General features: G+C 59.4%; 51 protein-coding genes, 1 tRNA gene, 8 pseudogenes and 2 riboswitches (1 of these 62 cut by a window edge). Of the genes and pseudogenes, 26 read left to right on the top strand and 34 right to left on the bottom strand.

From position 1 onward, the window contains the following. A protein-coding gene (locus JCM15831_RS19150) for a creatininase family protein (protein WP_306301853.1) crosses the window boundary here: on the bottom strand, window positions 1-134 show its start. Its footprint begins 760 nt before the window's first position; only the first 134 of its 894 coding nucleotides appear in the window; the start codon lies at window positions 132-134; its stop codon lies beyond the left edge, outside the window. Window positions 135-313: 179 nt separating this feature from the next. Here JCM15831_RS19150 and JCM15831_RS23705 point away from each other — a divergent pair, with 179 nt between their 5' ends. Beyond that, window positions 314-619: a DUF2721 domain-containing protein gene (locus JCM15831_RS23705; RefSeq protein ID WP_306301852.1), complete on the top strand. Its 306-nt coding sequence runs from the start codon at window positions 314-316 to the stop codon at window positions 617-619. A 385-nt stretch (window positions 620-1,004) separates the two neighbouring features. Further along, complete coding sequence (locus tag JCM15831_RS23435; RefSeq protein WP_269530462.1) at window positions 1,005-1,136, top strand: hypothetical protein; 132 nt, start codon at window positions 1,005-1,007, stop codon at window positions 1,134-1,136. A 90-nt stretch (window positions 1,137-1,226) separates the two neighbouring features. Here the strand turns inward: JCM15831_RS23435 and JCM15831_RS13355 are convergent, their stop codons facing one another. From JCM15831_RS13355 to JCM15831_RS13320, 8 genes are all read right to left on the bottom strand, one after another. Then, on the bottom strand, window positions 1,227-2,879 hold the full coding sequence (locus tag JCM15831_RS13355; RefSeq protein ID WP_025824653.1) for an ArnT family glycosyltransferase: 1,653 nt from the start codon (window positions 2,877-2,879) through the stop codon (window positions 1,227-1,229). Between the two features lie 8 nt (window positions 2,880-2,887). Next, window positions 2,888-3,613 carry a glycosyltransferase family 2 protein gene (locus JCM15831_RS13350; RefSeq protein WP_025824652.1) on the bottom strand — a complete coding sequence of 242 codons (726 nt, stop codon included), beginning with the start codon at window positions 3,611-3,613 and terminating at the stop codon, window positions 2,888-2,890. 53 nt (window positions 3,614-3,666) lie between these two features. Next, a complete protein-coding gene (locus JCM15831_RS13345; protein ID WP_025824651.1) occupies window positions 3,667-4,194 on the bottom strand; it encodes a F0F1 ATP synthase subunit B family protein in 528 nt (175 codons plus the stop codon). 12 nt (window positions 4,195-4,206) lie between these two features. Continuing rightward, complete coding sequence (locus tag JCM15831_RS13340; protein ID WP_025824650.1) at window positions 4,207-4,809, bottom strand: F0F1 ATP synthase subunit B family protein; 603 nt, start codon at window positions 4,807-4,809, stop codon at window positions 4,207-4,209. A gap of 21 nt (window positions 4,810-4,830) precedes the next feature. After that, window positions 4,831-5,055, bottom strand: a complete 225-nt coding sequence (locus JCM15831_RS13335; RefSeq protein WP_025824649.1) for an ATP synthase subunit C family protein — start codon at window positions 5,053-5,055, stop codon at window positions 4,831-4,833. 57 nt (window positions 5,056-5,112) lie between these two features. Beyond that, complete coding sequence (locus JCM15831_RS13330) at window positions 5,113-5,862, bottom strand: F0F1 ATP synthase subunit A (protein ID WP_025824648.1); 750 nt, start codon at window positions 5,860-5,862, stop codon at window positions 5,113-5,115. An 89-nt stretch (window positions 5,863-5,951) separates the two neighbouring features. After that, window positions 5,952-6,293, bottom strand: coding sequence for an AtpZ/AtpI family protein (locus JCM15831_RS13325; protein WP_025824647.1), 342 nt, complete (start codon window positions 6,291-6,293; stop codon window positions 5,952-5,954). Window positions 6,294-6,420: 127 nt separating this feature from the next. Further along, on the bottom strand, window positions 6,421-8,355 hold the full coding sequence (locus JCM15831_RS13320) for a chloride channel protein (protein WP_232228201.1): 1,935 nt from the start codon (window positions 8,353-8,355) through the stop codon (window positions 6,421-6,423). On the opposite strand from JCM15831_RS13320, the pseudogene JCM15831_RS19140 reads away from it, so the two are divergent. Then, window positions 8,339-9,116 (top strand): annotated as a pseudogene (locus JCM15831_RS19140) (alpha/beta fold hydrolase). The gene JCM15831_RS13320 and the pseudogene JCM15831_RS19140 sit on opposite strands and share 17 nt — an antisense overlap. A gap of 45 nt (window positions 9,117-9,161) precedes the next feature. Next, a complete protein-coding gene (locus tag JCM15831_RS13310; RefSeq protein WP_025824645.1) occupies window positions 9,162-10,562 on the top strand; it encodes a M20/M25/M40 family metallo-hydrolase in 1,401 nt (466 codons plus the stop codon). A gap of 26 nt (window positions 10,563-10,588) precedes the next feature. On the opposite strand, the gene JCM15831_RS13305 is transcribed toward JCM15831_RS13310, so the two are convergent. Next, on the bottom strand, window positions 10,589-11,227 hold the full coding sequence (locus tag JCM15831_RS13305; RefSeq protein ID WP_025824644.1) for a DNA-3-methyladenine glycosylase family protein: 639 nt from the start codon (window positions 11,225-11,227) through the stop codon (window positions 10,589-10,591). A gap of 254 nt (window positions 11,228-11,481) precedes the next feature. Here JCM15831_RS13305 and JCM15831_RS23015 point away from each other — a divergent pair, with 254 nt between their 5' ends. From JCM15831_RS23015 to JCM15831_RS13295, 3 genes are read left to right on the top strand one after another with little or no spacing between them, the layout of a single operon-like run. Then, window positions 11,482-12,012, top strand: coding sequence for a hypothetical protein (locus tag JCM15831_RS23015; RefSeq protein ID WP_232228200.1), 531 nt, complete (start codon window positions 11,482-11,484; stop codon window positions 12,010-12,012). After that, on the top strand, window positions 12,009-12,563 hold the full coding sequence (locus JCM15831_RS23010) for an energy transducer TonB (protein WP_232228199.1): 555 nt from the start codon (window positions 12,009-12,011) through the stop codon (window positions 12,561-12,563). The genes JCM15831_RS23015 and JCM15831_RS23010 overlap by 4 nt, the downstream gene beginning before the upstream one ends. A 7-nt stretch (window positions 12,564-12,570) precedes the next feature. After that, a complete protein-coding gene (locus JCM15831_RS13295; RefSeq protein WP_025824643.1) occupies window positions 12,571-13,074 on the top strand; it encodes a YbaK/EbsC family protein in 504 nt (167 codons plus the stop codon). 122 nt (window positions 13,075-13,196) lie between these two features. On the opposite strand, the pseudogene gcvP reads toward JCM15831_RS13295, so the two are convergent. From gcvP to gcvT, 3 genes and pseudogenes are all read right to left on the bottom strand, one after another. Beyond that, window positions 13,197-16,062, bottom strand: a pseudogene (gcvP, locus tag JCM15831_RS19130) (aminomethyl-transferring glycine dehydrogenase). A gap of 68 nt (window positions 16,063-16,130) precedes the next feature. Then, complete coding sequence (gcvH, locus tag JCM15831_RS13285; protein WP_025824642.1) at window positions 16,131-16,496, bottom strand: glycine cleavage system protein GcvH; 366 nt, start codon at window positions 16,494-16,496, stop codon at window positions 16,131-16,133. 28 nt (window positions 16,497-16,524) lie between these two features. After that, entirely contained in the window at window positions 16,525-17,658 is a 1,134-nt protein-coding gene (gene gcvT, locus JCM15831_RS13280; RefSeq protein WP_025824641.1) for a glycine cleavage system aminomethyltransferase GcvT, read from the bottom strand. A 119-nt stretch (window positions 17,659-17,777) separates the two neighbouring features. Next, window positions 17,778-17,868: riboswitch (glycine riboswitch) on the bottom strand. Window positions 17,869-17,929: 61 nt separating this feature from the next. On the opposite strand from gcvT, the gene JCM15831_RS19125 reads away from it, so the two are divergent. From JCM15831_RS19125 to JCM15831_RS13255, 5 genes are all read left to right on the top strand, one after another. Then, entirely contained in the window at window positions 17,930-18,220 is a 291-nt protein-coding gene (locus JCM15831_RS19125) for a putative quinol monooxygenase (RefSeq protein ID WP_035774565.1), read from the top strand. A gap of 211 nt (window positions 18,221-18,431) precedes the next feature. After that, window positions 18,432-20,858 carry a proline dehydrogenase family protein gene (locus JCM15831_RS19120; protein WP_051528533.1) on the top strand — a complete coding sequence of 809 codons (2,427 nt, stop codon included), beginning with the start codon at window positions 18,432-18,434 and terminating at the stop codon, window positions 20,856-20,858. Then, window positions 20,819-22,039, top strand: a complete 1,221-nt coding sequence (locus tag JCM15831_RS23430) for an aldehyde dehydrogenase family protein (protein WP_051528532.1) — start codon at window positions 20,819-20,821, stop codon at window positions 22,037-22,039. The genes JCM15831_RS19120 and JCM15831_RS23430 overlap by 40 nt, the downstream gene beginning before the upstream one ends. A gap of 628 nt (window positions 22,040-22,667) precedes the next feature. Next, complete coding sequence (locus JCM15831_RS13260) at window positions 22,668-25,946, top strand: TonB-dependent receptor domain-containing protein (protein WP_025824640.1); 3,279 nt, start codon at window positions 22,668-22,670, stop codon at window positions 25,944-25,946. A gap of 262 nt (window positions 25,947-26,208) precedes the next feature. Next, entirely contained in the window at window positions 26,209-28,170 is a 1,962-nt protein-coding gene (locus JCM15831_RS13255; RefSeq protein ID WP_232228198.1) for a M61 family metallopeptidase, read from the top strand. 59 nt (window positions 28,171-28,229) lie between these two features. Here JCM15831_RS13255 and JCM15831_RS23005 read toward each other — a convergent pair whose 3' ends face one another. Then, window positions 28,230-28,439, bottom strand: coding sequence for a hypothetical protein (locus JCM15831_RS23005; RefSeq protein WP_025824638.1), 210 nt, complete (start codon window positions 28,437-28,439; stop codon window positions 28,230-28,232). Between the two features lie 132 nt (window positions 28,440-28,571). Here JCM15831_RS23005 and JCM15831_RS13245 point away from each other — a divergent pair, with 132 nt between their 5' ends. From JCM15831_RS13245 to ptsP, 5 genes are all read left to right on the top strand, one after another. Next, the gene (locus JCM15831_RS13245; RefSeq protein ID WP_025824637.1) at window positions 28,572-29,087 is read left to right on the top strand and encodes an HPr kinase/phosphorylase; all 516 of its coding nucleotides are present in this window, start codon (window positions 28,572-28,574) and stop codon (window positions 29,085-29,087) included. 103 nt (window positions 29,088-29,190) lie between these two features. After that, window positions 29,191-30,162 (top strand): RNase adapter RapZ, encoded by a 972-nt coding sequence (rapZ, locus tag JCM15831_RS19115; protein ID WP_035774544.1) that lies wholly within the window; start codon window positions 29,191-29,193, stop codon window positions 30,160-30,162. A 76-nt stretch (window positions 30,163-30,238) separates the two neighbouring features. After that, entirely contained in the window at window positions 30,239-30,739 is a 501-nt protein-coding gene (locus tag JCM15831_RS13235; protein ID WP_025824636.1) for a PTS sugar transporter subunit IIA, read from the top strand. Then, window positions 30,736-31,020, top strand: coding sequence for an HPr family phosphocarrier protein (locus JCM15831_RS13230; protein ID WP_025824635.1), 285 nt, complete (start codon window positions 30,736-30,738; stop codon window positions 31,018-31,020). Before JCM15831_RS13235 ends, JCM15831_RS13230 begins: the two co-directional genes overlap by 4 nt. A 49-nt stretch (window positions 31,021-31,069) precedes the next feature. Beyond that, the gene (ptsP, locus tag JCM15831_RS13225) at window positions 31,070-32,836 is read left to right on the top strand and encodes a phosphoenolpyruvate--protein phosphotransferase (protein ID WP_025824634.1); all 1,767 of its coding nucleotides are present in this window, start codon (window positions 31,070-31,072) and stop codon (window positions 32,834-32,836) included. A 42-nt stretch (window positions 32,837-32,878) separates the two neighbouring features. On the opposite strand, the gene JCM15831_RS13220 is transcribed toward ptsP, so the two are convergent. Beyond that, entirely contained in the window at window positions 32,879-33,268 is a 390-nt protein-coding gene (locus JCM15831_RS13220) for a DUF3597 domain-containing protein (protein WP_025824633.1), read from the bottom strand. Window positions 33,269-33,531: 263 nt separating this feature from the next. Between JCM15831_RS13220 and JCM15831_RS21145 the strand changes: the two are divergent. Both JCM15831_RS21145 and JCM15831_RS23425 read left to right on the top strand, forming a co-directional pair. After that, window positions 33,532-34,092: pseudogene (locus tag JCM15831_RS21145) on the top strand (sulfotransferase family protein); the annotation flags it as partial. 137 nt (window positions 34,093-34,229) lie between these two features. Beyond that, complete coding sequence (locus JCM15831_RS23425) at window positions 34,230-34,358, top strand: hypothetical protein (protein ID WP_269530464.1); 129 nt, start codon at window positions 34,230-34,232, stop codon at window positions 34,356-34,358. 17 nt (window positions 34,359-34,375) lie between these two features. On the opposite strand, the gene JCM15831_RS13200 is transcribed toward JCM15831_RS23425, so the two are convergent. Both JCM15831_RS13200 and rlmB read right to left on the bottom strand, forming a co-directional pair. Beyond that, window positions 34,376-35,374 carry a zinc-binding alcohol dehydrogenase family protein gene (locus tag JCM15831_RS13200; RefSeq protein WP_025824631.1) on the bottom strand — a complete coding sequence of 333 codons (999 nt, stop codon included), beginning with the start codon at window positions 35,372-35,374 and terminating at the stop codon, window positions 34,376-34,378. Between the two features lie 117 nt (window positions 35,375-35,491). Beyond that, window positions 35,492-36,282, bottom strand: a pseudogene (gene rlmB / locus JCM15831_RS19105) (23S rRNA (guanosine(2251)-2'-O)-methyltransferase RlmB). Between the two features lie 95 nt (window positions 36,283-36,377). Here rlmB and JCM15831_RS13190 point away from each other — a divergent pair. Beyond that, window positions 36,378-36,463, top strand: a tRNA-Tyr gene (locus tag JCM15831_RS13190). A gap of 124 nt (window positions 36,464-36,587) precedes the next feature. On the opposite strand, the gene JCM15831_RS21140 is transcribed toward JCM15831_RS13190, so the two are convergent. The 4 genes from JCM15831_RS21140 to JCM15831_RS22015 form a co-directional block, all read right to left on the bottom strand. Further along, window positions 36,588-37,193: a PfkB family carbohydrate kinase gene (locus JCM15831_RS21140; RefSeq protein ID WP_198024344.1), complete on the bottom strand. Its 606-nt coding sequence runs from the start codon at window positions 37,191-37,193 to the stop codon at window positions 36,588-36,590. After that, window positions 37,099-37,521 carry a PfkB family carbohydrate kinase gene (locus tag JCM15831_RS23420; RefSeq protein WP_051528530.1) on the bottom strand — a complete coding sequence of 141 codons (423 nt, stop codon included), beginning with the start codon at window positions 37,519-37,521 and terminating at the stop codon, window positions 37,099-37,101. The genes JCM15831_RS21140 and JCM15831_RS23420 overlap by 95 nt, the downstream gene beginning before the upstream one ends. Before the next feature lie 73 nt (window positions 37,522-37,594). After that, entirely contained in the window at window positions 37,595-38,062 is a 468-nt protein-coding gene (locus JCM15831_RS19095; protein ID WP_198024343.1) for a transaldolase family protein, read from the bottom strand. Further along, window positions 38,035-38,283 (bottom strand): transaldolase family protein, encoded by a 249-nt coding sequence (locus JCM15831_RS22015; protein WP_198024342.1) that lies wholly within the window; start codon window positions 38,281-38,283, stop codon window positions 38,035-38,037. The genes JCM15831_RS19095 and JCM15831_RS22015 overlap by 28 nt, the downstream gene beginning before the upstream one ends. Before the next feature lie 282 nt (window positions 38,284-38,565). On the opposite strand from JCM15831_RS22015, the gene JCM15831_RS13175 reads away from it, so the two are divergent. Next, window positions 38,566-39,303, top strand: coding sequence for a metallophosphoesterase family protein (locus JCM15831_RS13175; RefSeq protein WP_025824630.1), 738 nt, complete (start codon window positions 38,566-38,568; stop codon window positions 39,301-39,303). Between the two features lie 81 nt (window positions 39,304-39,384). On the opposite strand, the gene JCM15831_RS19090 is transcribed toward JCM15831_RS13175, so the two are convergent. From JCM15831_RS19090 to JCM15831_RS13160, 3 genes and pseudogenes are all read right to left on the bottom strand, one after another. Beyond that, window positions 39,385-39,783, bottom strand: a complete 399-nt coding sequence (locus JCM15831_RS19090; RefSeq protein ID WP_373277661.1) for a hypothetical protein — start codon at window positions 39,781-39,783, stop codon at window positions 39,385-39,387. Window positions 39,784-39,921: 138 nt separating this feature from the next. Next, window positions 39,922-41,261, bottom strand: a pseudogene (locus JCM15831_RS19085) (ammonium transporter). After that, on the bottom strand, window positions 41,258-41,596 hold the full coding sequence (locus tag JCM15831_RS13160; RefSeq protein ID WP_025824629.1) for a P-II family nitrogen regulator: 339 nt from the start codon (window positions 41,594-41,596) through the stop codon (window positions 41,258-41,260). Before JCM15831_RS13160 ends, JCM15831_RS19085 begins: the two are co-directional and overlap by 4 nt. A gap of 177 nt (window positions 41,597-41,773) precedes the next feature. Between JCM15831_RS13160 and JCM15831_RS19080 the strand changes: the two genes are divergently transcribed. After that, entirely contained in the window at window positions 41,774-42,988 is a 1,215-nt protein-coding gene (locus tag JCM15831_RS19080) for a UbiH/UbiF/VisC/COQ6 family ubiquinone biosynthesis hydroxylase (RefSeq protein WP_051528529.1), read from the top strand. Then, entirely contained in the window at window positions 42,985-43,785 is an 801-nt protein-coding gene (gene cysE / locus JCM15831_RS13150) for a serine O-acetyltransferase (RefSeq protein ID WP_025824628.1), read from the top strand. The genes JCM15831_RS19080 and cysE overlap by 4 nt, the downstream gene beginning before the upstream one ends. 7 nt (window positions 43,786-43,792) lie before the next feature. Here cysE and JCM15831_RS19075 read toward each other — a convergent pair. The 8 genes and pseudogenes from JCM15831_RS19075 to JCM15831_RS13110 form a co-directional block, all read right to left on the bottom strand. Beyond that, window positions 43,793-44,541: pseudogene (locus JCM15831_RS19075) on the bottom strand (TIGR00266 family protein). A gap of 116 nt (window positions 44,542-44,657) precedes the next feature. Then, window positions 44,658-46,115: a carbohydrate porin gene (locus JCM15831_RS13140; RefSeq protein ID WP_232228197.1), complete on the bottom strand. Its 1,458-nt coding sequence runs from the start codon at window positions 46,113-46,115 to the stop codon at window positions 44,658-44,660. Window positions 46,116-46,223: 108 nt separating this feature from the next. Continuing rightward, window positions 46,224-48,816: pseudogene (locus JCM15831_RS19070) on the bottom strand (MMPL family transporter). Between the two features lie 115 nt (window positions 48,817-48,931). Further along, complete coding sequence (ribH, locus tag JCM15831_RS13130) at window positions 48,932-49,405, bottom strand: 6,7-dimethyl-8-ribityllumazine synthase (protein WP_025824626.1); 474 nt, start codon at window positions 49,403-49,405, stop codon at window positions 48,932-48,934. 9 nt (window positions 49,406-49,414) lie between these two features. Continuing rightward, the gene (locus JCM15831_RS13125) at window positions 49,415-50,704 is read right to left on the bottom strand and encodes a bifunctional 3,4-dihydroxy-2-butanone-4-phosphate synthase/GTP cyclohydrolase II (protein WP_025824625.1); all 1,290 of its coding nucleotides are present in this window, start codon (window positions 50,702-50,704) and stop codon (window positions 49,415-49,417) included. Beyond that, window positions 50,701-51,311: pseudogene (locus JCM15831_RS19065) on the bottom strand (riboflavin synthase). The gene JCM15831_RS13125 and the pseudogene JCM15831_RS19065 overlap by 4 nt, the downstream one beginning before the upstream one ends. Continuing rightward, entirely contained in the window at window positions 51,311-52,435 is a 1,125-nt protein-coding gene (gene ribD, locus JCM15831_RS13115; protein ID WP_084490704.1) for a bifunctional diaminohydroxyphosphoribosylaminopyrimidine deaminase/5-amino-6-(5-phosphoribosylamino)uracil reductase RibD, read from the bottom strand. Before ribD ends, JCM15831_RS19065 begins: the two are co-directional and overlap by 1 nt. Before the next feature lie 38 nt (window positions 52,436-52,473). Further along, window positions 52,474-52,623: riboswitch (FMN riboswitch) on the bottom strand. A 185-nt stretch (window positions 52,624-52,808) separates the two neighbouring features. Beyond that, complete coding sequence (locus tag JCM15831_RS13110) at window positions 52,809-53,003, bottom strand: entericidin A/B family lipoprotein (RefSeq protein WP_025824623.1); 195 nt, start codon at window positions 53,001-53,003, stop codon at window positions 52,809-52,811. Window positions 53,004-53,219: 216 nt separating this feature from the next. On the opposite strand from JCM15831_RS13110, the gene JCM15831_RS13105 reads away from it, so the two are divergent. Then, on the top strand, window positions 53,220-54,683 hold the full coding sequence (locus JCM15831_RS13105) for a cryptochrome/photolyase family protein (RefSeq protein ID WP_025824622.1): 1,464 nt from the start codon (window positions 53,220-53,222) through the stop codon (window positions 54,681-54,683). On the opposite strand, the gene JCM15831_RS20540 is transcribed toward JCM15831_RS13105, so the two are convergent. Beyond that, window positions 54,678-55,280: a hypothetical protein gene (locus JCM15831_RS20540; protein WP_025824621.1), complete on the bottom strand. Its 603-nt coding sequence runs from the start codon at window positions 55,278-55,280 to the stop codon at window positions 54,678-54,680. The genes JCM15831_RS13105 and JCM15831_RS20540 overlap by 6 nt on opposite strands. A gap of 18 nt (window positions 55,281-55,298) precedes the next feature. Further along, window positions 55,299-56,360 carry an A/G-specific adenine glycosylase gene (gene mutY, locus JCM15831_RS13095; protein ID WP_025824620.1) on the bottom strand — a complete coding sequence of 354 codons (1,062 nt, stop codon included), beginning with the start codon at window positions 56,358-56,360 and terminating at the stop codon, window positions 55,299-55,301. Window positions 56,361-56,521: 161 nt separating this feature from the next. Between mutY and JCM15831_RS13090 the strand changes: the two genes are divergently transcribed. Together JCM15831_RS13090 and JCM15831_RS23000 are read left to right on the top strand one after the other, a co-directional pair. Next, on the top strand, window positions 56,522-57,004 hold the full coding sequence (locus JCM15831_RS13090) for a DUF721 domain-containing protein (protein WP_025824619.1): 483 nt from the start codon (window positions 56,522-56,524) through the stop codon (window positions 57,002-57,004). Window positions 57,005-57,164: 160 nt separating this feature from the next. Then, the coding region (locus tag JCM15831_RS23000) for a hypothetical protein (RefSeq protein ID WP_035774536.1) at window positions 57,165-57,373 on the top strand (209 nt) is incomplete at its 3' end.

The raw sequence follows: 57,373 nt of genomic DNA, 5'->3' as shown, positions 1-57,373 counted from the left end.
ATGAAAAGCGCCACGGGCAGAGAAAAACTGCGGGCGACCGTTTTGAAACGGGAGAGAGAAAGCACACTCAGGACTTCCGATAGAGCCTTGATCGAACAGGCAAACTCGGCCGATCGATTTATATGGCTCGCCACTACTGAAACCCGAAAACCCTGACCGCTGATACGGTGACCGAGAGGCTCCCGGGAAGATCGCGCAGAGTCTAGCACAGGCGCGCAGCCGCGCCAGTGTCTGCGCGCAGATGTTGCAGAGTTTTGCCAGCGCTGTAAAACAACCCGACTTATTCCGCCTCAGATATGGAGCCATCATCCCCATGGCGCTCGACCCCGTTGGCCTGAATGCCCTGCTGGCCCCCGAACCCATCGATAGTGTGGCGCATGTCATCCAGGTTGCGCTCACGCCCGTCTTTATGTTGTCGGGTGTCGCGTCACTGCTGACCCTCTTCAATACACGACTGGCAAGGGTCTCCGATCATGTGGAGGAGGTTGCCCATCGTCTGATGGACGAGAGCACTGACGCGACGGAGAGTGCCCGCCTCGAACGTCATCAAGGCCGCCTGCGTCGCCGCATTCTGGCTCTCGACAGCGCCGTGATGCTCGGTGGGGTCGGAGGCGCCTGACATGCGGTGCCGCATTAGCGCTGTTTCTTGGCAGTCTGCACAATAGCCAGACCGTTGCCTGGCTGATCTTTCTCTTCGGTGGTGCCCTGTTCTGCACCGTCGGCGCTCTCTCGGCTTTCCTCGTCGACACGCTTCTTGCCTGGCACGGCCTAAAAAGAGACGGTGCCCTGCCCAAACCCTTCACGGCAGTCAAAGTAACAAGATAACGATTTTATCGGCGGAAGAGGTAATTTAATTACTTCCCCGCACGCAAATAACGAGAAAATAGTCATCAAGTCAGCTTCATGCGTTTAGCGCATTGCTGAAGTGCATTTTCGACGTTTGCCTTGGATCGGGTTTGGGCGCTTTTACCGCCGCCACACACCAGATCTCTTAGGAAACACTCATGTTCAGTATCGAAATTGCCCATCTTCTGTCCCATCCGCTGAGCGCTCTCAGCGCACTCACGATGGTATCCTTCATTCCGGCTATTGCCGCTCTACTGGTTGCGACAATCGCTGCCGATCGAATTGCCTGATAACTAGATCAGCACAATAATGACGACTTGAAGAAGAGGTACGAAGAGACACTCTTCGCACACCCTCTTTAAGGAACGCCTCATCTCATCTTACTTCTGCGCCGGCGCGAACAGCCCCAGATCGAGATGATGGCCGTTGGAATAATTGAGACCCTTCACACGGCCATATTCCGTCAGGGAAAATCCCTCATCCAGCATTCTGGCCCTCAACGCAGCCTCGTCCTTCTTGTCGACAAGAACGAGCGCACAGGACGCATTGCCAGCCAGAAAGCGCGCCGCGTCAGGAACGCCGAGCAGCTTCGTGTTCGACCCTGCAAGAAAGGCGAGGCTCGGTTCGGAATAGGAAACCGAGACGAGTGTGCTCTCGGCACAGGGACGGTAATCATCAAAGAGTGACGCCGCCCGGGGCGCGAGCTGGAGAAGACCCAGATTGGGGATCACGGTCAGGAAGATACCCGCATGGATCACGACCGCCGCACCGATCACAACGCAGGCGGCACGCAGGCGCTGCGCTTTCCAGAGCAGCCAGAACGCGTAGAGAACCAAAGGAAGCCCGCCGACCAACGCGATCAGCGCACCGTAATCGAGCCGGTGCTCACTTTGCCAAAGCAACGCCACACCAGCCACGACAAACGCAAGTGCCAAGGCCCCCCAAAGCACCGTGTAAACACCCATCAACCCACGCGCCCAGAGCGCCTTTGGACGACGGAGCGGCCATTTGACGAGGGTCGCGGCAGCCAGAATTGCAATAGCGGGATAGGTCGGCAGAACGTAATGGGGAAGCTTGGTCGCGATCGCCTCGAAGACGAGCCAGTGCGGCACAATCCAGCACAGCAGAAACCGGACTTCCGGGTCGCGATGACGCGCCCAAATCGCTGGTAGCCCTAAAACGAGAAACAGCGAACCCGGCCAGAAGGCAAGCAGAAACACGACCAGATGGAACCCGGGAGGCAGGCCGTGCGCCTGCTGACCATGACCGATCTTTCCAAGAAAATTCGTGCCGACTGAGTGGGAAAAGAAAGCACCATGGCTGACGACCCCGATGGCGATGCACCAGGGCAGCACGACGGCCAGTGTGATGAGCCATCCCCAGCGAGGACGTAGACGGCCGAACCAGGCCGCCTGGCGCTCAATGACACGAAGGGCGATGGGGGTGGCGAGGCCCGGGATGAGGACGACGGGCCCCTTGAGCATCAACCCGCATCCGAGAGCGCCCCAATAAAGCAGCGCAATGGCAAGCGGGGTCTCGCGCCCCCGGCGCTCATCGAGATAGGCCCGCAGAAGAGCCGTCTCGACGAGCAGGATATCGAGCAACAGCACGGTATCGATCGTTGCCATACGACCTTCGGCGGTCAGCAAGGTCGAAACGGCGAGCAGGGCTGCGGCAACCAACCCGGTCATCCCTCCAAAGAGGGAAGCGCCCAGATAGGCCGTAAGCGTGACAGCCGAGACCGCGGCAAAAAGGCTGGGTATGCGGTAAGGCCAGGCAACGTGCAGGTCGTGACGGCCGCCGAAGGCTTTTTGCGCCGCAGCCTCGAGCCAGTAGATGCCTGCGGGTTGCAGATAGCGTGGCTGATCGAGAAAGCGCACATCGACGAAGTTGCCTGTCTCGAGCATCTGAGCCGAGGCTTGCATGTAGCGGGGTTCGTCACGATCGAGAGGAACAAGACTGATGCGACCGGGCAGGAAAATCAGCAAGGTCAGCAAAGCCACACCGAGATAGTGGCGCCAGGTCAGTGTCATGAGAGCCCTCAGCGTTCGGTTACGCGGCCCGGCAGTCTTGTCCGATTGAGCAGCCACATGACACCCAGAAGATCACGGATGCCAACGAGCGCGCGATTGAAATTTGTGTATTTGGATTGGCCATGCAGACGGGCACGATGGCGCGTCTCGACACAGATCAGCTCAGCGCCGTAGCATCCGAGAAGCGCCGGCAAAAACCGATGCACGCCCTCGAACTGGGGAATGCGCAGGAAAGCCGATCTTGCAAAAAGCTTCATGGGCGCCCCGGTATCCGGACACCCATCGTCCAGCAGGCGACGGCGCAAGCCATTCGCCAGACGTGTCGCAATAACCCGGGAAAGACGGTCATTGCGCTTGAGACGCACGCCGACGACCAGAGGCTCGGCACCCTGATGGGCTTCGGCACACTTGAGCATATCGATGATAATGGCGGGATCGTCCTGACCGTCGCCGTCAAGCGTGGCGATCCAGTGGCCTTTCGCGGCCTCGATGCCGGTCCGTAGCGCTGCGGATTTGCCGCGGCGCCGATCATGGCTCAGCAGACGAAGGCGCGGCAGGCAACGCTCGCGTGCTGTCAGGAGCTCGGCAACCGTGCCGTCTGTACTTCCGTCATCGATGAAAATCAGTTCGATGTCCGACCTGCTCGCGAAAACAGAAGCGAGCTCGTCGCAGACCGGAGAGATGTTCTCTGCTTCGTTGAGAACCGCAATGATGACGGAGAGACGCACACTCATGACAGAAACCGCCTATGGCTTATCCGGACGAGATAGATCGTCCGGATAGATAATCAGGCCGCGTTCTGGCTGGGCGATCCAGCTTCGTTGGACGCCTTCAGAGCCTTGGGCAGATCGTTGATTGCCGCGTCGAGAAGGGCGGAAGCCCCTGCCTGTTCAGCATTCAGATGCTGCGCAAGGACGCTACGCGTTGCCTTGATGGCTGCATCAGCCGCAACATCACGCATTTCGCGGATCGCTGCACGCTCTGAAGCGGAGATACGATCACGCGCCATCTGTTCGCGGCGTGAGGCAACAGCTTCGGCCTGACGGCGAGCCGTCTCGGCGATCGAAGCCGCTTCTTCACGGGAGCGTTCGATCAGGGCGCGGGATTCTGCAAGAGCCTGCTCACGCTCACGCGTGGCATCTTCAAGCATTTTCTCGGCTTCGCGGCGCAGGCGGCTGGCTTCGTCCAGGTTGCTGCGAACCTGATCTGCCCGCGCGTCGAGAACCGACGCGATGGCCTTCCAGAGCTTGCCGCCGAAAAGGACAAAGAAGAGAACGAAGGAGATGGCGACATAAAAACGCTGATCGTGGAACATCGCGTGTTCTCCTTAGCCCTGACTGGCCGCAAGACGAAGCTGGACGGCATTCTGCACCTGAGCGCGTGAAACTGCGCTTTCGATCCCGGCTGGACGCAACAGCTTCTCGATCAGGCTCTGGGCCGTATCGGTCGCAACGCCAGGGAGGCTCGCAAGTGTTTCTTCGCGGGCAGAAGCAATGCGCTCTTCAGCCTGATTGATATCGGCCTGAAGACGATGGTTCATTTCCTGCGTCTGGGCCTCGGCGGCCATACGCGCTTCGTGAACCACGCGGTCGATATTGGCCTGAGCCTGAGAAGCCGCATCGTGACGGGCACGACGGAGCTCATCGACCGCACGATCCGCATCGTCACGGGCACGGCGGGCAATCGCGAGATCGCCCTCGATCCGGTTGCGTCGATGGGTCAGAACCCCTTCGATGCGCGGAAGAGCCGAGCGGCTCAGAATAACGTAGAAAACCGCAAAGATGACAGCGCCCCAGACCACCTGCCCGATCAGCAGGGGGTTGGCGAAGTCGAGCTGCGGCATGCCAGCGGCCCAAGCCCGTCCCGGCACAGCGCCGAGCGCGAGCACAATGGCCAGCGGGGCAGCGAGATTTCGAGACGGTAGGCGCATGACTTTACCCTGCCTCTCTAATCAGACGAACAGGATCAGGAAGGCGATCAGAAGAGCGAAAAGCGCAACAGCTTCCGTCAGGGCGAAGCCAAGCATGCCGAGGCCGAACACGTGCGGACGGGCAGCCGGGTTACGAGCAATGGAGCTCACCAGCGTTGAGAAGATGTTGCCGAGGCCAATGCCGACACCGGCAAGAGCGATAACAGCAATACCGGCACCGATTTCGCGAGCAGCAGTAACGTCCATGAGTCAGGTTCCTTGGTTACAACAGAACAACAGTTAAACGTGTAGGGCGATGTGCACTCAGTGCGCCACGGCCTCACGCAGATAAATGCAGGTGAGGATGGCGAACACATAAGCCTGCAGAACGCCCACCAGCAATTCCAGAGCCGTCAGCGCGACATTGATGACGACGGGCGCCACAGCCAGCACTGAACCGAATGCCCCAAGACCTGCCAGCATCAGAGTGAAGCCGGCAAAAACTTCGAGCAAAACGTGACCAGCCATCATGTTGGCGAAAAGTCGGATCGACAAGCTGACGGGTCGCGAAAGAAAGGAAAGGATCTCGATCGGGATCAGAAGCGGCGCGAGGAACACGGGCGCACCTTCAGGCATGAAATGCGCGAAGAACTTGAAGCCCTGATATCTCAGCGAAGCCAGAATCGACACCAGAAAAACGAGAACGGCCAGAGACGCTGTGACAGCGATATGGCTCGTGAAGGTAAAGCAGTACGGGATCAGACCGAGATAGTTACCCGCGAGGATAAAAAAGAAAATCGCGAAAACGAAGGGGAAGAAGGCTGTCCCTTCCTTGCCGATCGTCTCGGTCGCCATATTGTGGATGAAGTCGTAGCCAAGCTCAGCAGCGGCCTGTAGACGCCCCGGCACGACGGCTGCAGGACGCATGCCAACGTACAGAAACGCCAGAACAGCAACAACGGCAATGAGCATGAACAGGGGTGACTGGCTGAAGCGCAGTGCCTCACCGATCTGTCCGAGAACAGGATGAAGCTCGAACTGGCCGAGCGCGTCAATCGTTGATCCGGCGGCCAAGCTGCCTCTCCCGCTTCTCATTTAGGCCACCTGAAAACCAGATGACCCGTAAATCCCACAACCAAGGCGCGTTATTCTGCGCCGCATTGTCAGACGTTGGCGTTTTTCACCGCACGCCAGACATTCAGCATCCCTGCTGCACCGCCAATAAACGAGAAAAGGATGATAAACAAAGGCTTCGTCCCACACAGGCGATCAAGCCCATATCCGAGAAGCACCCCAACGATCAGAGCCGCAACCATCTCGGTTCCGATCCTCATCGCCAGACCGAATGCCGAATAATCGGCATCGTTTTCTTTGCCTGTGGAGTCCGTCGTCGACTTGCCGCTCTTGCCGCGCATGCGAGCCTCGGCATCGTTCAGCCTCTGGTCGAAGCTGTCAGCGCCTTTTCCCGCTTGCGAGGAAACGCTCAGGTCGTCTCGTACGCCCACGATTCCTTACCTCGCTTTCCTCCCTTGAAAAGGGGAGTCGTTGGTGCGCGGTTGCTACCCATGAAGACGAGCCCTGTCAACGCCTCGTAACAGCTGGACAATGATTTCTTGCCGTTGTTCTGGCCCTTTAGACACGCTCGCGCTCCCCGGCCAGTTCGCGTCGGGTGCGATCCAGTGCTTCAGCGTAACGGCGCAGGACGTATTTCTCGGTCAGGAGACCAGCGACCTGTTTCGAGACAGGATCGGTCACCACGACGAGGGCATCGGCCTCGGCGCGCTCGAAACTGCTCACCGCTTCCTGACAGCCCATTTCGAGTGAGAGGCAAATACCGCGGTAGAGCGCGAGTGCACCCAAGATCTTGGTCGGGGAATGATCCGACGCATGAATTTCCGAGAGTGAGACGATCCCCTGATATCCCCCCTCACCGTCGACAAGGATGATATGAGGCGTCATGCCAAGTGGGCAGCAAAGACGCGCCTCCGCAAGGCTCATCTCAGGAGAGCGACAGGGGAAATCTCTCTGCATCATGCGCTCGACCGTGAGCTCGCGGAGCCAGCTCACGTCGATGGCTGAGCGAATCGATTCCCCTCTTTGATGAAAACGCCATGTCGCAAACGAATAACCAAAAAGGCGGCGCACAGTGAGCATCGACAGGACGCTTGCCAGCAACACGCCGCTTGCCAGAGTCAGATCTGCCGTCATTTCGAGAATAAGGCACGTCATGGTCATCGGCACTCCGATGATCGCAACCGCAGTCGCGCCCATCCCCAGTACCGCGCAGGTGGTCACCGACGGTCCCGGAAGACCCAAAGCTTCCACCCCGAGACCGAAAAGCGAGCCTGCCAGAACACCAAGATAGAGTGACGCAAAGAACAGCCCACCACGAAACCCGCTGCCAATCGACACTGAAGAAGCCAGAGCCTTCATCACCAGAAGCGTGATCAGCAGCGTGGGGGCCTGACCTCCGGCGAGCACCCTGACGACCGCAGCATGGCCAGCAGAAAGGAGCGAAGGGGAATAAAGGGCAAGCGTGCCGACGATCACCCCACCCAGCGCCGGGCGAAGCCAGACCGGAAGCGGCACGATCTGAAACGCGCGCTCGGCAAACGTCACGCCTCGCATCGTTGCAATACCGATGAGACCACAGAACACGCCAAGCATCACAACAGGCACACTGTCATGCACACTCAGCGGCGCATGAGGCAAAAGCGTCAGCGTGGCACTAACACCGCCGAGGAGATGCGCCGTGCCGACTGCCGTGATCGTCGCCACGGCGACCGGCGCCAGATTGACAAGTGAATACGTGCCGATCACCAGCTCGAAGGCATAGAATGCCCCTGCAATCGGGGCGTTGAAGGCAGCGCCGATAGCCCCACCGGCACCGCAGCCGACCAGAATACGCAGATCCGCGCGCCGCACCCGAAAGACGCGACCGCTCCAGCTGCCAAGCGCCGCAGCGATCTGTGTAAAACCGGCCTCCAGCCCCAGCGACGCACCACTGCCATTCGACAAGAACGTCTGAAAGGCAACGATCGCGCTGTCTCGCACCGACATGCGGCCCCCACGCAAGGCGTTGGCCTCGATCGGATCGACCGGCCTGTGCCGGAACCGCCGGGCAAGGATCAGACCGAAGACGCCCAGCGTGAACCCGCCCAGACAGGGCATGATGACGGTGCGCCAGGGGCTCAGAACCGTGAGCCCTGAAAGATGCCCTTCATTGTGCAGGGCATAAAGAATACGGTGCGCATAAAGCGTCGTGCCCGTCATGAGCCAGGCGCTGATCCCTGCCAGAACCCCGACCGCGGAAGCGAGTACGGTCAACCAGATTTCATTGGCTCGAACGAGCGCACGCACGTAGTACGGCACATGCACTACATGCCGGAGCCATTTGAACGTTCTGCGAAACCCTGAGGCCAAGAAAGATCCTGACATGGCGTGGAAGACAGGCGGGATGCGTTGTTTCTTATTGTCGTCCAGACTTGCCGCAGGCAACAGAAAACCCCAGACTTCGGCCAACCTGCGTTCCTGAAGGGATTTTTCCATCGTGTTGCTGAACGTCATCGAGCGCCTCCCGGCCCAGCCCGGAGGTCATCCTCCGGTCGTGTTCCTGCATGGTCTGTTCGGACGAGGGCGCAATATGGGGTTCCTGCAACGTCAGGCCGCCCGCACGCATCGGACCTTGTCTCTCGATCTTCGCAATCATGGCGAAAGCTCATGGCCCCATGGATTATCCGTCGATGGTCGAGGACGTGGTTGAGACGCTGCGCGCCAACGAAGCGCTTCCGGCTATTCTGGTCGGGCATTCGATGGGCGGCAAAGTCGCGATGATTCTGGCCCTGCAATATCCCGAGCTCGTCGCGGGCGTGCTGGTCGGCGACATGGCGCCTGCCCGCACCGGCTACGGTCAGGCCGAGCTTGGCGAAGCGATGCTGCACATCCATTTTCCGGATCAACTCGATCGCCAGCAGGCCGACCAGCTTCTCGCCAAAGCCATACCGAACCGGAGCGTCCGCGACCTGATGCTGCAGAATGTCCGCCTTGGCGCCGAGCCCGGCTGGCAGATCGGCCTTCGTGACATCACCAGTTCAATGACCAATATCGAGAACTGGCCCTATATGCCCGAAGGCTATGTCTATGAGGGGCCGACCCTCTTCCTGCGAGGCGAGCACTCCCCCTATATCGCCAAGGACCACGAGCCCGTCATGCGGCGCCTGTTCCCGAACCACCGACTGGAAACGATCCCCGATGCGGGACACTGGTTACATGCCGATAATCCAAAGCTGTTTTCTGAAAAGATGCTCGATTTCATTAACAGCATCTGACGTGTCTTCACCGATCGAACAGCCCCAGCGACAAGGTTCCGCCTCATGATCAAACGTGCCGCGCTCCTCATGCTGCTTTCGACCGGTTCTGTCTGTTCTGCACTGGCCAGCCACCTTCCTTCACTTACGCAGGAGGGATTGCAGGCACTGACTCTGGCGGAATCCTCGATCGCCCTGAACTCCGCCGCAGGCCCGAAAAACCAGACGCCAGGTGTCGCCGAGCTTTACAGAAAAGCCCTGATCGAAGGCGGCTTTCCGCTTGAGGCCATCACGATCACGCGCATCGATGATACCGCTTATATGACCCTGCATTGGCCCGGCGAGGATGCGTCGCTCAAGCCGCTCGTCATCATGGGGCACATGGATGTCGTGGCCGCCAGCCCATCGGACTGGACGCGCGATCCCTTCACTCCGGCGGTAGAGGACGGTTATCTCTACGGTCGTGGAGCTTCTGACATGAAGATGAGCAATGCCCTTGCGATCACGGCGCTCATCCACCTGCATCAGCATGGCTTCAGACCTCATCGCGGAATCGTCCTCGCGCTCTCGGGCGACGAGGAAACGACCATGAAAACGGGTCGGATTCTGGCCAACAAGCTAAAGGACGCGAGCCAGGTGCTCAATCTCGACGTCGGGGGCGGCACTCTGGACGAAGAGACAGGCAGACCGCTCTTCTACGCCTGGTCCGGAGCTGAAAAGACCTATGCTGATTTCGACCTGACGACATCGGATCCGGGCGGACATTCTTCGGAACCACGCGCACGCAACCCCATCACCACTCTGGCGCAGGCCCTGCTCAAGATACAGGCCCATTCCTTCAGGCCCGAGCTGAACGCTTTGACACGCAGCTATTTTCTGAATGCTGCGCGCTTCACCACCCCAAGACTGGCCTCGGCAATGCGCGTTTTTGCCGAAGCCCCCGATAATGCCGAGGCCGTCGCGACCCTGCGGGCGGAACCCTCTCTGGTCGGCGCGATCGGGACGACCTGCGTCGTCACCATGATCAAAGGCGGCCATGCGCTCAACGCCCTCCCCCAAAGTGCCGATGCCAACATCAACTGCCGCATCTTTCCCGGGCATTCGCGCTCAGACATCATCCATGAACTCACGGCCGTCATCGACAACCCCTCGGTACGCATCACGGACCGGAGCGAAGGCTCGGTCGAGACCCAGCCCTCGCCTCTGGACGGTCCTTTCACAATGGCCATCGCCCGCGCGACGCATCAGGCTTTCCCGAATGTGTCGGTCTTTCCGAGCATGAGTTCAGGGGCAAGCGACAGCATGTGGTTTCGTCAGAAAGGGATCCCCTCCTACGGCGCCAGTCCGATCTTCATGAAAGCCTCTGACGATTTCAGTCACGGTCTCAATGAGCGCGTTCCCCTCTCGGCCATCACACCCGGTCTGCACTACCTGCTCTCTCTGATCCCTGACCTTTCAGACAATTAAAGGTTCAAGGCGCGCTCGAATCCTGATCAGCCTGTCAGCGCGTTCTTGATCGTCTTGCCTTCTTCAGAGAGGCGCCAGAGATACCAGGCGAGCGCCGAGCGGTAAGGCGCAAAGCATGCGCCTTCTTTCCGCAAAAAGGCTGGCTTGGGGGGCTGATCGAGCCCCTTGAGCTTCTGCCACCCCGCCCGCACGGCAAAATCATCGACCGGCAAAACATCACCCCGATTTAATGTAAAAATGAGCAACATCTCCACCGTCCAGCGACCGATGCCGCGCAAAGCCACCAGACGGAGAATCAGCTCGTCATCGCTCAGGCGAGCAGCCTCTTCAGGATCGGGGACGATCCCACTCAGACGCGCCTCGGCCAGCCCCCGCAAAGCGTGCAGTTTGGCCGCCGACAAACCGCAAAGCCTCAGCGTCTCTTCGGGCTGGGATAAAAAATCCGCCGGCTCGGGAATGCCGGTACCTGTCAGAGCACAGACACGCCCCAGAATGGCTTCAGCCGCCCGTCCGTGGAGCTGCTGCCCGACAATCGCCCGAAACAGGGCCTGATAAGGCGTCTTGCCGTCAGAACCCCTGAGACGGCACGGTCCGATACGATCGATCGCAGAAATGAGGTCCGGATCCTGCTTGAGACAGGCATAGAGAGCGGCGTCTTCCGTCACAGGATTTTCCTCTTCTGTTTCTCGCAAGCCTTTCGCATGCTTGGCAAAGGGATGGGTCCGATGTCATGATAGCAACAAGTGCCAGATCGTGTCGTTATGCAGAGTTCGTTGCCTGCCCGATACCGTGGTGGCGTGTGTTCTGATTCTCTACAGGTGTTCTTCTGAAACGCACCCAGCCCGTCGATCCGGCTCCGCCCCCTCCCGGTGAGGCCTCCGCCCCACGCCCGGGCGAAAAACGGACGCGAAACGAGCCGTTGCTTTACGCACCGACCGCAGCCTCCGTGCGGGCAATGCCCGCCATGCCCGGAAGCCGGACACGACTTACCCATTACGAGCCGAGAACGGCGTCGGAACCAGACCTCAAGCCGGCTGGTGCGTCGCTGATCCGTCCGCAGATTCTGGAAGATTCCGGCGTCACCGCGGTGCTGATCGCCTCAGCCATCGCTCATGCCCTGCTGATTGCCCTGCTGATCTATGAAAGCGCGCGTCATGCTCACGGCACGCCGGAGGGGATGGAGCAGCCACAAGTCGAGATGATGTTCGCGCCGCCCTCAAAAAGCGGCATGGCAGGGCCTCATGAAGACAAGCCGGGGGGTGAGGCAAAGCCCTCGACCAGCCATGACTCGCCCTCGGCGAGCAGCACGGAGACCGAGCAGGAACAGCAACCAAACGAGCAGGAATCGACCCCGACCCCTGCGGTCCCGACACCGACGCTCCTGCTGCGCCGCCTGTTCCCGATGGCCCCTCTACCGAGATCCCCAAGACCCCGACGGATCGCCCGGTGAGCCCTGGCATTCCCAAATCGGGCAAGCAGACCCAGACGCGTCCCCACAGCCGCCGGTCGAGCCGACGAGCGACGCCGAAGCAATCCGACAATCCGTTTGCCAATATGACGACGCTCGATTTCGGCGAAGCCCCCTCGACACCCCGACGCCAGCGCGGCCGTCGCGGCGGGTCAGGCGCGCCCATCGACATGTCACTCGGCCCCCTGTCGACCAACGGGCAGATCAACGCGCCCTTTATGACGCATAATACGATCCGGGGCGTGAGCGACGATTATGGCAGCGAAATCGATCGCTGGATCCGCGCGCATCTCTATTATCCCGAAGACGCCATCAAAAATGGAGAGGACGGCCCCTCCTCGGTCCATGTCGTGCTCGACCGCACAGGCCATGTGAAATCGGTTCGTCTGACCGGACAATCAGGATCGTATTCGCTCGATGCCGCCACAACCGGAATGTTCCAGGGCGCACGCCTGCCGCCTGTGCCCCCCGACATGAGGGGCGACCATTTCGATATTGATCTGACGATCAATTACATCCTCATCAGACGCTGACCCTGCCATGAGCCTCGATTCTGTCCGCCAGGAACTGACCCGTCTCGCCCCTGACCTTGCGATCATCGATGACGGGCTCAGCACGGCGACCGTTCTTGAAGCCGCTGCCGTACACAAGGTCGCGCCGGACCAGATCGCCAAAACGCTCTGCGTCGATGTTGGGGGGCGGATCGTTCTGGTCGTCATGGCGGGCACAGCGCGTCTCGACAATCGACGCGCCCGCGAAGTTTTGGGCGGAAAACCCCGATTTCTGGGGCCTGAAGCCGTGCTCGAAATGACAAGCCATCCCGTGGGAGGCGTCTGTCCTTTCGGTCTACCTGCTCCGTTGCCTGTTTATTGCGATGAATCGCTTCTGCAATTCGAGGAGATCATCCCCGCCGCCGGATCGATCACCGCGTCAGTGCGCATGACGCCGCAAAAGCTGGTCGAGCTGACTCAGGCGTCTGGTTCATGTGCGTCAGGATGCGAAGTGAGTGTTCTTTTTTTGAGAAAAAGAACCAAAAACTCTTGATTATTAGCTACGCGGCAGGCGCGACCGCTTTTCAGAATTTTTTGAAATGAGAAGTTTTTTTGCCTCTTTTTCTACAGAAAAAGAGGATCCCCCTGCCCCGTAAAGAGACAGGAGGTCCGTTCTTACTCCGCTGCTTCAGCGTAAGTGGAGATGTCCGGGCAGGAGCAGACCAGATTGCGGTCACCCCAGGCATTATCGATCCGGTTGACCGGCGCAAAATACTTCACGCGGTCATGACCGTTCGGGAAGCACCCTTGCATACGGTCATAAGCACGGTCCCACTCGCCTGCCAGATCGGCAACGCTATGGGGGGCATGACGCAGCGGGCTGGCATCCATCGCGATGGCGCCTGTTTCGATTGCTGCAATTTCCTGACGGATGGCAATCATCGCGTCGCAGAAACGGTCGAGCTCTGCCTTGCCCTCGGACTCGGTCGGTTCGATCATGAACGTTCCCGCAACCGGGAAACTGACCGTTGGTGCATGGAAGCCATGATCGATCAGACGCTTGGCGATATCGTCCACTGTGACACCGACTGCATCCTTGAGGGGGCGCAGATCGATGATGCATTCATGGGCTGTACGACCATTGCTGCCGCGATAGAGCACGGGATAATGCCCTTCGAGACGGGCGGCGATGTAATTTGCATTGAGGATCGCCATTTCGGTCGCCTCACGCAGCCCGTCATCGCCCATCATCAGCACATAGGCGACCGAGATCGGCAGGATCGATGCTGAACCGAAAGGCGCTGCCGAGACGGCAAGGGCATCACCCTTCTCGGGACGACTGGCAGATGCGGTGCAAGATGGGCCTTGACCCCGATCGGCCCCATGCCCGGCCCGCCGCCGCCATGCGGAATGCAGAACGTCTTGTGCAGATTGAAATGCGAGACATCGGCGCCATAAAGACCCGGACGGGCAAGCCCGACCTGCGCGTTCATGTTCGCCCCATCGAGATAGACCTGACCGCCAGCCTCGTGAACGAGATCGCAGATCTCCACCACCGCTTCTTCGAACACGCCATGCGTAGACGGGTAGGTCAACATCAGCGCTGCGATACGGCCTTCATGCTGGGCAATTTTCTTGCGCAAATCTTCCAGATCGACATTGCCGGCAGCATCGCAGGCCGTCACGACCACGCGCATTCCGACCATCTGGGCGGAAGCGGGGTTCGTGCCGTGCGCCGAGGCCGGGATCAGACAGACATCACGCTCGCTCTGACCATTGGCCTGATGATAGCCACGGATGGCGAGCAGCCCGGCATATTCACCCTGAGCCCCGGAATTGGGCTGGAGTGACACTGCATCGTACCCGCTGACAGCGCATAGCGCGTGCTCAAGGATCGCGAACAGCTCGTGATAGCCTTCCGTCTGGTCAGCTGGCGCGAAGGGATGGAGCGCTCCGAATTCCGGCCAGGTGATGGGGATCATCTCGGCGGTTGCGTTCAGCTTCATGGTGCAGGAGCCGAGCGGAATCATGGTGCGGTCCAGCGCCAGATCCATATCCGACAGGCGACGCATATAGCGCAGCAGATCGGTTTCGGAGCGGTGAGCGTGGAAGACCGCAGCCGTCAGGAAGGCCCCGCTACGCTGTAAAGAAGCCGGAATGGTGCTTGCACCATCGAGCTTCGCCTCGAGCGCCGCCAGACGAGCATCGTCAGGAGACACGCAGCGCCACAGCGCCTTGATGTGTTCGGGCTGCGTAGTTTCATCGCAGGAAATGCCCAGACGGCCATCGCCTGCATCGCGCAGATTGATTCCTACTTTGCGCGCGCGCTCCAACACGAGAGCCGCAGAGGCACCGGCGTTAATCGTGATGGTGTCGAAGAAGATGCTCGTCTCGACCTTCACCGCCAGCTCAAGAAGGCCCCCGGCGAGAATGGACGCGAAGCGTTCACGCGCTGGGCAATGGCGCGAAGTCCTTCCGGACCGTGATAAACAGCATACATCGAGGCGATGACCGCCAGAAGTACCTGCGCAGTGCAGATGTTCGACGTCGCCTTTTCGCGACGGATATGCTGCTCGCGCGTCTGAAGGGCCAGACGATAGGCGGGTGCGCCACGGCTGTCGCGGGATACACCGACGAGACGACCGGGCATGGTCCGCTTGAAGGCGTCCCGAACGGCCATGAAACCGGCATGCGGGCCACCGAAACCCATCGGTACGCCAAAACGCTGCATCGACCCGATGGCAATATCCGCCCCGAGCTTGCCGGGAGCTTCGAGCAGAACCAGCGCCAGCGGATCGCAAGTCAGTGCCGCAATGGCGCCCTTGGCATGAAGTGCTTCGATCACACTGCGGAAATCGCGGATCTCCCCCGAGCTGCCGGGATAGGAGAGCAGCGCGCCGAACACGGTGGACGCATCCAGATCGGTTTCTGGATTTCCGACCTCAATGGTCCAGCCAAGCGGCTCGGCCCGGGTGCGCAAAACAGCAAGTGTTTGTGGATGCGTGTCGGAATCGACAAAGAAACTGGTGCTCTTTGTCTTTGCATTACGCTGGGCAAGCGCCATCGCCTCGGCGCAGGCCGTCGCTTCATCGAGCAGCGAGGCATTTGCAATATCGAGCCCGGTCAGATCGCAAACCAGCGTCTGGAAGTTCAGAAGCGCTTCGAGACGACCCTGGCTGATCTCAGGCTGATAGGGCGTATAAGCCGTGTACCAGGCCGGGTTTTCCAGAATATTACGCTGGATCACCGGAGGCAGAACCGTGCCGTGATATCCCTGCCCGATCATGGACTGCATGACCACATTGCGGCTGGCGATCTGCTTCAGACGCACCAGTGCTTCGCTCTCTGTCAGAGCCGGACCGACACCCGATGCCTTGCGATCGAGAATGGCAGCCGGCACGGTCTGTTCGATCAGCGCATCGATGCTTGAAACGCCAAGCGTCTCGAGCATGGCGACAACCTCACCGGGGCGCGGCCCGTTATGGCGGGAAACAAATTGATCGGCCTGCTGGGCTGGCCAGAGGGGGGCGTTACGGGTCACGTCTCGGCAAATCCTCGTCGGGACTGAAGAAAGAAAAAAGCGGCGCTGCTCGCCGCCTTTCGGTCAGGTCAGAGCGACGCCTTGTAAGCATCGGCGTCGAGCAGGGCCTCAAGCTGGGCTGAGTCGGACACGCGCAATTTGAAGATCCAGCCTTCGCCTTCCGGATCGGCCCCGACCAGCGTCGGTTCGTCCATAAGACGTGTGTTGCAGCCAGCCAGCACGCCACTCACCGGAGCGTAAATATCGGAAGCAGCCTTGACGGACTCGACAACGGCCGCTGCGTCGCCCTGAGACACTTCGGTGCCCTCGTCCTTGGCTTCGACAAAAACCAGTTCGCCCAGTTCTTCAGCCGCGTGACCGGTAATACCGACAGTCGCGATGTCACCGTCGAGACGGATCCATTCATGGGACGGGGTGTAATAGGTGGTGCTCATGACCAGGTCTTTCTCTGATAGACGGTTTTCAGCGTTTGAAACCGGGGGGAACGAAAGGCAGCGCGCGCACCTGAACCGGAACGAACTTGCCGCGCAAGGCGCCATAAAGCGTGGTGCCGAGCGCAGCGTGATCCTTGGCGACATATCCCATGGCAACAGGCGCATTCACGCTCGGGCCGAAAGCGCCGGATGTCACCACACCGACTTTTTCGGCACCCTCGGCATCGGCAAAAAGCTCGGTACCGCCTCGCACAGGAGCGCGCCCCTCTGCCGCCAGACCGACACGCAGACGCGACGCGCCCTCGCGGGTCTGCGCCATAATGATGTCAGCACCGGGATAGCCCCCGGCGCGGGAGCCGCCCTCGCGACGACTCTTCTGCATGGCCCAGCCGAGAGACGCCTCAACCGGGGTCGTGGTCTCGTCGAGATCGTTGCCATAGAGGCACAGGCCTGATTCGAGACGCAGGCTGTCACGAGCACCCAGACCGATCGGCAGCACGCGCTCATCGGCCAGAAGGGCACGCGCGATCTGCTCTGCATGCTCTGCCGGAATCCCGATCTCGTAGCCGTCTTCACCCGTATAGCCCGAGCGCGTCACCGTGCAGCGCACGCCATCGAGATCGGCCTCAATGGCATCCATGAAGCGCATCTCAGCCGCTTCAGGACAGAGATCGGCCAGAACATGAACGGCTTCTGGCCCCTGAAGAGCGAGAAGCGCACGGTCAGCCAAAGTCTCGATCGCGATGCGGTCGCCGAGGGCTTCTTGCATCAAAGCGGTATCGGCTGCCTTGCAAGACGCATTGACGACGACGAACAGCCAGTCACCCATATTGGCAACCATCAGATCATCGCGAATTCCGCCCTTCTCATTGGTCAGAAATCCGTAGCGCTGGCGATTGGCGCCCAGTCCGGCCAGATCGACAGGGATCAGCGATTCGAGAGCAAGCGCTGCGTCTTCGAGCACGCCGCTGCGCGCGGTGATCCGCAGCTGTCCCATATGAGACACGTCGAACAGACCGGCGCTGCGTCGCGTGTGCAGATGCTCGGCCATAAGCCCGGCAGGATATTGCAGCGGCATGGAATAGCCTGCGAAAGGCACCATGCGGGCGCCTAGCTCGAGATGCAGATCATTGAGGGGCGTAAACAAAAGGGAGTCGGACAAAGGGCGGTGTCCCCTGGAAGCAGGAAGCGAGTAAAGATCGTCGCCCCTTCTGTCGCCTTTGCCTGAGATCGCTATCCCGTCGGCGGACATCCCACAGGGATGCCTCTCTCCAGAAGTTCCAGCCGATCGCGGTCCTTTTGCCTGAGAGTTTCCGGGGCGGTTGCTCCTTCGGCGCCGGAAAATGTGTCCGGTCTCTCCCGTGAATCGGTGTTTACTCTTGGCAGGAATGGGTCTGAAAAGTCAATTCTGGAAACGAAAGGGATTTGACGACATGTCACAGCACTTCACGGTCATCGCGGAATTTGCTGCTCCGGCCGAAAGCTACGACGCCTTTCTCGAAATCTGCCGCTACGACAGCGACCGCTCGCTTGCCGATGAGGAAGGCTGTCTGAGCTTCGATGTCCTCAGGCAACAGGACGCCTCGGACATCATCGTTCTTCATGAGGTCTATACGGGGCGCCAGGCTTTTGACGCCCATCTGAAGACGCCTCACTTCGAAAAATTCGCGGCCGCGCTCCGCGACCTCAGGATTGAAGAGCGTAACGTGCGGTTTTTTTCCTGATCGCGGCGCTGTCAGGCGACGCTGCTGATCGGCGTTCCCGTGACCAGGCGGGACGCTGATCAGGGAAAAGCCAGTCTGACCCGGGTCACTCGTCTCTCCCTTCGGCCTAAACCCCTTTGATCGAATCACCGATCCGTAACGCCCGCAGGTTCACGGAACCCTCCCCGTCGCCTAATCTGGTTTTTTCTGGTTCCTGCGCGACTGAGACAGCATGACACCGTTTTCCCGCTTCCTGCTCTCGCGTCCTGCGCGCCTTCCCTCTCGGGAAGCCATTGCGCTGGCGGGCCGCCTTCCGGAAGCCGAGGCCCTTGCCCCCCTCCTGACAAGCGCGACACTCAACGATGCTCTGGTCGAGCAGAGTGCAGAACAGGCCCTGTCTCTCGCCAGACATCTGAGGGAAAACGCCGAGACAGACGGCGTCGAAACCATGATGCAGGCTTTTCCACTCGGTTCGCCTGAGGGAAAGGCTCTGCTTTGTCTTGCCGAGGCGCTGCTCCGCATCCCTGATGCTGCGACCCGCGACGCGCTGATCCGTGAGCAGATCGGCCAGGGCGCCTGGCTGCATCATCGCGGGCGCGATCACCCTCTCTTCCTCAATCTTGCAAGCTGGGCGATGTCCACCTCGTCGCGGTTTCATGCCGTTTCAGGTGGATTGCGCAGTCTGGCCATGAAGAGCGGCGCACCGCTTATCCGGCATGGCGTCGAAAAAGCGATCCGTATGATGGGCGATCAGTTCGTTCCGGCGGATACTTTGGTTCAGGCGCTCAAACGTGCGCGCAGAGCAGAGAACCAGGGCTTCAGTTTTGCCTATGCCGCGCTCAACGAAACGGCACAGACAGCAGAAGATGCCGATCGCGCCCGTCATGAAGCGCTTTTCATGACGGACACACTGGGCCGGTTTGCTCGCGGCCAGACTTTGACAGAACGCCCTTCGCTTTCGCTCAGGCTCTCGTCACTGCACCCCCGTCTCGAGCTGTCGCAACAGGCACGGGTCACGGAAGAACTACACGTCTTTCTGGTCGAACTGGCGTTGCGGGCCAAAGCCGCCAACATCATCCTGATCTTCGATGCGGAAACCAGCGATACGCTCGACCTCTGTCTCGATCTATTCGATGCGCTCTGCCGTCATCCAGAACTCGCGGGCTGGAACGGCCTCGGTTTCACCGTGCAGGCTTATGACAAACGTGCCTTACCGGTCATCGAGCATCTGATCGCACTCGGTCACGAGACAGAACGCCGCATCGCCCTGCGTCTGGTCAAAGGCGATTACTGGGAGCAGGAAATACGGCAAAGCCAGACCGAGATGACGCGCGACTATCCGGTCTATACGCGCAAAAATCATAGCGATGTCAGCTATATCGCCTGCGCAAAACGCATGCTGGACGCGCTTGACGCCCTCTACCCCCAATTTGCCACCCATAATGCCCGCACCATCGCCACGATCATCGCAATGGCCGAGCCCTCCGCACCGGGCCTCTATGAATTCGGATGTCGTCATGGCGTAGGAGAAACCGTCTACGCCCCTCTGGTGCAACTCTCTCGACAGAGGATGGCCTGCCGTATTCTGACCCCTCTCGGTCCAGACACCCGCCTCGGCGCCTATCTGGTAAAACGACTGATGGAAGCAGGAACGACGACTTCCTTCATCAATCAGGCCGCAGACAAATCAGTTTCTCTCGAAACCCTGACTGCCGATCCGGTTGTCCTGACACGCGCCTCTCTGCCGCACGGCATGCCAAGCCCTGAGATCCCCTTGCCCAGCGACCTCTCGCTGCCAGAACGCAGGGCTGCAACCAGACTGGATCTGACAGACATCCTCGTTCTGGACCATCTCGCCACGAGCTTGCCTGAAACGTTGCGCGCCTATCAGGCCCTGCCGACCGGCCCTGCCATGCCGATACTGGAAGGGCGCCCCCGATCGGTCTGCAATCCGGCTGCCCATGACGACCGTGTCGGCATTGTCGTTCATGCTCGCCCGCGCGATATCGATGCTGCGCTCAATGCTGCAGAAACCGACCAGATCTGGCGTCGCACCGACGCTGAAGCGCGCGCCGCCTGTCTGGACCGCATGGCAGACGCGCTGGAGCAGGATCAGACGACGCTTCTGGCCCTGCTCGTTCGTGAGGCTGGCAAAACGCTGGCCAATGCCGCAGACGAAATCTGCGAGGCCGTGAACTCCCTGCGCTATTATGCCGCACAATTGCGGGAGCTCGATACAAGAGGGCTGACAGGCGCCCCGCTTGGCACGATCCTGTGTATCAGCCCGTGGAATTTCCCTCTCGCAAACTTCACCGGGCAGATCGCCGTTTCCCTTGCCGGAGGAAACGCGGTCATCGCAAAGCCCTCGGAAGAAACGCCTCTGGTCGCGGCTCGTCTGCTCGAGCTGTTCCTGCAGGTTGGCCTTCCTCCAACGGCCCTGCAGCTTCTGCCCGGCGAAGGCAATGTCGGGGCCTCTCTGGTTGCCGATTCACGCATCGACGGTGTTCTTTTCACGGGATCTTCCGCCGTCGCGAAAACAATCAGCCGCGAATTGCTGGGCCGAACTGGACGGACAGGACAACCTGTGCCGCTCCTGGCTGATACGAACGGCAGAATGCCATGCTCGTGGACAGCTCGATCTGCCCTCGTCAGGCTGTAACCGATATCGTCCACTCCGCATTCGACAGCGCCGGTCAACGCAGCGCCTCCCTCCGTGTGCTTCTGGTACAGGATGAGGGAGCGGACGCGTTGATCGAACGCCTGCAGGCGGCGATACGCGAACGCTATGTTGGCGCCCCCGACCAGCTACACTGTGATATGGGACCGGTCATTTCAGCGAATGCTCGCGGTCTTGTTGAAGATCACATCGATCGTATGCGGCGAGCCGGGTATCGCGTGTGGCAGCCCGATCTGCAGGCCGAGACCCTGCAGGGCCATTTCATCGCCCCGACCCTGATCGAGATCGGCCGTGTGGCCGATATCGGCTCCGAAGTTTTCGGCCCGGTTCTTCATATAAGACGCTACGCCCGACACGAACTGGATGGCGTGATCGACGCATTGAATGCGACCGGATACGCCCTGACCTTTGGCGTGCAAAGCCGTCTACGAGACACAATCAGGCGCACGACAAGCCGTATCAAAGCCGGGAATATCTATATCAATCGCCCGATTATCGGCGCGACCATCGGCTCACAGCCTTTCGGTGGGAGAGGGCTTTCCGGCTGCGGACCGAAACTCGGGGGGCCGCTGATCCTTCCGCGTCTGATGCATGGCGCTCTTTGCCCACTCACTGCCGCGCCAGAGGCCCTTGCCCCCTCGGCGGCACGTGCCTTCCTGTCGTTTCTGGAACCGCGCGACCCGCCCTCAGCCAGAAAAGTCCGCACTGTCATTGGCCATGCCCTGTGTGGGCTCACCCTCGACCTGCCGGGCGCTCTGGGTGAAACCAACCGCTACAGCCTCCGCCCGAAAGGCGTCGTTCTTTGCGCATGCGAGAGCTGGCCAGCCTTGCTGCATGCAGTTGGAATGGCTCTGGGAACAGGCAACACCATTCTGGTTCTCGCGCCGGATCCGGCAGTGGAGTGGTTGCGTCAGGTCTCTCGACAGCTCGCCAACCTCATCACCCGTGTCGACCCGGGCGCCCTTCCTGAATGCGACGCCATGCTGATCGAACGCGGCGCAGAAATCGCCGAGCAGGCAGCGCTTACCATCACAGCACGAGAAGGCATGGTTGTGCCTGTCTACGATCTCGATACGGCACGTCCGGAATGGCTCCTGAGTGAGACCGTCGTGACCACGAATGAGACGATCAGCAGCGCATTCTGCGCAGCCACGCATGCTTGAAAACGGTTTTTGAAGTGTCCTTCCAAGTGTTTTAACGCGCGGCGAGACAAGATTGTCCGGGGCACGCCGAGGATGACGGCCTCACAGCGATAACCTCTAGGTCAAATGCAAATCCGGGCGGAATGACTACATCCGTAGCAAGGCACATACTTCCTCAAACATCGAACAGCGCATTTTCGAACCGCACGTCTTGAAGTGCGAGGAGCCTCAGCGCCCCGTCGAATTGTGAGAGCTTGTCAAAGTAGATCCGCCATGAACCTGCTTCTATCAAGATCGTCATCGCGGTTATCGCGAAGAGCGCTGAGGTATCCCCTGGCTTGATTGCGTTTCGCCCTCGACAGCACAGCTCAGAAATTAGCTGCCTCTAGCGCCCGCCCTCACGGTACACACTGGCGGTATCTAGGATGAGACCGACCTTCATTGTCTGATCGGAATGAGCGGGACGCAGCTTCGCGATGAGAGAGAGCCGTTACCGAGCGCCACATACCGTCATGATATGTCGTAAATTTACAACAACCCCGATATGGAATCGTTAATCGTACAGAAACATTATTTCAAATCGTTAAAATTATCCTAGCATGAAACATGTTGTTATGTCGAAATGATTTGAGGACAGAAAGAAATGGCAATGAGAGTGGTCTTGCCCCAGCGCAACCGGGGATTGCGTCAGAACACGCTGGTATTTTCTCTTCTCTGCACGGTATTCGCGATTCCAGCCGCTGGTTACGCTCAAACGACGTCCGAATCAGTGGTGCCGCCTCTCAAAAAAACGGCCGGACAGCCATTAATTCCGCCAGCACAAACGGCTCCGGACAGCTCTAAAGCCAAGAGCACCAAAGCGAAGAAGAAAGCCGACACCTCAACGCATAAGGCTTCAAGCCTTGCGGCGACCGCGACCGAAGACTCCGCGCAGCCAAAAGAGACCATTATCGTTACAGGCACCCGCCTCTCCCAATCACGCCTGACCAATGTCATGGCCGGCTCCAGCCTGAGCGGTGAGCAGATCAGGCGACGGGGGTATTACGATCTTGGCACGGCGCTTCTGCGCGAAAATCCGGCGATCAGTCAGGGAGGCAACTCCACCATCGGTAATCAGGGGAGCTTTGGGGCCGGTCAATCCTTTATCGGCCTTCTCAATCTTGGTGCCCAACGCACCCTGACGCTAATCGACGGCATGCGTATGGGCGGCGGCGCGACGGCATCGATCTATGGTTCAGGCTCGGGCTCACAGGTCGATGTCAGTGCCATCCCGACATCGCTGATCAAAGGGATCGATACCCGCCTGGGGGGCGCGGGCGCCGCTTATGGTGCCGATGCAGTTGCAGGCGTGATGAATTATACGCTCGACGATCATTTCACCGGTGTCGACTTCAATGCGCAAGGTAACTGGTCGCAAAAGCTCGATGCTCCTGGAGAAAAACTGACCTTCAAGGCAGGGCGTAATTTCGACCATGACCGGGGCGGGCTTGTCTTCGATGTCGAATATCGCAATCAGGGCGGTATGGTCGCCAACGATCGACCGGATGTCTTCGGTCGCGACGCCGTCCTTTATCATCGTGTCCCGCTGGGAGAGACGTCTCCCTATACTTACATCCTCGGCGCAGGGTCTCGCTTCATACAAAATTCGGTCACCGGCATCCCGATGACCACCGGCGATTATGGCAATCTTCCCGTCTATGGAGGGTCGTCAGGTGCTGCTCTGGCAGGTACAGCCAATGCCGCTGTCGCCGGTGCGGGCAATATTCCCCTGATGTTCAGCCAGAACGGACAATCTCTCATCCCGCTCAATGCCGGAACCCTCCTCAAAGGCGATACGACGCACGGTATTGGCGGGAACGGGATCGCCTTGCAGGATTACAATCAGCTCGTCGCGCCTAACGACAAGCTCAATCTGACGCTACTCGGTCATTATGACATCACCCAGCATATCCATGCGACATGGCAGGGATGGTACGCGCGGGGCAGCGCCGAAAGTCAGGTCGGACAGGGCACCTGGAGCACGACACAGTTCGATAATCCGCTCACCCTCAATACGGCAGGGGGCCTGAACAGCAGCTATTATACCGGTAATGTCGTGAATGGCGCCTACGCCTTGAGCACGAATAATCCCTACCTGACCAGCGCAGAGCAGCAGACGATCAAGAACGCCCTCGCTGCAAACGATCAATCTACCGATACATTCTATCTCAACAGACTGAATCAGGATCTGGATGCCGGGCTGTATCGGACGACAATGCAGATGTACCGCTTTCAGGGCGGGCTTGCTGGCGACTTCAGCGCGGTCGGACGGAAATTCGACTGGAAAGTACGCGGAGAATATACCCGCTACATGAATGACACCTGGACACCGTCAATCGTCATTCCAAACCTCGTCAATGCTCTGAACGCCGTACGCGATGCCAGTGGCAACATCGTTTGCGCATCGGGATATCAAAATGCTCCGATCGCAACGCGCAGCGCGACCTGCGAACCGCTGAACCCCTTCGGCTATAACCAGATGACGTCCGGCGCGCGGGACTATGTCATTTCCGATGCGCATTCGACCAACAACAATACCCAGCGCGACATCCAGGCCGAGTTGAGCTCGACCGTTTTCCATCTACCCGCCGGAGATATCCGTTGGGACCTGGGCTACGAGCACCGCCGAGAGGGCTATCACTTCGATCCTGGCGCGTTTTTCCGCGGCTGGCCTCAGGCTGATGGCACGTATCAACAATACGGTAACAGCACGGCCATTCCGCCAACGGGCGGTGCCTATCACACCCATGAAGCCTTCGGAGAACTCGACGTTCCGTTCGTCTCTCCAGCCATGCATGTTCCGGGAGCCTATAGTCTTTCAGCCACCGCCAATGGTCGGTTCATCAATAACAGCATGACCGGCAATTACTGGACCTACATGTTCGGGGGCGCCTGGTGGCCAACCGAAGATATCGGCCTCAGCGGCAATTACGCTCAGTCCGTGCGTAACCCCTCAGTCACCGAGCTCTTCTCACCCCGGTCGACCGACTATGAATCCGGCACAGATCCCTGCTCTGATGCTGGCATCGGATCGGGTCCGAACCCGGCCATTCGCGCTGCCAATTGCGCCAAGGCAGGTATCACCCAGCCCTTCACCTCGAATTTCAACTTTTACACCATCCCAGGTACCGCAGGGGGCAATGCCAACCTGAAAAACGAAACCTCGAAAAGCTATACAGGGAGCCTCGAGTTTCGCCCTCATTTTGTGCGCGGCTTCGACATGAAGGCCTCTTTTGTCGATGTGAAGGTCAAAAATGCCATCACGTCGCTTGGCGCGCAGGATTTGATGAATGCCTGCTATGATTCGAGCAGCTATCCTTCAAGCACCTTCTGCAATGCTTTCACCCGTGATTCGTCCGGTCAGCTCAGCACTTTCAGTGCCGGCTATTACAACATCGCCAGCTATGAAACCCAGGCCCTGCAGGCAACCGCCGATTATTATACGCCGCTGACCCGCTTTGGTCTCGGTGCGGGGGCAGGCGAAATCGATCTGCGCGGCAGTTACGTCCATTATCTCAAAAGCCAGCAGACCTATCTCGGCAGCACCTATTTCCTTTCGGGAACGACAGACGCCCCGAACGACAATTTCACGCTCAATCTGAACTACATGCGCGGGCCACTCTCAGCCCAGTGGCAAACACTCTGGTATGGCCCGACCGAGTATGCGGTGCAGGTTCCTGCAACGCGCTACCAGAACAACAAGCGTCCCTCCTTCGCTTATTTCAACCTCTCGGTGGCGTATGAAATCACCAAAAATCTGGCCGCCAATTTCGTCGTGAACAACATTACGAATGCTCTCCCGAAAGATCCGGGCATCTATGACACCAATCGCTATTACGAGGCCTTCATCGGACGCAGCTTCCAGCTCAATATCGGCGTGCATTTCTGATCTCCGAGACCTGAAAAAGCGATGGGCGTCCTCCCATTCACGGGCGACCATCAGCGTGCGTTACGCGGCGCTGATGGTCGCCTTGGGAGGCTCCCTGTCACGAGCCCGGAACGGCGCTTAGGGAAACCTGCCGTACGCGGCGTTCAGACGACAAACGACCCTGCAAGATCATGACGACCCCGGAATGTGGGTTGTCAGGCGGACAAGATTGCACTTTGGTGCAAGACAGTTTCAGCCGATCTGTTTCACTGGAGTAACCCGCTTGACGATCCGTCTTTTCCGCGCCGGCAGTTTTGTCACTGCCCTGTTTCTCGGCACCCGCGTGCTTCCCGCGCTGGCGGCCCAGCCCCAGCCGGAGGCGGCACCACTCCCCTCACCGCTGCCCCAGGCGAAGGACATTGCTTTCCCGGGGACGCTGAAGCTGAAGGTCAATGCGACCGACCTCGCGCATCATGTCATGACGGTTCATGAGACCATCCCGGTGCCGCAATCGGCCCGTGAAGCTGGCAAGATCGTGCTGCTTTATCCCAAATGGATCCCGGGGGGACACGCGCCGGAGGGGACAATCACCCAGCTCGGCGGGCTGGTCGTGCACTCGGAAGGCAAGACCCTCTCCTGGCTGCGCGATCCGGTCGACGTCTTTGCGTTCCATGTGCCTGTGACCAAGGCCCAGACCCAGCTTGACGTCGATTTCACCCTTCTTTCTCCCGTCACCGATGACGAAGGGCGCGTCGTCATGACGCCGCATATCGTCAACGTGCAGTGGAACGAAGTTTCGCTTTATCCGGCTGGCTTTTTCTCGCGCAATATTCCCGTTCAGGCCAGCGTGACCCTGCCGCATGGCTGGCAGGCTGCAACCGCACTGCGCACGACAGGTCCGGCAGCTGGCGATACGCTGACCTTTAATACCGTGCCGTTTAATACGCTGGTCGACTCTCCGATTTTTGCCGGGGCCTACGTCAAGAAAGTCCTGCTCAATGCGCCCGGCGGCGTGCCGGTCACGCTCAACATGGTGGCCGACAAGCCGAGCGACCTCGTTTATGACGACGCCCAGCTTCAGATCCATCGTAATCTGGTCACACAGGCGCTGCTCACTTTCGGCTCGCAACACTACGCCCATTACGACTTCCTGATGGCGTTGACAGACGAGTTGGGACGGATCGGGCTCGAGCATCATCAATCGAGCGAAGACAGCGTTTCCGAAGATTATTTCACAGACTGGGCGCATTCCTTCCCGCAGCGCGACCTGCTGGCACATGAATACACCCATTCCTGGAACGGCAAGTATCGCCGCCCGGCCGATCTTTACGGTGCCACCTTCAACTCACCCCAGCGCGGCTCCCTGCTCTGGGTCTATGAAGGACAGACAGAGTTCTGGGGCAACATCCTCGCTGCCCGCTCGGGTCTCGTCACAAAAGACCAGGGATTCGACTCCCTTGCCCTGATGGCCGCGACCTATGACGCGCAGGCGGGCCGCACGTGGCGCCCGGTTGCGGATACGACCAACGATCCGATCATCGCGCAGCGCGCGCCTCTCTCATGGCGCGACTTCCAGCGTTCGGAAGATTATTACGTCGAAGGTCAGCTGGTCTGGCTGGACGCCGACATGATGATCCGCAAGCTGTCGAAAGACACGAAATCACTCGATGATTTCGCCAAGGCCTTCTTCGGCACCAATGACGGCAGCATCATCGTCAGCACCTATACCTTCGATGACGTCGTTCTGACCCTGAACAAGATCGTGCCCTATGACTGGGCAAAGTTCCTGCACGAGCGGATCAGCACCGTGCAGAATCGTGCTCCTCTGGGTGGGCTTGAAGCCGGTGGCTACAAGCTGGTCTTCACCGATCAGCCCAACAGCTTTGAAGCGCAGGCGGGCAAAAACCGCCATCGCCTCGCTCTACGTTTCTCGCTCGGCGTAAACGTCAATGCCAGAAACGGTACCCTCGGCGCGGTGGCGTGGGGCAGCCCGGCATTCAAGGCGGGGCTCGCCATTCACGACGAGATCGTTGCCATCAATGGCGACAGCTTCTCGGCTGAAGGGCTTGTCGAAGCGATTAAAACCGCCAAGACAGACAAGGCGCCTCTGACCCTGCTGGTCAAAAGCGGCACCCATTATCGTACGGTTTCGATCCCGTATTACGACGGGCTGCGTTATCCTCACCTTGAGCGCATCGCCAACACGCCGGACCGTCTGACGACGCTTTTCTCAGCGCGTCACTGAACCGACCCTCTCTTCAGGAGGCGCTTTTACAGCCCTCCTGAAGCTCTCCTGCTCCGCGTTCAGGGAGCAGCGATGAAATTGAATTCCAGACGCTGACCCTGCACGGAAAAACTCGGCTTGAGCCGCAGTGTCATCGCTGGGCGCGCCGGGCCCAGTGCCTCGGCGATGATCCGCTGACAGGAAGCGAAAACAGCGCTATCGGGGATCATGTAAGCGAGATGCGTGATATCTTCCGGGAGCATCCCGTGAGAGGCGAGAATCTCGCGCATGCGGGCAACAGCGTTCTGACATTCCTCGATCAGACTCTCAGGCGCCGTCCCGTCGACGCTCAGCCTGTCACGCCGTAAATGGTCACACTGTCCTGCAGGACCGGGCGGGAAGAAGAAGAGGATTGATCGTGCATGACACAAACCATATCGCACAATCCTGACCCTGCACATGGCTTATCCTCGCCAGCCTCTTCAGACGCGCCCGAGCAGCAGAAGACCAGACATGCTCATGCCTCCTGCGCGAGCTGGAACGGGCTGGGGGTTCTCCTCCTCGGCCCTTCGGGCAGCGGCAAATCGAGCCTTCTGCTGCGCCTGATCGACTCAGGCTTCGATCTGGTGGGGGACGACCGGATCGTGATCACCGATCATCAGGCTTCCCCTGCACGCAATCTGGAAGGGTTGATCGAGGTCAGAGGACTTGGAATCGTGCGATTGCCCTATCTCGCTCCGATACCGGTCGCGTTGATCGTCGATCTGGCTCACGAGAACCCGCCGATACGCCTGCCGGAGAAAGCCATCGACCGCGCGACAGGAGCGTGGCGGCTGACGTTGAACGGCTTTCACGCAGACAGTGTCGCAATCATTCGTACCACTTTGCGTTGCATTAGCGGCGATTTCACGCTGGTTTGTGGCATCAATGGGGCATGACCTCTGTCTGGCCTCTCCCCATGAGGCCTGAAGAAAGCTAGGATCAAGGCCCTCAGGATCTTCGATGATGAGATCCCGGCACTGACGAGAGGAGAGCTGGTCCGTGAATTCTGCAAGACGCGTTCTGCTGGTCACGGGTCTTTCCGGAGCCGGAAAATCGTCGATTCTGCGCATTCTTGAAGATCTTGGTTACGAGGTCACGGATAATCCGCCCCTCACTCTTCTCGACGCGCTCGTCGCCCGTACGGAGCATCCTCTGGCCATCGGCATCGATGCGCGCACCCGCGGCTTCGAGGCGCAGGCCGTGCTTGAATCACTTGCCCGATTGCGCGCCCAGCCGGGGCCGCAGCATGTCGAGCTGATCTATGCGACAGCCGAAACAGAAGTTCTTCTCCGTCGCTTTACGGCGACGCGACGCCGACACCCGCTTGAAAACAGTACCGGCACCGCACCGGGACTGGCTGCCAGCATCGATCAGGAGATTACTCAGATTGCGCCGCTGCGTGGTGCCGCCGATCTGGTCATCGACACGTCTGACATGCCCCCACCCGATCTGCGCCGCCTGATCGAGTCGCGTTTTGGCCATCAGAATGATGGCGACTCGATGAACGTCACGCTGCTTTCTTTTGCTTATCCATCCGGGCTGCCACGCGAGGCCGATCTGGTCTTCGATGCGCGTTTTTTACGCAATCCCCATTACGACCCTGACCTGAAAGTCATGACCGGGCTGGACCAGGAAGTCCGTGATTACGTCCGTCAGGACCCTGATTACGCTCTTTTCTTTGATCAGATCCTCTCTTTTCTCAAACTGGTCCTGCCTCGTTTCGTCGCCGAAGGCAAAAAACACGCAACAATTGCCATCGGATGCTCGGGCGGACAGCATCGCTCTGTCACGCTTGTCGAAGAGATCGCCGCGACTTTGGGCCGGGCTGACGAGCTTGCGCTCTTGTCAGATGGTCCGATCGCGGTCATGCATCGGGAATTGGCACGTCAGGGGCGCAGTTCGTGGCGATGGGTTCGCCCACCTCAACAACGTGTCACGCCGGATGAACAGATACGGACAGACCCGTCTTGATAACCGCGATGGACGACCAATATTTCTTACGGTCGCCAGAAAGCTGGCGTCACAGCCCCCTTGAAGGAAGGCCCCGATGATCGGGATCGTTCTTGTGACCCACGGCTCCCTGGCCCAATCCCTGCTCGAAATCGTCACCCATGTCGTTGGTCCCCAGGCCCAGATCGCGGTGATGGGGATTATGCCGGATGACGATGTTCCCGTTGCTCGTGCCGAGCTCGACAGCACGATCAAGGGTGTCGATACAGGGGACGGTGTGCTCCTTCTGACCGATATCTTTGGCAGCACACCCTCCAACCTCTCTCTCTCGCTTCGTCAGGAAGGCCGGGTTGAGGTTCTGGCAGGTGTCAACGTGCCGATGCTGGTCAAGCTTGCCAAGACACGCTGCAAACGCAGTCTGGCCGAATGCGCCGATCTGGCCACCATGGCGGGCCGCAAATATATTGCAGCCGCTCACGAACTGCCCGAATCATGCCTGCAAGGCGGCAAGAGCTGCGAGATGGTGGTTAACACCACAATCAGCTACGTTTCCCCCGTTTCGCCCCTTCTCACCTCCCTGCGTCAGGTCGCCCGATGAGCGTCGGTCCGACGCTTGACCGTGACGTGACGATCGTCAACCGGCTTGGACTACACGCCCGCGCGGCGGCAAAATTCGTAACTCTGGCCGAAAGCTTTGACGCGACAATCGAGGTCAATCGGCATGACCAGAGCGTCTCGGCGCTGTCGATCATGGGCCTGATGATGCTCGGTGCCGGCAGAGGTGAAACCGTCAAAATCTCTGCAGAAGGTCCTCAGGCTCATGCGGCCATCGAGGCGCTGGCCGCACTCGTCGCCGACGGCTTTGGTGAACGTGATTAAGAGACTACGCCGCCCTTCGAGCGAATTAGCGGAACCTGACGACCGTCCGATGATCATCCTGCAAGGGACGGGTATCTCTGCTGGCGTGGTGATTGCGCGGGCCAGTCTCGCCCGCGAGCGCCCTTTGCCCGTCATCGAGGCTCACCCTTCGCAGCTCTCGGCAGAGGCCGAACGTACCCGTCTCGATCAAGCCATTGCCCTGACGCTCAAACAGCTCAAAAAGCTGCGCGGCAAGCTGGATAGCCTGCCCGACGAAGCCCGGATCGAGATCGATGCGATGCTCACGGTCTATGAGCGCATGCTGACTCAATCGCGGCTTGTCCGGGCCGCTCATCAGCGTCTCGCAGAAGAGGGTCTGACCGCCGAAGCCGCCGTGCAACTCGAAAGCGACATCCTGGCTGCCCGCGCCGGACCGCAACCCGGAATGCCGGAAGAAGAAATAGAAGGCGCCCGTCGACGGGAAGGTGAATTCCGGGAAGTGGCTCGCAGGCTGCTGCGCAACCTGACAGGCGTTTCCTTCAGGGCCTTTTCCGATACGCCAAGCGGATCGGTCCTGGTGGCGGAGCAGATCAGACCTGCCGACGCAGCGGTCATCGATCCTAATCGCATCGCTGCCGTGATCTCCGAAGGCGGCGGCGCGACCGACCACACGGCGATCATGCTGCGCGCCCTCACCGTGCCCGCTGTTCTGGCCGTGCCGCAGCTTGCAGAGCACGTCGAAGAAGGCAGTCTGGTGATCGTCGACGGATCGAGCGGCAGGATCGTGATTAATCCGGACTCCGCCACTCTGGACGAAGCCCGATCCGCGATGGCGGAAGAAGCGAGAGAGCGCAAAGGGATCGGCCGACTTCGGCGACTGCCGAGCCGCCTGGTGAGCGGCGAAGACATCGAATTGCTGGCCAATATCGAACTCGCCAATGAGCTTCCCCTTCTGCACCGCAATGGAGCCGCCGGCATCGGCCTGCTTCGCACCGAATTCCTTTTCGACGAGAGCGAACCCTTGCCGGATGAAGACGGGCAATACGAGATCTATGCGCGGCTCGTCGCAGATATGGACGAGATGGTCACGACCATCAGAGTGCTCGACTGGGGCGGAGAAAAGGGTCTGGCCCGGCTGAGACAACTGGGGATCCACGACACTCAGGAGGAGGAAAATCCCGCTCTCGGTGTCAGAGGATTACGGCTTCTTCTTCGTCATCCGGAGATTCTCGAAACCCAGCTCTGCGCGATCCTGCGCGCCAGCCTCGTTGGCAAGATCCGCGTGCTTCTGCCAATGGTCAGCGCGGTCAATGAGATCCAAGCCACGCGACAGATTTATGAGCGCTGCGCCAGACGGCTGCGTCGACGCGGTGTCAAACTTCCCAATGAGCTGCCCCCACTCGGCATCATGATTGAGACCCCTGCTGCTGCCCTGACGGCAGGCGCTCTTGTGCGACATGCGGAGTTTCTTGCGCTCGGGACGAATGATCTGACGATGTACACTCTGGCCGTCGATCGCTCGTCGGCCATGGGGTCCGATCTCTACACTGCCCTTCATCCGGGGCTGCTCAAGCTGCTACGTTTTTCTCTGGACGAGGCTTTGCGTGCGCACAGACCCATTTGCGTCTGCGGCGAGATGGCGGCGGACTCGCGGAGTGTCGCCCTGCTGATCGGAATGGGATTGCGGTCGTTTTCCATGTCGGCAGCATCACTGCCTGCGGTGAAACGGATGATTCGGTCGCTCAGCCTTGAGGCCTGCGATGATCTTTATCGCCGCGCTATGCTGCTCGAAGATCCTATCGAGCTTACGCAGCTCGTGCGTGACTTCGCACACTGAATGTCGCGCGCGTCCCCGTTTAAAGGGACGCGCTGCTGATTTTTAGTGACGTAGGTCTTCCGGAACCTTGCCACCATTTTCGGCAAGCTTCTGCATGACCTGACGGATGAGCCAGACATTCATTGCCGCGCTGTCTTCCGTGCTCTCGGAGTAGTGCAGCTCCTGCGCTAGATGCTTGCGCGCCTCCAGTGAACTGTCCATGTCCAGCAGCTTCAGCAGATCGACAATCGATGTGCGCCAGTTAAGTGTCTGGCCCTTCTGCTCGGCCAGAGCGGTCAGCACGGCCTGAACATCGACAGGCGAGCTGGGAGCCGAAGGAGCCGATGCGGTCGCCGCTTCTGGCGTGGTTGCCGCGCTGCCCGACGAACCGCTTGAAGGTGCGGCTTCTGCATGGCCAAAGATCTTTGTCATGATCGTGCTGAAAATGCCCATTTTAGCTCTCCTGTACGGATAATGCCCGTGATCCCGGCTGATACCGGCAAAGGATCCAAATATTTCACACAGTTACGAAAAGTGACCTGTGTCCTATTTGCATCGGTTACGTGCGGAAATGGTGAAGCGCTTCAGGAAGACAAAGGTTTTCTATTGTATGTGATTTTTTAGTGACAGACCTGCGGCATTGCAGCCCTATTGCCGCGCCTTGTGGGCCCCGATAGGCGGACAGACGACCCCGTTAGAAAGGATCTGCCTGCGTCATGCCGCCCAGCCCCGATGTCCATTTTATCTCCGGCCTTCCCCGCTCGGGCTCCACGCTTCTCTCCGCACTTCTTTCCCAGAACCCTGCTCTGACGACCTCTGGCAGGACCTCCCCTGTCGCGCCGATGATCCTGCGCGTTTCCTCTCTCATGGCTGAAGGCGAATATGCGCGCGATTTCGACACGGCCAAACGTGACCGGGTGCTTCGTCAGCTTCTCGAGAGTTATTACGCTCCGGGTCGCACCGGAAACATCGTCATCGATACCCACCGTGACTGGTGCGCGCGCCTCGGTCTGATCGAGAGTGTTTTTCCAAAAGCGCGGGTCATCTGCTGCGTGCGCGATCCGGTCTGGATCCTCGATTCACTCGAGCGTCTGATCGTGCGCGACCCTATTTTATCGTCCCACCTCGTGCCGATCGGCAAACGTGCGACCCAACATGACAGGCTTGACCACCTTCTCTCGCCCGATGGGGTATTCGGTTATGCGTGGCGCGTGTTGATTGAAGCGTTCCATGGTCCATTCGCCAATCGGCTCATCCTGCTCGATTACGACTATCTTGCGCGCTATCCCAAGGCGACACTTGCCGCCCTGACCCGCGAACTTGCCCTTCCCGAGCATGACTACGCTCTCGACTGCGTCGAAGGCGCCGATCACACGCCGTTCGACCAAGCCCTCTCACGCCCGGACTGCATAGCTTGCGCAAAGAGGTCAACTTCATTGAGCGACGCTGCATCCTGCCGCCCGCCGTGCAGGAACGGCTGGCAGGCGGCATGTTCTGGCGCTCCCCTCAGGCATCGGAAAACGGCGTTCGAATTCTTGCCTGAGTGGCTGACCTTCCCGCTCAGAAGATCAGGACGCTTTTGCCAATGCTGGCACCGCTCTCACTCTCTCGATGCAGGTCAATCAGATTTTGGGCGTTCAGGCCGATCACCCGCTTCTGCTCGGTGGGAACGATCTCTCCTGCCTGAACAAGAGACGAGATCTGCTCCAGAATATCGTGCTGTCGCCCCCGATCCGGAGTGCTGAAAAGAGATCTCGTGAACATGAACTCCCATGAGATCACGGCACTCTTGCGTTTAAATCCGACGATATCAAAGCGCTCTGGATCGTCGATCAGACTCAGAGACCCCTGGGGCGCAAGAATTTCCTCGTAGCAGGACTGATGCTGGTCACTCGCCGTCAAAGACGCGATATGTGTGACATGCTCAAGCCCCAGTGCTCGAATCTGCGCGACCATGTCACCGCGATGATCGATGACGTGATGCGCGCCCATGACACGCACCCATTCCTGCGTTTGCGACCGTGAGGCCGTGGCAATGACAGTGAGGCCTGTCAGCTTGCGCGCGAGCTGGATCAGGATAGAGCCGACTCCCCCGGCGCCGCCGACAACGAGCAGAGCACCCTGCGTCAACGACGTCACTGCGAGGCGGTCGAAGAGCATCTCCCACGCGGTGATCCCTGTAAGAGGCAAAGACGCCGCCTGTCCCCAATCGAGACCTTCGGGCAGATGGCCGACGAGCGTTTCCTCTACGAGCTGCAGTTCGGCGTTGCTCCCCTGACGCGTCAACGCCCCTGCGTAAAAGACACGATCCCCCACAGAGAAAGACGTCACCTCCGGCCCGACAGCCTCGATGATTCCAGCGGCATCCCAGCCCAGAACACGCCATGCCTCTCCGTCGAGAGGGCCTGCTCGATGCCGGATTTTGGTGTCGACAGGGTTTATCGAGACAGCCTTGACCCTCACCAGAAGATCACGCCCCTCAGGCGCGGTGGGATCGGGTATTTCGATATCCTGAAGACTGTCCGACGCGCCGGGTGTTTTGTAGCCAACCGCTTTCATGAGGACTTTCCTCTTCGTAATGCTGTGACGAAGAGGGAGCCTATCATAGTCGGTCTGGCTCAGGCAGCAGGGTCCCGCTCTCGTGAAATTCTCCCTGCATCCGAGAGAGGTCGTTCCTTAGGCGGGACGGACAAGCTCATAAAGGGCGACGGCGGCGGCGTTGGAGACGTTCAGACTTTCCATCTCGCCGGGCATATAGACGCTGGCGATCTCATCACAGCTTTCACGCGTCAGGCGACGCAAACCTGCGCCTTCTGCGCCCAGAACCAGCGCGACGCGACGCCCTGCGAAGCCCTGTCCTTTAAGCACTGAGCCACCTGCATCAAGTCCGACCGTCCAGAGTCCGGCGTTCTGCAACTGGGCAATGATACGCGACAGATTGACCTCTCTCAGAATCGGGACGACATCGAGCGCTCCCGATGCGGCCTTGGCCAGCGCACCGCCCTCTTGCGGGGTATTGCGATCCTGAACGACCAGCGCCGCAGCGCCGAATGCCGCCGCAGACCGCAAAATGGCGCCGATGTTTCGCGGGTCGGTCACCTGATCGAGAATAAGAATGGGGCCTTCGCGGCTTTCAAGCACTTCATCGAGAAACGGCGGAGTCAGCGGCTCTACGCGCAGGCAGATGCCTGATGCACCGCATCGCGCTCACAAAGCAGATCGAGACGCTGGCGCTCGACCAAGTTAGGCGAGATACGGATCGGTGCCTGCTTTGACTCAAGCGCCGAGAGGCCTTCGCTCGTCACGAGCAATTCGTGCAGGTGACGGTCGGAATTGCGCAGAGCCGCCTCGACGGCGTGCAGGCCATACATCCAGTAGCCATTGGCCGCAGCGCGCCCCTCGGCTGAGCGGCCAGAGCGACCGGACGAAGAGCGGGGCGAGGTTGAGCGTGAGGGGCGTTTCGACATGAGCGCTCTTCTAGAGGAACCCGTTTATCATGCAACAAAAATGAAGAAGCCTTGTTGACACCAATCCTGATCCGCCATATCACCCGTCCCGACCTGGAGAGATGCCCGAGTGGCTAAAGGGGGCGGACTGTAAATCCGCTGGTGTACGCCTACGTTGGTTCGAATCCAACTCTCTCCACCAGGTCCCCTCCCACAATCAGTACCTTTATGGAAAACACAGCTCTCCTCGAGAGACGTCTGATTCCTATTCATCCGAATAATTGAAGTTGGGGTCAACAGAGGCGAGTTATGCTCGGTTTTGTAGTTTAGCCGAGCAGTTCTTCTCTCCAGGGTGAATTCGCCCCGCGCTTTGTACAGACTGCGCTAGCGACTCTCTGGCCATAAGCAAGCATGTGACCCAGGGCCTCAGTTGAGGGGTCTTCTAGCGTTGCCGACGTCAGCAGACCATTTTCGTGGAGGCTGGCCAAAAGGCCCGCCATGAAGCTGTCACCCGCCCCAACGGTATCGACAACCTTCACCGGGATCGCATGAGCATGCGCATGACCGCGACGGCTCCAGCCGCTGACCCCGTCTTTACCATGCGTAATAACGACCACGCTTGCCCGATATTTCAGCCAACGCGAAGCAGCAGCATCGTGCGCCAATCCAGGGTAAAGCCAGTCGAGGTCGGCACTGCTGATTTTAATGATGTCGGCCGCCTGCAGTAGTCTCTCGACACGACCGCGATACGCCGCTTCCTCGCGCACCAATGATGCGCGGATATTCGGATCGAAGCTGATCAGCCTCGTCCCTCCCGCCTCGCGCAGAAAAAGCGTCTCATAGGCCGAGGCCGTGGGTTCGCGCAGAAGGGCGATCGACCCGAAATGCAGTGTACCAACCGGAGAGTGCCTGATCGGAGGGTATGTCCTCACAGATACGATCCGCCCCGCCCTTATCGAAGAAAGCATAGGCGGGCTCTGCCTGATCGAGGCTGACGAAGCCCAGCGTCGAGGGCGCATCCAGCCTTTGAAGGAAATGCTGCCCGACCCGGCTTTCGGTAAGTCCGGCCACGAACTGGTCCCCAAACAGATCTGTGGAAACGGCACACCCATATTCGGTCGGCACACCAAGCCTGCCCAGCGCGCGCGCCACATTATAGGGAGAACCACCCAGACAGGGGCGATAGGCAGGGCCATCGGCTGACATAACGGGAATAAAGTCGATAACCGCCTCTCCGAGGCAGAGCACAGATCCGCTCATGAACGCTCTTTCCGCTTGTATATGTTCTGACACTTTCCGGCGGCACAGACCGCCGGGATCGCAGGTCGTCAGGCTACAGACCCGCTGCTGTTGTCTCGAATACCGCTGCTGCCTCAGCGGTCTGAGAGTCGGCGAAAAGCTGTTCGGCGACGGCAGGGCTGAACGTGAAGGTATCGCACCCCAGAGCCGCGAGAGCGGCAAGGTCGTGAGCCTGCCGAAGACTGGCGACCAAGAGCCGCGTCTTGCTGCCTGAGGCGGAAAGGATCGAGTTCATCTCCCGAATCACGCTGACCGCATCACGCCCGCTATCGCCGATGCGCCCGAAATAGGGAGCCACATAATCGGCTTCTGCCGCAGCAGCCGTCAGCGCCTGATGCGTGGCATAGACTGCGGTCAGGGTGGTTCGCACCCCACGTGCGTGGAGAGCCGCCACTGCCCTGATCCCGTTTTCGGTAATCGGCACCTTGACGACGAGACGTGGATCGAGCGCCGCCAAAGCCAGACCCGTTTCAATCAGGCGTCGGTCTCTGTACCCCAGCATTGAGCCTGCACTTCCTGCACAGGGCAGGACAGGATCTCCTGCACCAAGGGAGCGATGTCGTCGAAGCGACTGCGAAGGCCCGCACGATCCAGAATTGTCGGATTGGTTGTCACCCCGTGGAAAAGTCCGGTCGGCAACCATCGGGCCAGCGCCGCGCGATCAGCCGTGTCGAGAAACAACCTGAGACCGGGACGCTCGCCCGGTGCCGCTCTGCTAACCATCACCCTCTCCTCATCAAGGCGCGTCCGACCACTGGAAAAGAGGCTGATCGAATGCTACTCATGCAAAAGTAATCAGGTCAGGTTCCCGGATTTTTACTCTCCTGTCAGAACATATACCTGTGTACTTGGACACGAATGCGTCACCCGACGAGGAAAGCCTTGACCGAGCACGACCGACAGCAGGCGGATTTCTGCTGACGTCTTTGTTCCGGCTTGCTCGCAGTAATTGGTCGTTCGTCCAGATAAGTGGACGGCCCCAGCCCGATTTATTATTTTATCAGAATGAAAATTGCTGTCATCGCAGATGTCCATGGAAACAGCCTGGCGCTGGAAGCCGTCCTGCGCGATTTCTCCGCCAAAAATCCCGACCTGATTATCAATCTGGGAGATCTGGTATCCGGTCCATTCGATCCGGCGCGCAGTGCTGATCTTCAGATGTCTCTCCCTGCCGTGACCGTGGCAGGCAATCACGAGCGCCAGCTATTGTCAGGTGGCACAGGAAGCTCCGACGCCTATGCGCGGCCACGCCTCTCAGAGGCACACTGGGAGTGGATCCTGTCGCTTCCTGACACAGCAAAATTGCTGGATGGACAGGTATTTGCCTGCCATGGCAGCCCCGCTGGGGGAGATCAGGATTATGCGCTGGAGGACATATCGACAGGTCAGCCACGGCTAGATCGTCCTGACGCCATCCGCGCTCGTCTCGTCGGAGCCGACGAGGCTCCTCTCGTGTTATGTGGTCACACACACATCTCACGTGTCGTCATGAACGATGGTGTTCTTATCGTTAATCCGGGCAGTGTCGGGATGCCCGCCTATGCCGACGACCTCCCTGTCGCCCATGTCATGGAGGCAGGCTGTCCGCATGCGCGTTATGCTCTGGTAACCCGGGCGTATACAGGATGGAAAGTCGACCTACGGGCCGTTCCCTATGATTTTGAAGCCGCCGCGCGGCAAGCTGAGCTGGCTGGGCGACCGGAAATCGCCTTTGGAGTCCGTAGCGGCAGGGTACGGCGCTGAGCACGATCGCACGGCGATGACCATAAAAAAAACCGCCCCATCGATCGACGGGGCGGCTCAAAACGCTAGCAGGCGTGAAGGTCAGGATTTCAGCTTCGCATTACATTGCGAATAATAGCCGCCACCCTTCTGGATCCATTTGAGCGATCCATTTCCGCCTGTGCTCTTATTGGCGTTGTACTGATCAAGGCAGGTTTTCATCCGGGCCTTGCCGGGCGAAAGCTTGGCATATTGTGTCGAGACAGAGCCCGGAAACACCGTACTGCCGGAGCTTACCGTGCTTGGCTTGGACGCAATGCCCGCACCGGGCGATGCTGGCGCGTCGCTCGTCACCTTCTTGTCCTCAGCTGCTTCCTTCTCGGCTGGCGGCATATTCTGCTGCGTGGCCGCAGTTGAGACGTCACCGCACTCGGCTGCCTTGAAGTCCTTATATTTCTGCCCGTTCAGTGCCGGCCTTGCCGGCAGCCTTGAACTTCGCATGGCATTCCTTGGCGGTAAGCGCCAGAGCCGAGGGACTGGCGAGCACAGCGCCCCCCAGCATGAGACTGGCCAAGAGAGCGTGGCCATGAGAACGTTTCAGTACCATTGGCATTTCCCCGATCGTAACAGAGAGACGGATCAGTTGATCCGCTCGCCATGCAGAACCATGTCCAGGCCTTCAAGTTCCTCATCACGCGTCACGCGCAGGCCGATTGTCAGATCGATGGCCTTCAGAATGATGAAGGTGAAGATCACACACCAGACAATGGTCACACCGACTGCTTCGGCCTGACGAATGAGCTGGGCAAAGGATCCGACGACACCCGCCGGGTTGGCATCGGTTGCCGAGAGCGGACCGTAGGCAAAAACACCCGTCAGCAGCGCACCGACAATACCGCCCGTGCCATGCACGCCGAATGCATCGAGACTGTCATCGTAACCAAGGCGCGGCTTGAGGATCGCAGACGCCCAGAAGCAGACGACACCGGCCACCAGACCGATAATCAAAGCCGGACCAGGCAGAACGAAACCAGCTGCCGGGGTGATTGCCACAAGTCCGGCAACGGCGCCCGAGATGATGCCCAGAGCCGTCGGCTTGCGGGAATGAACCCATTCGACAGCCATCCAGGCCATCGCACCGCCTGCGGTGGCAATCTGCGTGGTCAGCATGGCCATGCCTGCACGGCCATTGGCGCCACCGGCAGAACCGGCGTTGAATCCGAACCAGCCGACCCAGAGCAGGGCTGCACCGATGATGGCATAGGTGAGATTGAACGGAGAGAAATCTTCATGACCATGGCCACGACGCTTGCCGAGCACCAGAGCCGCCACTAGACCCGCGACGCCCGAGTTGATATGCACAACGGTACCGCCCGCGAAATCGACAGCCCCGATACCGGCCACCCAGCCAAGCGGGCTCCAGACCCAATGGGCAACAGGCGCGTAAACGAGCAGCGACCAGAGAACCGTAAAGACACAGAGCGCCGAAAACTTCATCCGCTCCGCGAAGCTGCCGGCAATCAGTGCCGGGGTGATGATGGCAAAGGTCATCTGGAACATGACCCAGACGCTCTCAGGGATGGTCATGGCCACAGGATTGGCCGAACCGGCCCCCATGACAAAAGCCTGATCCACGCCTTTGCTGATATGCTCGGCCACGCCATTCAGCATGAAGCGGGACATGTCACCGATCCAGGGCGTACCCGTACCGAAAGCAAGGCTATAGCCGATAACCAGCCAGACCAGGCTCGCGATACAACAGATCGCAAAAGACTGGATCAGCGTTGCGAGGACGTTTTTCTTGCGAACCATGCCCGCATAGAACAGACCCACACCCGGATGGTCATGAGCAGGACCAGCGCCGTGCTCACGAGCATCCAGGAAGTATCGCCCGTGTCGATGGCAGGAGGCGCAGCCAGAGCGGGAAGAGGCATCAGAGCGACAGAAAGAGGCGCGATCGCTTTGAGAAGACGGCTCATATGGCAGTTTCCCCTGTTTCACCGGTGCGGATGCGGATGACGGAATCAAGCGGCGAGACGAAGATCTTGCCGTCGCCGATCTTGCCCGTTCGCGCTGCATTGAGAATTGCGTCGACGACATCACCGACGACATCCTCGGTCACGGCAATTTCGATTTTGACCTTGGGCAGGAAGCTGACCTGATATTCCGCCCCTCGATAAATTTCCGTCTGCCCCTTCTGACGCCCGAAACCCTTGATCTCGGTAACCGTTAGACCCTGCACTCCCAATGGGGTCAGAGCCTCTCGAACGTCGTCCAGTTTAAACGGCTTGATGATTGCCGTGATGAGCTTCATTCCATTCCTCCGCACTGCAAGATGTCTTAGTCGCCACGGACAGTCCCGCCAGTTCTCGTGAACATAAATCGTGCCAGCATCATAACGAGATTGGCAAGTGTCTATAACAGAACATTTCCCATTTCCCGCTCGTGCATCTAAAAAGCCATGCTTACACAGGCGGTGAGGAAATGAGGCATGCAGCACGTCGATATCTGCATTAACGGCGCGGGTCCGGTCGGTGCAACGCTGGCCTGTCGGCTCGCTGCCTCCGGTCTCAAGATCCTGCTGATCGACCGTGCACCTTTGCCCGACATGGAGCATCCTTCGCTCGATGGCCGTGCCTATGCCATCGCCGAAGGCTCGCGACGCATGCTTCAGGCTGCCGGTATCTGGCAGAACCTGCCCGGCCCCTCGCAGCCGATACGCAGCATCACAATCAGCGATGGCCGCCCCGGCGAGGCGGCCTCCCCCCACGGTCTGCGTTTCTCACCTGACGATGCCCCCGTCGAAAATGGTGATCCGACCCCCTTCGGCTGGATGATCGAGGCGCGCGACCTGCGTGCAGCACTCAATCAAACCCTGACGAGCCATAAGGGCGCTCTCGACATCGCAGCGCCAGAGACCGGCACCTTCACCTTTGAAACCGATCACGTTGCCATCACGCTTGGCTCAGGTGCCCGCTACAAGGCCGCGCTCGTGATCGCTGCTGAAGGCAGGCAGAGCCCTTTGCGTCAACAAGCTGGAATCATGGTGACGCGTCTGCCTTATAATCAATGCGGGCTGATCAGCATTATTCATCATGATCGCCCCCATGAAGGTCGGGCCCTCGAGCATTTTCTGCCGCAGGGGCCGTTTGCCCGCCTCCCTCTCCCGCCGACTGACGAGCATCCTCATCGCTCAGCCATCGTCTGGGCGGAATCGACAAAACGCGCGGAACGTTTTTACGCGCTCGACGACGCTGCATTCACGAGTGCCATTATGCAGCGGCTTGGCGACGATGTCGGCTCTGCAACACCTGTCGGCCGCCGCTGGATTTACCCCCTCTCTGCGCAATATGCGCAACGCTACATCGCACCACGCCTCGCTCTGGCAGGTGATTCAGCCCATGGCCTGCACCCCATTGCCGGGCAAGGGCTGAATGTCGGTTTCAAGGATATCATCGCTCTCACCGAGCTGATTGAAGAGTGTTTTGCCAATGGGGGCGATCTCGGCGGCGCCGATCTGCTGCACCGGTACCAACGCCGCGTGCGCCCCGGCAATATGGCCGTAATGGCGGCCTGCGACGGTCTTGAACGTCTCTTCGGCAACGACAATCCTGTTCTTCGTTTCGGACGGGACCTCGGCCTTGGCGCCATGAACCGCCTGCCTGCCCTGCGTCGGGCATTTGTGAAAAAGGCCATGGGACTATGACCACTCCCCCCGATCTGACCGCCGTCTGGCAGGACATGCTCAAGCAGAGCACCGTCTGCTGCGACGTGCTCATTCAGGGTGTTTTCGCCACCGGCATCAGCGATCATCGTAATTTCCAGGGTGCTCTTGCGGCACTTCTTGGCACCAAACTGGCCGATCGTGCCCTGTCTGCTCCGGCGCTCACGGCTCTGGTGACGTCGGCTCTGGTCGAATGTCCCGAGATTGCCGAAGCCGCTGCTGAAGACATGATCGCCATTTTCGAGCGCGATGCCGCCTGCCCCGACTACGTGACGCCATTTCTTTTCTTCAAGGGGTATCACGCAATCCAGGCCTATCGCATCGCGCACTGGCTCTGGCAGCATGATCGTCAGCATCTGGCGCGGCATCTGCAAAGTCTGGTGAGCGAACGCTTCAATCTGGACATTCACCCAGCAGCCAAACTTGGACGCCGTCTCGTTTTCGATCATGGCGCTGGCATCGTCATCGGCGAGACCTGCATCATCGAGGATGACGTCTCTCTCCTGCAGGGCGTTACCCTGGGTGGCACGGGTAAGGCGACGGGCAACCGTCACCCCAAGGTAAGGCGCGGCGTCCTGGTAGGCGCAGGCGCGATCGTTCTGGGCAATATCGAGCTGGGAGAAGGCGCCAAGATCGGCGCGGGATCCGTCGTGCTGGAAGGGGTTCCTCCCTATACGACGGTGGTCGGCAACCCGGCCCGCCGTATCGGCACGCGCCATACCAACATGCCTGCACTCGGCATGGACCAGCGCCTGCCTCCGGTCGATTACATCATCTGATCGCGTTTCAGTCGATGACCTTGCGCAGGACCGACGCGAGGAAGCCCCCTTCAACAGCGCCTTTGGCTTCGGTCAGGCTAAGATAGGGGCCTAAGGCGCCCGCGAGGTTCGACAGGGTCAGGGTCTGAAGCCAGACGCGCCCCGGGCCTGTGAGACGTGCGAGAAAAAACCCGTCTCCGCCGAACAGCTTGTTGCGTATGCCCGGCAATGTGGTGATGTCGAACTGGACACTTTCCTCGAACATACCGACATGGCCGGGGTGAACGTCGATCTGCTCACCGGGGGCCAGATCATGCACGATCACTTCGCCCCCCAGCTCGGCCCAGAATCGTCCTTCACCCGACAGACGCTGAAGAACGAAGCCCTCGCCACCGAAGAATCCGGCTTTCAGTTTACGCTGAAAGCAACATTGATCCGGACATTCTCTGTGCCCGCAATAAAGCCGTGGCGATGCACCATGTAGCTGCGTGAATCATCGAGCACATGCTCCGTGATATGCCCGGGTATTTTCGCGGCAAAAGCGACGTTTCCGGACGTGCCCTCTGCGCGATACTCGGTCATGAAAAGCCCACCACCGGCGATCATGCGCGACACCGAACCCAGAAAGCCGCTCTTGCCGGCACCGGAGGTGCTGGTGTTCAGGGTGACATTCGGACTCTTCCAGGACAACTCGCCAGTTTCCGCAACAAGGCGCTCTCCTGGCTGAAGAGCGATGCGCAGTACTGGGAAGATCGATCCGGTTATTTGGGCGTCCATGCAGTTTTCCCCTGTTTTCAGGTAACGGAAAGAAACTGTCTTATACCACACGCCCCTGTGATACTGGAAATGGGCCTGTATCCTCTTGCAATGACAGGGATTTCAGGAAAATGTTTTCAGAGAAACTCGACGTGTGTCTTGAAGCCGAGCAGCACGGCGTCTTTCAGGTTGCCCTGACCATTGGGGCGAATAAACGCCTCGACCATGGGCTGCATCAACACGCCGCGAAAGGCGCGCCAGCCATAATTGGCTTCCATGACAATCGCATGCCGCTGGATGCCTGTTGCGCGATAAGGCAGCTCCTTGCCTTGGGCACGCAACATTTCCTCAACCCTTTGCACACCCGGTGAAATGGCCGTGTAGCTGAACACGAACGCAATCGTGTCATTAGGCCGTGATGCAAAAGTGCCGCGACTGATCAGACCGCCATAGGCCTGCCAGTTGCGGACTGCGACCCTTTTGTCGTTGTAGAGAAAGCCCCAAAGCGCTGTAAGGCCTGAATCAGTATCCTGACCCCGGCTGTTCCGCCGATAGGTCATGAATTTCTGATCCATCAGGACCCAGGTATTGAAGCTCGCCCGGTGCTGACGCTGGTCCAGCCCGGTGATGGCATAAGGCTCGCCGTATTGATCTTCATGAATATCGGAGAGCGGCGTTGTGGTGAGCGCAGCGCCGACCTTCACGTGGCCGGGGAGACGGCCTCTGAACTTTGGTTCCCACCCCAGCTCCAGCGGCATGCGCACACCGTTGATATAGGCGCTGTTAAACTTAAACCCGCTTCGGTTCATCGTGTAGGAGAACATCCCTTCCTCGGTCAGGTACAGACCGAGCTGGACGTAAGACTCACGCAACGGACGCGCGCGTACCCTCAAGCCCCAGATTCCCGCGGGGAAAGTCGAAGCCACACCCGTATCGGCCGCCGCACGCGGACGACCGCAGATGGCGTTGATCTGAAAGGTGCAGAAAAGCGGACTGGCGACAAAGTCCGAGAGCTCCGGCATGCGCCCTGCTGCGATGGAGAGCTTGCCGCCAAAGAGCGTTTCCTCACCATAAGCCATGACAAGATGCACGACCACATTGCCGCCGCCGCCATAGATTTCAGACGAATGGTTGAGCCAGTCACCGAACATCCGGTTGGCGGGCGTGCCATAGCGCCCCGTGACCACCATATGCGTGGCGAAGCCCTTGATATGGGCGATCCGCTCCCAGTCGACATTCAGGGAGAGCGCATATTGCCCGGCATTGCTCGAGCCCTGTCGGTAGTCGCCAACATTCTTCGTCGGCTTGGTGACGGCGCCTGCATACTCATTGAGGTTATCGAAAAGCAGGCCAATGCCATGACGACGCAGCCAGTCTGTCAGACCGAACGGATTGTAGAAAACGGCCTGAGGCTGACCGAAAGCCGGAACGCTGGTCGAATGCATCTTATGATCCGGGAAGGGATCATTGAGCTGATAGCTGGGCTCCGAAGCCGTCTCTTCTTCGCCATTGTTCCCGGCCCAGGCAGTCGTCGGTGCGACAGACCCGATCAAACAGGCGACAGCAAGGCTCCGGCGAAAGAACTGACTTGGCACGATGGGCGGGGCTCACGATTGCGTTAGAGGTTGTCCCTATCATCACAAAACACGGTCTGGCCACCTCTTTTATGAAACGGCCAGCTCCGCATCAGGCGCATGGCAGCGCTATTCGGCATCAATTTTACGCTTGGGTAACAAAGCCGGAATGAAGGTGAGCGTTGCCACAAGGGTGCACGCCAGCGACATCAGCAATAGCCGTCCCATGCTGGCTGTGCCCGGATGCTGGGACGCCGCCAGCGATCCGAACGCCGTGCCAGTGGTGAGCGCAGAGAACAAGACAGCATGCGCCGTCGGCGAGGTAAGCGGGCTTTTGATACCGGCACGCCAGTTCATGACAAAGTATATGTTAAACGAGACTCCGACACCGAGCAGCAGCGGCAGCGCGATGATATTCGCGAAATTCAGGCTCTCGGGGACCGTCACAATCAGAATGACGGTCAGCAGAGCCGAGAGCAGCAAAGGGGCGAGAACCAGCGCCATATCGAGCAGACGGCGAAGCGCGACAAAGAGAATGACCGCGATCATGACCAGGGCTGAGATGGCTGCCATCGAGAAGGCATGCACCATGGTATGTGCGCTCTCGACCACCTCCAGCGCTGTCCCTGCCGTATTCTTGTCGATCGAGAGCATGTCGTGGAGGAAACGGTAGAGCACGTTGCTGTCCGACATCCGGCCTTTCGGCAGGATCTTGAGAAGGGCACGCCCGTCAGGCAGCACGTAGTCGCGCGCAATATCCTGCGGAATGCTCTCTATCGTCACCGGGGTCGGCTGGAGAACATCCACCAGTTGCGTTAGCTGCTCAGGCAAAAAGCGCGTCAGCGCCGTATTCGCGGCCAGAAGCTGCGCATCGGGGAGTGTCGCCAGCTTGGCGAGCGATTTCTGGATATCCCGCAACGGGGAGTCCGGAGCGGTCTTGTCAATGACGGCTCCCAGCTTCTGCGCGGCAGAGACCGCACTGGCACGCAGGGCGGCGGCATCCGGCGCGGGCTGCGCCTCCTGCCCGATCAAAGTGGGCAGCAGGATCGACGCCGTATCCTGAATCATCGCCAGTTTTTCGGTCTGATCCTCCGGCACGAACATGCCGAGCCACAGAACCGAGGAAACGCTCGGCAAAGCGTCGAACTGTTTGGCGCGCTCTGCAGCGACCGTCAGGCTCGGAACGATCACCTCGCATCATAGGGCGACGCACGAGGATCCTGCTCCAGAAGATGGAGCGCACGCATGCCTTCGGTGTCGGGATTCTTCGTATGAAGCGGATCGGCGTCAAAGCTGAGGTGCGGAATGAGGGCCAGACCTGTCAGGGCAAGCAGGGCGAAGACCGCCAGAACGGGCTTGCGGAAACGACGCAGCAGCCGATCGGCACCGGCAAGACTCTTGATCCCCGGAGTGCCACGGCTCAGGCGCGCACCGAAGAGATGCAACAGGGTCGGGAGCAATGTCATCGTGCACAAGAAGGCGATGATCATGCCGATACCAGCGATCAGCCCCAGCTGAGCCACACCGACGAAACTCGTTGGAACGAAAGCAAGGAACCCGGCCGCTGTCGCAAGCGAGGCGACTAGAATTTGATGGCCGGTTTCACGCCCTGTTTCTGCAAGCGCGTCTACCGGGCTCATCTCGCCCCCTGAAGGCAGGCGCTGTTCACGAAAACGCACAGAGAACTGGATCGCAAAATCCACGGCAATCCCGACGAAGAGCACCGCGAACGCGACAGAAATCAGATTGAGCTTACCGACCGCAATGGCCGCAAAGCCCGTCGTCAGCAGCAGACCGATCACCAGTGTAATCAGAATAGGCACAATGACCCGAATGGACCGCACCGCAAGCACAAGCCAGCAGGAGACCAGCACCAGTGAGGTCAGAAGCCCGAGCCCCATGCCATGAGCAACGGTCGAGAACTCCTCATCGCTCAGCTGGACCGGCCCGGTGATCATGCAATGGCATTGCCGCTCTTCACGAAAGGCAGGGAGTCGATCGCACGACGCATCGCAGCACTGGCCTCGCCCCCCGGCTGTAGCGAGCCGAAATCCTGATGCGGCTGCGTGATGACATATTGATAATTGCCGGCCATTTCCGCCAGCGGTCCTGCGAGGAGATTCTGCCAGGAAAGATCTTTGGGGTGCCCTTCAGCAGCATCGTGCAGGGCAACGGCAAAACCCTTAAGCTCCGTGGTAAAGCTCTCCGGGATATCTTCCCCGGCAGAGAGTCCCTCACCGATCAGACCGAGCGCGGAGAAGATGCCTCGTGAGGACGGATCGGCAGAGAGCGTGCCCAGAAAGGGCTGCGCTGCGACGATGGAATCGAGCAGCGATCCGAGAACCGGCTTGTCGAGGAAAAGCAGGCCGTGATTTTCCAGAAACGGCGAGTCGTCGGGCAGGCGAACCGTGCGGAAATTCTTGTGATCGGCGCGCAGGATTTTGGCCAGTTCACGCGCAGTGGCACGCCCCTGCTCGGGCATATCGGCCTTGATGATGGCGACCATGAGGTCGTCATTCTGCGGAAACAGGCGACTCAGCTCGGCGCCGCGCTGTTTCCAGGGCAGATTTGCCGCAAACATGGCATCGGTATCGGTCGTCACGCCCAGACGTTGAACCGTCAGGAACAGGCTGCCAGCCGTCAGCAGCGTGAAAAGAAAAAGAACGACCCAAACGCGCCTGGTGCAGAACGAGACGGTCTTACCGATGAAGTTTGCAAGCATTGAAGTGTGATGACCCTGCCACGGAGAGACGCCAAAGCGTCATGGTCCGGGCAGGTTTAGAGCATTGTGACCCGATTGGGAAACATCATGCGTCTTGCAAAAGGGCGCTCTGCCCTCAGCTACGCGTGTTGCGCAGAAAAGCGAGCGTCTCGACGCAAGCTGCTGAGGCTTCACGACCCTTGTTATGAGCGTCCTTGCGTGACCGGGCCTGAGCCTGTTCATCGGTGTAGGTCGTCAGCACGCCAAAGGAGATCGGCGTCTCTGTCGCCAGCTGCGCCTGCATGATGCCGATCGTCGTCCCGAGGCTGATGAACTCGAAATGGGCCGTGTCACCCTTGATGACGCAGCCAAGGCAGATCACGCCTTCATACGTGCCGGTCTTGGCAAGTGCCTGAGCCATCAGCGGCAGCTCGAAGGCGCCGGGAGCATCGAATACATCGACATCACGGATGTCATGTTCGGCCAGCCACTCCAGCGCACCGTCACGCAGGCCGTGGGTGACATCCGTATTGAACCGGCTGACCAGAAGGGCGAGCTTCGGTGTCGGCACCAGTGTCAGATCGGGTGCTACGGGGATCGTCTTGCTCATGAGGACTCCTTATTTTTGAACCAGTGTGTCGACGAGATCCGGCCAGACATCGCTTAATTGATGCCCCATCCGGGTCCGTTTGGCATGAAGATATGCCCGATTGAATGGATTGGAGCCTGCCTCGAGCCGCTCCTGGCTCACGACTTTCAGACCAGCTTCCTCCAGACCCGATACCTTGCTCGGATTATTGGTCAGCAGGGTCAGAGACGTGACCCCGAGCAGCTGGAGAATAGCAGCCCCCGTTACCCAGTCACGCGCGTCAGCCGGGAGACCGAGCTCGAGATTGGCTTCCAGCGTATCCTTGCCGGCATCCTGCAGAGCATACGCCCTGATCTTGTTACCAAGACCGATGCCCCTGCCCTCATGACCTCGCAGATAGACCAGGACACCTGCTGACGCGCCGGAAATCCGCTCCAGCGCCTCGCGAAGCTGCGGACCGCAATCGCATCGCAGCGACCCCAGCGCGTCACCTGTCACGCATTCGGAATGCAGCCGCACAAGCGGAACGCCCTCGGTCACATCCCCTTTGATCAGAGCGACATGCTCAATTCCATCCGGCGCCCGAAAAGCGTGGATCCGCAAATCATGCCCGCCAAAAATGCTCGGAAGCGCCGCCTCGGCAATGTGCTCTACAGCGGGCGAGACCGGTGCGGGCGGAAGGCTCTGATCGAGCGCTGCGCGACCGTGGGCACGGCACCAATCGGCGATTTCCTCAATCGTGATAACCGGGAGATCATGACGGGCCGCAAAACCCTGCAACTCAGGCAAACGCGCCATGGTGCCGTCAGCACTCATGACCTCACAGATCACGGCAGCCGGGTGCAATCCAGCAAGACGGGCGAGATCGATCGCGCCTTCCGTATGACCGTCGCGAGCCACCGTTCCCTCAGGATGGGCTCGAAGCGGAAAGATGTGACCCGGCGTACTGATATCTTCCGGACGGGCATCGGGATGGCCCGCAAGCTGGATCGTGCGTGCCCGGTCGGCAGCCGAAATACCAGTTGTGATGCCCGTCGTCGCCTCGATGGAAACCGTAAAAGCTGTTCCACGTGGATCGAAACCACGACGCGGCATCATGGGCAAATCGAGACGATCGAGCTGCTCGGCCTCAAGCGGCAGACAGATCAGACCACGCGCATGGGTCGCCATGAAATTGACGGCATCGGCTGTCGCAAATTGTGCGGCAATCACCAGATCGCCTTCGTTCTCACGCTTCTCGTCATCGACCATCATGACCATGCGTCCCTCACGCAATGCCGCGATGGCATCTGTCAGCCGTGAGGATGGCGAGGTGTTCATGACCGCACCCCGTATTTCAGCAGGCTTTCAACGTATTTCGCCAGGACATCGACTTCAACATTGGCGCGAGCCCCGGGCTGAATTTCGGAGAGACCCGTATGATCCATGTGTGAGGAATGATCATGAGCGCGATGGTGAATGTGCCATCCTGAACATCACTCACCTCATTCACCGTCAGGCTGACACCATCGAGTGCGATCGATCCTTTCTCGACCACATAGCCGCGCAAGGCTTCCGGCAGGCGAAAAGTGATGTGGTGGGATTCACCGACCGAGCGCATCCCGACCAGCTCGGCCAGACCATCGACATGGCCTTGGACGATATGCCCCGAGAGGCGGGTCGAAGGGGTGCTGGCGCGCTCGAGATTGACGCGCGATCCTGCCACAAGCCGCCCCAGCGCCGTGCGCGACAGGGTCTCTGCACTCACGAAGAAATCCGCAAGGCCCGAAGAATCATAGGCAGCAACCGTCAGGCAGACGCCATTGACGGCAATGCTTTCGCCCAGATCCATATCGGAAAGGCCTGTCTCAACCTGAAGCAGGATAGCCTGCTCGCGAGGTTCGACAGACTTGATACGGCCAATATGTTCGATAATGCCAGAAAACATCAGAAGGCAGCCTTGTCAGCAGGAAGGGGATTGACCCCTTCATCCAGTATAAAACGCAAGGGCGAAGGTCCGTGAGAGCGGACCGAACATCGGTCCGGCCCCTCATGGGAGGTCCGGATTGTCAGCCAGTCATCCCACAGACCCTGATCTGCAATCTCATCGAGGAGCGCCGGTCCAGCCTCGACCATGGCCCAGTTCACGCCATGATCGCCCAGCAAGGAGGGAATTTCTGCCAGATCGCGTGAGACAATGACCCGATAGCCACTGCCGATCATCATTTCCCGCCAAGAATCCGGCAGACGGTTCTGTCGATCACAGACGACGAGCAGACGCGGCGCACGATCTTCGTGATCCGCGACATGACGCACGGTAAAACGCGGACGATCCGCAAGAACCGTGCCGATACCGGTAATGATCGCATCACTCGCCCGTCTCAGGCGATGAGCAATTTCAAGCGAATTCTGGCTCGTGAAGGTGGTTTTTCCTTCAGGCGGGATCATGGAGCCTTTGGCATCACAGGCCTGCTTGACGGTAATCCAGGGACGTTGCTTCGAGATGCGTGTCGCAAAGGGCGCAAGCAATGCCTGGCAGGCTCGATGGGTTTCCGCCAGATCGGGACATTCCTCCACGAGGAAGACCTCCCGCCCTTCCGGCATTTGCCGCAGCCGGGCAATCCCTCCCCCAGCGACAGGGTTGGGGTCGCGCATACCGACCCAGACCGTGCTGACGGGGCTATCGCGCAGAGCCTCGCTGCAAGGCGGCGTACGACCGACATGATTGCAGGGCTCAAGCGTCACGAGAGCCGTCACGGCTCTGTCGAGCACACCGATTTCACGCGCACGATGAAGCGCGAGCGCCTCGGCATGGCGGGTCCCGGTACGGTGATGGGCTTCCGATACGAGAATAGCCCCGTCTCGATCGAGCAGGGTACAGCCAACCGCAGGATTGGGAGAGGTGGCCCCCAGATAAACTGAGGCTTCCTTGAGCGCGGCGTCAAAGCCTCGCCGAACCGCACTGATATCAGGCGCCGTCAGGCCCTGCTCTTTTGCGGCAACTCCGGAGGGAAAATCTCCCGACACAGCAATACGGTCCCATCCCTTTGGACGGTCCTCAGGTACGAACATCCTTCGAACTCCTGACGGCGAACCATCCTGAGCCCGTTTTCTGTTCTCTTCCATCCGGACTATGACCGTCGGCTCCGGGATCTGACCGGATCTGCTGACCCTTTGGCATTAGAGCCAAAGGCGCTCGCGGGCTCGTGCCGAAGGCACCTACCGCCGGTGGGGAATTGCACCCCGCCCCGAGAACGTCGTTTTAAAACCCGGCCTTTATGACCGAGTGGTTAGTATGTGCAGTCTGGAGACGAATTTGCAAGTCTCAGGCGCCCGGCCCAAGTAGACGCCTCTCCGGGGTCAATGCTGTCGTCGCCAGAAGAACGCAAAAAAGGGTGGAGCACGCCCCACCCTTTTTCAAACCCTCAGGTTTCGACTGGAACGATCAGCGCGTCGCGGCCTGTGGCACTGAGTTGTGGATTGCGCCCTGCGTGGCGCTGGCGCCATTGCTGACGTTATGGCCAACCGAGCTGACATCACGGCCAGCGCCATCGATTGTGTTACAAGCGGCAAGGCCCAGAGCCGGAAGAGCCAGCATGACGGCGAGAGCACCAGTGCGGAGGAAGGAAACCGGGGTCATAGAACATTTCCCTAATAAAATGATCGAACCCTTCAAACGCGATATCTATGGTCCGGTTTTCAAAATGACAGGGCAGTTTCTTTATTTTTTGTAACCGGACGACAAGGTGTGACCTCACGGTAGGAAGCGTTGGAATGGGCGTTAACGAACCAGAGCGATCCTCCTGCGCTTTTCAAACTTCATCTCTTCATTCTTCTCCGCGTCGCAGGAAGTTTCATGACCGCAGCACCGCCCTCTCTTCTCTGGTTTCGCGATGATCTGCGCCTGAAGGATCATCCGGCTCTCATCGCTGCCCAGGCCGAGGAGGGCCCCTCACTCTGCGTCTATATTCTGGATAATTCCGGCGCGACACGCCCGCTCGGGGGCGCGCTGAAGTGGTTTTTACATCAGACACTCACACAGTTCAGGAAGAGTCTCGACGAACATGATGGCGAGTGTCTGGTTCTCGAAGGCGATCCTGCCGACCTGATACCCCGCCTCATGCAGCAAAGCGGCGCCCGCAAGCTTTTTTGTCATTACCGCTATCAGCGGGAAGCGCGCGAGCAGGACGATAAGGTCGCAGCGATTCTCAACGACGCTGGATGTGAGATGATCCGATCTCATGGCACCTTGCTGCGATCGCCGGGTGCCGTCACGACAAAAACCGGCACGCCATACAAGATTTTCACGGCGTGGTGGAAAGCCTTCAGAGAGCTCGGCGCGCCTGCCACACCGAAACCCGCGCCTAAAAAGATACGTTTCGAAAGCTGGGATGCCTCTCTCAAAACGCAGACAAAGGGCTCGGCAACGCTCTCACCGCTGGACCTCGACAGTGCTCTCTTGCCGCGAAAGCCGGATTGGGCGAGCAAGATGGTGCAATACTGGGAATTCGGCGAAGAAGCCGCGCAAGAGATCGCCCATGACTTCGCCAAAGGTCCCTTGAGCCATTACGGGGTCGGCCGCAATGACATGGCTGCCGAGGACAGCTCGCGCCTTTCTCCCTATCTGCGGTTTGGCGTTTTGTCTCCAAAACAGGTTTGGCACATTTGCGCGGACAAAGGCGCCAAGTCAGATCGTGAGATTTATCTCTCCGAGCTGGGATGGCGTGATTTCTCCTGGTACACCCTTTTCCACAACCCTCACTTGCCAGACAGAAATCTGAAATCTCAGTTCGACAAGCTCGATTGGCAAAACAGCAAAAAAGACCTTGCGGCATGGCAGCACGGTCAGACCGGCATTCCGGTCGTAGATGCCGGCATGCGTCAGCTCTGGGAAACGGGCTGGATGCATAACCGGGCACGCATGATCGTCGCGTCTTTTCTGGCCAAACATCTTTTGATCGACTGGCGCAAGGGCGAAATCTGGTTCTGGGATACGCTGATCGACGCTGATCCGGCTTCAAATGCCGTCAATTGGCAATGGGTTGCGGGCACAGGCATCGATGCCTCGCCCTTTTTCCGCATTTTCAATCCCTTGCGCCAGGCCGATAAATTCGACCCGGAAGGAGATTACATCCGTCGCTGGGTACCGGAACTCTCTAAGCTCCCCGATGACGCCATCGCTGCGCCCTGGGATGCGGACCCCGATACCCTGAAGAAGGCGGGCGTGAGCCTCGGGAAAAATTACCCTCTTCCCATCGTCTCACTCGAGGAGGGACGTAACCGGGCTATGGCTGCCTATCGCAAGACACGCGCCTCATGAGCGTGTCACGGCCAACGTTACCTGCTGACCATCGCGGGTAACGAGGGGCAAAGGTGCAGTTTCGCCCGTACCCAGACCCGACATAGCTTCAAGCGCCGACATGTTCGTTGCGAGTGAAAAGACAAGTTCGCCAATCTTTCCGTTATGGCCCTGGACGACACGTAACGGCGCGAGAATCTCTCCCTCTTCCGTCGTCACTGTGCTGACCGCTTCCTGACTGAGGATGGCAAACGCATGCAGCATCTGTTCGGACAGAATGAAGAAATGCTCCCAATCCTTGGCTTCGGTAGCCTGAAAATCGATCCCTTCATTTTCGACGCTCCTCAGGAAACGACCGGACCCGTCCTTGCGCTGAAAAGTGAAGAGGCCGTTTGAAAGACGGGTCGCCTGCAAGGGCGGAAGCGGCATCGGCAAGGACACGACCTTGCGCAAGGTGACAGTGAAGCTGTCGAGCGCCACATTATCCGCAAAAAAGAAAAGGCCCGGATATCGCCCCGGTGGTGGGGTCACCGAAAACAGGCAGTCCCGCAAAGGATCATGCTCGACAACATGGCCGAAGAAATCGAGAAGCCAGAAACGGGAAGAGGCGAATAGCATAAGGAGATGTCTCTTTCTTCAGTCGACCCTTGCCTGACCGGCAAGCGTCAAACATTTCTTCATAACAGTGGGGAGAGCCTGACGATCGAGCTTTTCCGGCGGACAGGCGAACCCGCTTTGATTATGCAGCGCATCGAATTTGGGCAGCCGAGCGACCATGACCCTCAGATGTAGCCTGAAATGGGTAAAGACATGCTGTATCTCGCCAGCGTCTTTCCATGCTGCACTCACCGGCGCCTCTTGCAGCGCTTCAACGGGCGCAAAGACCTCATCCCGCCACGTCGTCCCGGGCAATTCAGTCATGCCTCCGAGCAGCCCCTTCTCGGGGCGCTGGCGCAGCCAGATGGCGCCCTGCGCGTCGGTGATCAGAAACACTACCCCATAACGCTCAGGCTTTACCTTGCGGGGCGCCCGCACCGGATACAGCTCAGGGGTTCCTTCAGCATGTCCCTTGCAGGACTCACGCCACGGGCACATCAGACAGGACGGGCGGCGCGGGGTGCAGAGCCCTGCGCCCAGATCGAAAAGCGCCTGTGCGAAATCGCTTGGCGCCGCCCGCGCTGCCGGATCGTCATTCAGCAGACTGGCCAGCATATCGAGTTTGCGTCGTGCTCCCGGCAGGGGCTCTGTCACCGCATGGAGCCTTGACGTCACACGCTCGACATTCCCATCGACCGGCACGACCGGTCGACCGAACGCGATGGCGGCAACCGCACGGGCCGTATAAGCGCCGATACCGGGCAAGGCACGAAGACCCTCGACATCTGATGGAAAGCCTCCCAGCTCGACCACTTTCTGCGCACAGGCATGAAGGTTGCGGGCGCGGCTGTAATAGCCAAGCCCGGCCCAGGCTGCGAGCACTTCCTGTATCGGTGCCAGAGCGAGATCCTGAACTGTCGGATAGCGCTTCAGAAACCGCTCATAATACGGCATAACCGTCACGACGGTGGTCTGCTGCAGCATGATTTCACTCAGCCAGACCGCATAGGGGTCGGCAACCTGCCCCGGCAAGGCACGCCAGGGCAGTGAGCGCCTTTGATGCGCATACCAGTCAAGAAGTGCAGAAGCAGAAGGAGTCACCCGGGCGATATGAAGCGAGATCCCTCATCGGACAAGAGCCCGGCATCACGAATAACCCCCTCGCGCGCCGTTGCGTCGGATGCAGGGACATCGGCAAAAGGCCGTCGCGCAGCGGGAAACTCGGTCGACCGGAAAGAAGTGCCCGCCGAGCAAGCCGCAAAATGGTCACCCTTCGAGCGACGTTCCATGAAGGCCCGTGCCTGGGGTCGATCCTGCCTCAGGTCACGAAACCCGCCTTCAGCAAGCGCGCCGCCCCTGCCGTCAGGCTCATTCTCGACTGGGCCGAAATTGTCGGACCGGCCTTGGCGAGCCAGACAGAACCTCGCCGCGTCAGTGCCGGCACGCTGACGATCGCCTGCACGGGCCCGGTTGCGCTTGAGCTCCAGCATCTCGCGCCGCAGCTGATCGAGCGGATCAACACGCATTGTGGCCCGTTGCGGAGCGGGCGCGACCTGCGCTTCGACGATGGAACGATTCTGGTCAAAAAAATCAGAATTCTGCAGGACCCTTCTGTCATGCGACCGGTCACTCCGGCGGCAAGGCCAGCGCCTGCACCGGTGAAAATCCCGGACATGAAAGAAGGCGAATTACAGGAGGTTCTGGCGCGGCTTGGAGGCCATATCCGTCGCAAACCCCGGCAATGATATAGTCCCGGGATATGGCCCGGACGCCACGCCTGTCGCTCATTCGGGTCTGATCTGCCCTTTGTCACGAAACGAAATCACGCAGTTACGCTTTCGTCTTTATTCCGCCCCTTCTCAACACGATATCGCAAGAGAGGGAAATCGGGTTCCACCGCTTTCCATGGAAAGAAAGACCCTGACCATGCATCGATCGACCATGAAGAGAGCAGCGCTCCTGATGCTTCCGCTGCTGGTACCCCTGTCAGCCCACGCGCAACGCGGCGGTTTTCAGGGAGGCCCCGGAGGCGGCTGGCATGGAGGTGGACCCGGCAGATTTGCAGGGGGCGGCCCTGCCGGCTTTCGCGGTGGTGGCTGGGGCGGCGGCGGATG

The sequence above is a fragment of the Asaia astilbis JCM 15831 genome (assembly GCF_000613845.1).
GTDB classification, from domain to species: Bacteria; Pseudomonadota; Alphaproteobacteria; order Acetobacterales; family Acetobacteraceae; genus Asaia; species Asaia astilbis.
This window is presented reverse-complemented; position numbering and strand designations above follow the sequence as displayed.

Excerpts from the sequence above, each read along its gene's own strand:
- JCM15831_RS23705 (WP_306301852.1), top strand. The coding sequence starts at position 314 with ATGGCGCTCGACCCCGTTGGCCTGAATGCCCTGCTGGCCCCCGAACCC.
- JCM15831_RS23435 (WP_269530462.1), top strand. The coding sequence starts at position 1,005 with ATGTTCAGTATCGAAATTGCCCATCTTCTGTCCCATCCGCTGAGCGCT.
- JCM15831_RS13355 (WP_025824653.1), bottom strand. The coding sequence starts at position 2,879 with ATGACACTGACCTGGCGCCACTATCTCGGTGTGGCTTTGCTGACCTTG.
- JCM15831_RS13350 (WP_025824652.1), bottom strand. The coding sequence starts at position 3,613 with ATGAGTGTGCGTCTCTCCGTCATCATTGCGGTTCTCAACGAAGCAGAG.
- JCM15831_RS13345 (WP_025824651.1), bottom strand. The coding sequence starts at position 4,194 with ATGTTCCACGATCAGCGTTTTTATGTCGCCATCTCCTTCGTTCTCTTC.
- JCM15831_RS13340 (WP_025824650.1), bottom strand. The coding sequence starts at position 4,809 with ATGCGCCTACCGTCTCGAAATCTCGCTGCCCCGCTGGCCATTGTGCTC.
- JCM15831_RS13335 (WP_025824649.1), bottom strand. The coding sequence starts at position 5,055 with ATGGACGTTACTGCTGCTCGCGAAATCGGTGCCGGTATTGCTGTTATC.
- JCM15831_RS13320 (WP_232228201.1), bottom strand. The coding sequence starts at position 8,355 with ATGACGTTCAGCAACACGATGGAAAAATCCCTTCAGGAACGCAGGTTG.
- JCM15831_RS13310 (WP_025824645.1), top strand. The coding sequence starts at position 9,162 with ATGATCAAACGTGCCGCGCTCCTCATGCTGCTTTCGACCGGTTCTGTC.
- JCM15831_RS13295 (WP_025824643.1), top strand. The coding sequence starts at position 12,571 with ATGAGCCTCGATTCTGTCCGCCAGGAACTGACCCGTCTCGCCCCTGAC.
- gcvH (WP_025824642.1), bottom strand. The coding sequence starts at position 16,496 with ATGAGCACCACCTATTACACCCCGTCCCATGAATGGATCCGTCTCGAC.
- JCM15831_RS19125 (WP_035774565.1), top strand. The coding sequence starts at position 17,930 with ATGTCACAGCACTTCACGGTCATCGCGGAATTTGCTGCTCCGGCCGAA.
- JCM15831_RS19120 (WP_051528533.1), top strand. The coding sequence starts at position 18,432 with ATGACACCGTTTTCCCGCTTCCTGCTCTCGCGTCCTGCGCGCCTTCCC.
- JCM15831_RS23430 (WP_051528532.1), top strand. The coding sequence starts at position 20,819 with ATGCTCGTGGACAGCTCGATCTGCCCTCGTCAGGCTGTAACCGATATC.
- JCM15831_RS13260 (WP_025824640.1), top strand. The coding sequence starts at position 22,668 with ATGAGAGTGGTCTTGCCCCAGCGCAACCGGGGATTGCGTCAGAACACG.
- JCM15831_RS23005 (WP_025824638.1), bottom strand. The coding sequence starts at position 28,439 with ATGCGCGAGATTCTCGCCTCTCACGGGATGCTCCCGGAAGATATCACG.
- JCM15831_RS13245 (WP_025824637.1), top strand. The coding sequence starts at position 28,572 with ATGACACAAACCATATCGCACAATCCTGACCCTGCACATGGCTTATCC.
- JCM15831_RS13235 (WP_025824636.1), top strand. The coding sequence starts at position 30,239 with ATGATCGGGATCGTTCTTGTGACCCACGGCTCCCTGGCCCAATCCCTG.
- JCM15831_RS13230 (WP_025824635.1), top strand. The coding sequence starts at position 30,736 with ATGAGCGTCGGTCCGACGCTTGACCGTGACGTGACGATCGTCAACCGG.
- ptsP (WP_025824634.1), top strand. The coding sequence starts at position 31,070 with ATGATCATCCTGCAAGGGACGGGTATCTCTGCTGGCGTGGTGATTGCG.
- JCM15831_RS13220 (WP_025824633.1), bottom strand. The coding sequence starts at position 33,268 with ATGGGCATTTTCAGCACGATCATGACAAAGATCTTTGGCCATGCAGAA.
- JCM15831_RS13200 (WP_025824631.1), bottom strand. The coding sequence starts at position 35,374 with ATGAAAGCGGTTGGCTACAAAACACCCGGCGCGTCGGACAGTCTTCAG.
- JCM15831_RS23420 (WP_051528530.1), bottom strand. The coding sequence starts at position 37,521 with ATGAGCGGATCTGTGCTCTGCCTCGGAGAGGCGGTTATCGACTTTATT.
- JCM15831_RS19095 (WP_198024343.1), bottom strand. The coding sequence starts at position 38,062 with ATGCTGGGGTACAGAGACCGACGCCTGATTGAAACGGGTCTGGCTTTG.
- JCM15831_RS22015 (WP_198024342.1), bottom strand. The coding sequence starts at position 38,283 with ATGGTTAGCAGAGCGGCACCGGGCGAGCGTCCCGGTCTCAGGTTGTTT.
- JCM15831_RS13175 (WP_025824630.1), top strand. The coding sequence starts at position 38,566 with ATGAAAATTGCTGTCATCGCAGATGTCCATGGAAACAGCCTGGCGCTG.
- JCM15831_RS19090 (WP_373277661.1), bottom strand. The coding sequence starts at position 39,783 with ATGCGAAGTTCAAGGCTGCCGGCAAGGCCGGCACTGAACGGGCAGAAA.
- JCM15831_RS13160 (WP_025824629.1), bottom strand. The coding sequence starts at position 41,596 with ATGAAGCTCATCACGGCAATCATCAAGCCGTTTAAACTGGACGACGTT.
- JCM15831_RS19080 (WP_051528529.1), top strand. The coding sequence starts at position 41,774 with ATGCAGCACGTCGATATCTGCATTAACGGCGCGGGTCCGGTCGGTGCA.
- cysE (WP_025824628.1), top strand. The coding sequence starts at position 42,985 with ATGACCACTCCCCCCGATCTGACCGCCGTCTGGCAGGACATGCTCAAG.
- ribH (WP_025824626.1), bottom strand. The coding sequence starts at position 49,405 with ATGAGCAAGACGATCCCCGTAGCACCCGATCTGACACTGGTGCCGACA.
- JCM15831_RS13125 (WP_025824625.1), bottom strand. The coding sequence starts at position 50,704 with ATGAACACCTCGCCATCCTCACGGCTGACAGATGCCATCGCGGCATTG.
- ribD (WP_084490704.1), bottom strand. The coding sequence starts at position 52,435 with ATGTTCGTACCTGAGGACCGTCCAAAGGGATGGGACCGTATTGCTGTG.
- JCM15831_RS13110 (WP_025824623.1), bottom strand. The coding sequence starts at position 53,003 with ATGACCCCGGTTTCCTTCCTCCGCACTGGTGCTCTCGCCGTCATGCTG.
- JCM15831_RS13105 (WP_025824622.1), top strand. The coding sequence starts at position 53,220 with ATGACCGCAGCACCGCCCTCTCTTCTCTGGTTTCGCGATGATCTGCGC.
- JCM15831_RS20540 (WP_025824621.1), bottom strand. The coding sequence starts at position 55,280 with ATGCTATTCGCCTCTTCCCGTTTCTGGCTTCTCGATTTCTTCGGCCAT.
- JCM15831_RS13090 (WP_025824619.1), top strand. The coding sequence starts at position 56,522 with ATGGTCACCCTTCGAGCGACGTTCCATGAAGGCCCGTGCCTGGGGTCG.